This window comes from Nonomuraea turkmeniaca (assembly GCF_005889735.1).
Taxonomy (GTDB): domain Bacteria; phylum Actinomycetota; class Actinomycetes; order Streptosporangiales; family Streptosporangiaceae; genus Nonomuraea; species Nonomuraea turkmeniaca.
Window position 1 is genome coordinate 1 of sequence record NZ_VCKY01000046.1, and the last position, 53,203, is coordinate 53,203.

General features: G+C 70.0%; 43 protein-coding genes and 1 tRNA gene. 13 read left to right on the forward strand and 31 right to left on the reverse strand.

Annotated features, from left to right (window positions below):
- The 7 genes from ETD86_RS56975 to polA all read right to left on the reverse strand — a co-directional run.
- Window positions 1–237, reverse strand: a 237-nt coding sequence (locus tag ETD86_RS56975; protein ID WP_211370081.1) for a hypothetical protein, incomplete at its 3' end; no start/stop codon positions are given.
- A 167-nt stretch (window positions 238–404) separates the two neighbouring features.
- On the reverse strand, window positions 405–1,007 hold the full coding sequence (gene coaE / locus ETD86_RS15960; protein WP_138666940.1) for a dephospho-CoA kinase: 603 nt from the start codon (window positions 1,005–1,007) through the stop codon (window positions 405–407).
- 621 nt (window positions 1,008–1,628) lie between these two features.
- On the reverse strand, window positions 1,629–2,102 hold the full coding sequence (locus ETD86_RS15970; RefSeq protein ID WP_138666973.1) for a GNAT family N-acetyltransferase: 474 nt from the start codon (window positions 2,100–2,102) through the stop codon (window positions 1,629–1,631).
- 83 nt (window positions 2,103–2,185) lie between these two features.
- Complete coding sequence (locus ETD86_RS15975) at window positions 2,186–3,319, reverse strand: epoxide hydrolase family protein (RefSeq protein ID WP_138666941.1); 1,134 nt, start codon at window positions 3,317–3,319, stop codon at window positions 2,186–2,188.
- A 197-nt stretch (window positions 3,320–3,516) separates the two neighbouring features.
- Window positions 3,517–5,001, reverse strand: a complete 1,485-nt coding sequence (gene rpsA / locus ETD86_RS15980) for a 30S ribosomal protein S1 (RefSeq protein WP_138666942.1) — start codon at window positions 4,999–5,001, stop codon at window positions 3,517–3,519.
- 192 nt (window positions 5,002–5,193) lie between these two features.
- A complete protein-coding gene (locus ETD86_RS15985) occupies window positions 5,194–6,288 on the reverse strand; it encodes a polysaccharide deacetylase family protein (protein ID WP_138666943.1) in 1,095 nt (364 codons plus the stop codon).
- Window positions 6,289–6,477: 189 nt separating this feature from the next.
- Window positions 6,478–9,168 carry a DNA polymerase I gene (polA, locus tag ETD86_RS15990; protein ID WP_138666944.1) on the reverse strand — a complete coding sequence of 897 codons (2,691 nt, stop codon included), beginning with the start codon at window positions 9,166–9,168 and terminating at the stop codon, window positions 6,478–6,480.
- 104 nt (window positions 9,169–9,272) lie between these two features.
- On the opposite strand from polA, the gene ETD86_RS15995 reads away from it, so the two are divergent.
- From ETD86_RS15995 to ETD86_RS16020, 6 genes are all read left to right on the forward strand, one after another.
- Window positions 9,273–9,644: a PaaI family thioesterase gene (locus tag ETD86_RS15995; RefSeq protein ID WP_127940588.1), complete on the forward strand. Its 372-nt coding sequence runs from the start codon at window positions 9,273–9,275 to the stop codon at window positions 9,642–9,644.
- Window positions 9,645–10,113: 469 nt separating this feature from the next.
- Window positions 10,114–11,400 (forward strand): branched-chain amino acid ABC transporter permease, encoded by a 1,287-nt coding sequence (locus ETD86_RS16000; RefSeq protein ID WP_246147931.1) that lies wholly within the window; start codon window positions 10,114–10,116, stop codon window positions 11,398–11,400.
- 12 nt (window positions 11,401–11,412) lie between these two features.
- Window positions 11,413–12,402 carry a branched-chain amino acid ABC transporter permease gene (locus tag ETD86_RS16005; protein WP_138666945.1) on the forward strand — a complete coding sequence of 330 codons (990 nt, stop codon included), beginning with the start codon at window positions 11,413–11,415 and terminating at the stop codon, window positions 12,400–12,402.
- Between the two features lie 4 nt (window positions 12,403–12,406).
- Entirely contained in the window at window positions 12,407–13,330 is a 924-nt protein-coding gene (locus ETD86_RS16010; protein ID WP_425465640.1) for an ABC transporter ATP-binding protein, read from the forward strand.
- The gene (locus tag ETD86_RS16015; RefSeq protein ID WP_138666947.1) at window positions 13,327–14,109 is read left to right on the forward strand and encodes an ABC transporter ATP-binding protein; all 783 of its coding nucleotides are present in this window, start codon (window positions 13,327–13,329) and stop codon (window positions 14,107–14,109) included. The genes ETD86_RS16010 and ETD86_RS16015 overlap by 4 nt, the downstream gene beginning before the upstream one ends.
- Window positions 14,110–14,172: 63 nt before the next feature.
- Window positions 14,173–14,562 (forward strand): hypothetical protein, encoded by a 390-nt coding sequence (locus ETD86_RS16020; RefSeq protein ID WP_138666948.1) that lies wholly within the window; start codon window positions 14,173–14,175, stop codon window positions 14,560–14,562.
- Between the two features lie 46 nt (window positions 14,563–14,608).
- Here ETD86_RS16020 and ETD86_RS16025 read toward each other — a convergent pair whose 3' ends face one another.
- Window positions 14,609–15,904, reverse strand: coding sequence for an ABC transporter substrate-binding protein (locus tag ETD86_RS16025; RefSeq protein ID WP_138666949.1), 1,296 nt, complete (start codon window positions 15,902–15,904; stop codon window positions 14,609–14,611).
- Window positions 15,905–16,092: 188 nt separating this feature from the next.
- Here ETD86_RS16025 and ETD86_RS16030 point away from each other — a divergent pair, with 188 nt between their 5' ends.
- The gene (locus ETD86_RS16030; protein WP_138666950.1) at window positions 16,093–16,935 is read left to right on the forward strand and encodes a hypothetical protein; all 843 of its coding nucleotides are present in this window, start codon (window positions 16,093–16,095) and stop codon (window positions 16,933–16,935) included.
- On the opposite strand, the gene ETD86_RS16035 is transcribed toward ETD86_RS16030, so the two are convergent.
- From ETD86_RS16035 to ETD86_RS16045, 3 genes are all read right to left on the reverse strand, one after another.
- Window positions 16,932–18,206, reverse strand: coding sequence for an ABC transporter substrate-binding protein (locus ETD86_RS16035; RefSeq protein ID WP_246147932.1), 1,275 nt, complete (start codon window positions 18,204–18,206; stop codon window positions 16,932–16,934). The two genes, ETD86_RS16030 and ETD86_RS16035, sit on opposite strands and share 4 nt — an antisense overlap.
- Before the next feature lie 246 nt (window positions 18,207–18,452).
- Entirely contained in the window at window positions 18,453–19,739 is a 1,287-nt protein-coding gene (locus ETD86_RS16040) for an ABC transporter substrate-binding protein (RefSeq protein ID WP_138666952.1), read from the reverse strand.
- Window positions 19,740–19,893: 154 nt separating this feature from the next.
- Window positions 19,894–20,478: an ANTAR domain-containing response regulator gene (locus ETD86_RS16045; protein ID WP_246147933.1), complete on the reverse strand. Its 585-nt coding sequence runs from the start codon at window positions 20,476–20,478 to the stop codon at window positions 19,894–19,896.
- A gap of 115 nt (window positions 20,479–20,593) precedes the next feature.
- On the opposite strand from ETD86_RS16045, the gene ETD86_RS16050 reads away from it, so the two are divergent.
- Window positions 20,594–20,667: transfer RNA gene (locus tag ETD86_RS16050), tRNA-Leu, on the forward strand.
- 175 nt (window positions 20,668–20,842) lie between these two features.
- Here ETD86_RS16050 and ETD86_RS16055 read toward each other — a convergent pair.
- Window positions 20,843–21,571 carry an SDR family NAD(P)-dependent oxidoreductase gene (locus ETD86_RS16055; protein ID WP_211370082.1) on the reverse strand — a complete coding sequence of 243 codons (729 nt, stop codon included), beginning with the start codon at window positions 21,569–21,571 and terminating at the stop codon, window positions 20,843–20,845.
- 71 nt (window positions 21,572–21,642) lie between these two features.
- Here ETD86_RS16055 and ETD86_RS16060 point away from each other — a divergent pair, with 71 nt between their 5' ends.
- The 3 genes from ETD86_RS16060 (at window position 21,643) to dapD (ending at window position 24,033) form a co-directional block, all read left to right on the forward strand.
- Window positions 21,643–22,476, forward strand: a complete 834-nt coding sequence (locus tag ETD86_RS16060; protein ID WP_138666954.1) for a LysR family transcriptional regulator — start codon at window positions 21,643–21,645, stop codon at window positions 22,474–22,476.
- A 67-nt stretch (window positions 22,477–22,543) separates the two neighbouring features.
- Window positions 22,544–22,966: a pyridoxamine 5'-phosphate oxidase family protein gene (locus tag ETD86_RS16065; protein ID WP_138666955.1), complete on the forward strand. Its 423-nt coding sequence runs from the start codon at window positions 22,544–22,546 to the stop codon at window positions 22,964–22,966.
- A gap of 101 nt (window positions 22,967–23,067) precedes the next feature.
- A complete protein-coding gene (dapD, locus tag ETD86_RS16070; RefSeq protein WP_138666956.1) occupies window positions 23,068–24,033 on the forward strand; it encodes a 2,3,4,5-tetrahydropyridine-2,6-dicarboxylate N-succinyltransferase in 966 nt (321 codons plus the stop codon).
- Window positions 24,034–24,323: 290 nt separating this feature from the next.
- Here the strand turns inward: dapD and pyk are convergent, their stop codons facing one another.
- The 4 genes from pyk to ETD86_RS16090 form a co-directional block, all read right to left on the reverse strand.
- Window positions 24,324–25,754 (reverse strand): pyruvate kinase, encoded by a 1,431-nt coding sequence (pyk, locus tag ETD86_RS16075; RefSeq protein ID WP_138666957.1) that lies wholly within the window; start codon window positions 25,752–25,754, stop codon window positions 24,324–24,326.
- 35 nt (window positions 25,755–25,789) lie between these two features.
- Window positions 25,790–26,140, reverse strand: a complete 351-nt coding sequence (locus ETD86_RS16080; protein WP_138666958.1) for a DUF2784 domain-containing protein — start codon at window positions 26,138–26,140, stop codon at window positions 25,790–25,792.
- Complete coding sequence (locus ETD86_RS16085; protein ID WP_246147934.1) at window positions 26,137–27,780, reverse strand: S8 family peptidase; 1,644 nt, start codon at window positions 27,778–27,780, stop codon at window positions 26,137–26,139. Before ETD86_RS16085 ends, ETD86_RS16080 begins: the two co-directional genes overlap by 4 nt.
- A gap of 120 nt (window positions 27,781–27,900) precedes the next feature.
- Window positions 27,901–28,965, reverse strand: coding sequence for an aldo/keto reductase (locus ETD86_RS16090; protein WP_138666959.1), 1,065 nt, complete (start codon window positions 28,963–28,965; stop codon window positions 27,901–27,903).
- A gap of 84 nt (window positions 28,966–29,049) precedes the next feature.
- Between ETD86_RS16090 and ETD86_RS16095 the strand changes: the two genes are divergently transcribed.
- Window positions 29,050–29,943, forward strand: coding sequence for a helix-turn-helix domain-containing protein (locus ETD86_RS16095; protein ID WP_246147938.1), 894 nt, complete (start codon window positions 29,050–29,052; stop codon window positions 29,941–29,943).
- Window positions 29,944–29,977: 34 nt separating this feature from the next.
- On the opposite strand, the gene ETD86_RS16100 is transcribed toward ETD86_RS16095, so the two are convergent.
- Together ETD86_RS16100 and gltB are read right to left on the reverse strand one after the other, a co-directional pair.
- Window positions 29,978–31,456, reverse strand: a complete 1,479-nt coding sequence (locus ETD86_RS16100; RefSeq protein ID WP_138666961.1) for a glutamate synthase subunit beta — start codon at window positions 31,454–31,456, stop codon at window positions 29,978–29,980.
- Window positions 31,457–31,594: 138 nt separating this feature from the next.
- Window positions 31,595–36,100 (reverse strand): glutamate synthase large subunit, encoded by a 4,506-nt coding sequence (gene gltB, locus ETD86_RS16105; protein WP_211370083.1) that lies wholly within the window; start codon window positions 36,098–36,100, stop codon window positions 31,595–31,597.
- Window positions 36,101–36,524: 424 nt separating this feature from the next.
- Here gltB and ETD86_RS16110 point away from each other — a divergent pair, with 424 nt between their 5' ends.
- Window positions 36,525–38,132 (forward strand): bis-aminopropyl spermidine synthase family protein, encoded by a 1,608-nt coding sequence (locus ETD86_RS16110; RefSeq protein ID WP_246147935.1) that lies wholly within the window; start codon window positions 36,525–36,527, stop codon window positions 38,130–38,132.
- A 5-nt stretch (window positions 38,133–38,137) separates the two neighbouring features.
- Here the strand turns inward: ETD86_RS16110 and ETD86_RS16115 are convergent, their stop codons facing one another.
- From ETD86_RS16115 to ETD86_RS16175, 13 genes are all read right to left on the reverse strand, one after another.
- A complete protein-coding gene (locus tag ETD86_RS16115; RefSeq protein ID WP_138666962.1) occupies window positions 38,138–38,725 on the reverse strand; it encodes a hypothetical protein in 588 nt (195 codons plus the stop codon).
- Between the two features lie 67 nt (window positions 38,726–38,792).
- A complete protein-coding gene (locus tag ETD86_RS16120; RefSeq protein ID WP_138666963.1) occupies window positions 38,793–39,476 on the reverse strand; it encodes a hypothetical protein in 684 nt (227 codons plus the stop codon).
- Between the two features lie 1,388 nt (window positions 39,477–40,864).
- On the reverse strand, window positions 40,865–41,569 hold the full coding sequence (locus ETD86_RS16125) for a VIT1/CCC1 transporter family protein (protein WP_138666964.1): 705 nt from the start codon (window positions 41,567–41,569) through the stop codon (window positions 40,865–40,867).
- A complete protein-coding gene (gene lgt / locus ETD86_RS16130) occupies window positions 41,566–42,711 on the reverse strand; it encodes a prolipoprotein diacylglyceryl transferase (RefSeq protein WP_425465639.1) in 1,146 nt (381 codons plus the stop codon). Before lgt ends, ETD86_RS16125 begins: the two co-directional genes overlap by 4 nt.
- 110 nt (window positions 42,712–42,821) lie before the next feature.
- The gene (locus ETD86_RS16135) at window positions 42,822–43,580 is read right to left on the reverse strand and encodes a DsbA family protein (protein ID WP_138666966.1); all 759 of its coding nucleotides are present in this window, start codon (window positions 43,578–43,580) and stop codon (window positions 42,822–42,824) included.
- Window positions 43,577–44,053: a MauE/DoxX family redox-associated membrane protein gene (locus ETD86_RS16140; RefSeq protein ID WP_138666967.1), complete on the reverse strand. Its 477-nt coding sequence runs from the start codon at window positions 44,051–44,053 to the stop codon at window positions 43,577–43,579. Before ETD86_RS16140 ends, ETD86_RS16135 begins: the two co-directional genes overlap by 4 nt.
- A 174-nt stretch (window positions 44,054–44,227) precedes the next feature.
- On the reverse strand, window positions 44,228–48,085 hold the full coding sequence (locus tag ETD86_RS16145; RefSeq protein ID WP_211370084.1) for an endo-alpha-N-acetylgalactosaminidase family protein: 3,858 nt from the start codon (window positions 48,083–48,085) through the stop codon (window positions 44,228–44,230).
- A 284-nt stretch (window positions 48,086–48,369) separates the two neighbouring features.
- The gene (gene trpA, locus ETD86_RS16150) at window positions 48,370–49,164 is read right to left on the reverse strand and encodes a tryptophan synthase subunit alpha (RefSeq protein ID WP_211370085.1); all 795 of its coding nucleotides are present in this window, start codon (window positions 49,162–49,164) and stop codon (window positions 48,370–48,372) included.
- Between the two features lie 219 nt (window positions 49,165–49,383).
- Window positions 49,384–50,589: a tryptophan synthase subunit beta gene (gene trpB / locus ETD86_RS16155; protein WP_138666980.1), complete on the reverse strand. Its 1,206-nt coding sequence runs from the start codon at window positions 50,587–50,589 to the stop codon at window positions 49,384–49,386.
- 38 nt (window positions 50,590–50,627) lie between these two features.
- Window positions 50,628–51,467, reverse strand: a complete 840-nt coding sequence (trpC, locus tag ETD86_RS16160; protein ID WP_138666969.1) for an indole-3-glycerol phosphate synthase TrpC — start codon at window positions 51,465–51,467, stop codon at window positions 50,628–50,630.
- A gap of 117 nt (window positions 51,468–51,584) precedes the next feature.
- Window positions 51,585–52,016 (reverse strand): DUF2752 domain-containing protein, encoded by a 432-nt coding sequence (locus ETD86_RS16165; protein ID WP_138666970.1) that lies wholly within the window; start codon window positions 52,014–52,016, stop codon window positions 51,585–51,587.
- 29 nt (window positions 52,017–52,045) lie between these two features.
- Window positions 52,046–52,570, reverse strand: a complete 525-nt coding sequence (locus tag ETD86_RS16170; protein WP_138666971.1) for a CD225/dispanin family protein — start codon at window positions 52,568–52,570, stop codon at window positions 52,046–52,048.
- Window positions 52,571–52,724: 154 nt separating this feature from the next.
- Window positions 52,725–53,203, reverse strand: a 479-nt coding sequence (locus tag ETD86_RS16175) for a DUF4190 domain-containing protein (RefSeq protein WP_138666972.1), incomplete at its 5' end; no start/stop codon positions are given.

Genomic DNA, 53,203 nt, shown 5'->3' on the forward strand with positions numbered 1-53,203 from the left:
CACCACCACCCCGGCGCCTGCCGCTCCGGCCACCAGCACCCCGGCGACCACCCGCCCTCCGGCCGCTCCGGGGGAGATCCGGCCGCAGGGGGCGCAAGTGACACGGACCCGAGAACCCCGGCCGCGCTCCGTCCGCCCGCGCGTGGTCCGCCCCCGGAAGACGTCCGTCGCCAGCCAGCACACCAGCGACACGCTCGTGAGCAGCCCCACGAGCCCCCGGGGGTCCCCGACCGGCATGCCGCCGACGGCTTCCCCGTCCGCGGCGACCGTCCAGTCCGACGAGGCCGACGAGGCCGACTAGCGCAGGCTCTCAGGCGCTGTCCCTCGGCTCCCAGGCTCTCGGGCGCAGGCTCGCCGCTCCTGCCGCCGCCTGAGCGCGACGCCCCAACCCGGGGGCCGCGCTGTCAACCGCGGGCGGCGCGCCGGCGCAGCTCCTCCCACACCTCGCTCACCCGCGCGTCCAGCTCCTCCAGCGAGCCCTCGTTCGGGACCACGACGTCCGCGACCGCCAGCCGGTCCTCCCGGCTCGCCTGCGCCGCGATGCGCGCCTTGGCGTCGGCCTCCGCCATCCCCCGGTGCCCGGCCAGCCGCCTGATGCGTACGTCGTTGGCCGCGTCCACCACGATGACCACGTCGTACATCGGGGCCAGCTTGTTCTCCGCCAGCAGCGGCACGTCGTACACGACGATCGCGTCGTCGGCCGCCGCGCCCTGCAGCTGGGCCACCCGCTCCCCCACCAGCGGATGGACGATCGCGTTGAGCGCCGCCAGCCGCTCGGAGTCGGCGAAGACGATGGACCCGAGCTTCTCCCTGTTGAGCGACCCGTCGGGGTGCAGCACCTCGTCCCCGAACGCGGCCACCACCCGCGCCAGGCCGACCGTGCCGGGCTCGACCACCTCACGCGCGATCTTGTCGGCGTCGATCACGACGGCTCCCCTGGCCGCGAGCCGCTTGGACACCTCGCTCTTGCCGGAGCCGATGCCGCCGGTGAGCCCAATCTTCAACACCGGCAAAGCCTATCCACCATCCTGCCGAACGGGGTCATCATCGAAGTATGACGACCACGATCGCAGGGGCGGCGCACGACCAGGCCACGGCGGTCGGCGACGACTGGGTGGGGCCGCCGCACATCGTGCTGGCCCTGCTGGCCGGCGACTCGATCGCCGCCCGCGTGCTCGCCGAGGCCGGGCTGGACCGCTCGCGGGCGCTGGAGTGCATGCCGCACCGCCGCACGAGGCCCGGGCACGGGTCGGGCGGTTTCGCCAACCCGGCCTTCCACAAGCTGTACGGCGTCGCCACCGGCCTGGCGCTGGCCGGTGGTGTCCGGGGCCCGGCGCCCGAGCACTGGCTGCTCGCGCTGGCCTACGAGGCGCAGAACAGGGAGGCGACGCCGCTGCACATGTTCGGCCTGGAACCGGCCCGGATCGTCGAGGCACTGCGCGACCGCGGCGTCCCGGTGCCGCCGCTCGACCCGCCCGTGTACGTCCCCTGGCGGGGCCGGCACCAGATCGTCGTGCCCGCGTCCAGGCTCCAGCCGGTGCTCGCCCGGCTCAACGCCGAGCATCCGGCCGGCTCGGAGTGGCGGTGGGGCTGGAGCTGGGTCGACGACGACATGGGCCGCGCCATGATCATCGCTGAGGAGGGGATCGATCTGGCCGCGGCCGCCGCAGGTGAACCATCGTCAGATGATCGTCCATCCGCTCGCGATGCGTCTCCCGGTAGCCCAGGCGACGGTAGAGCCGCAGGTTGGCCTCCGACAGGTGCCCGGTGAACAGGTCGAACGCCGTGGCCTCCGGCACCTCCTCGTGCAGCGAGCTCAGCAGGGCCGTGCCCAGCCCCTGACCCTGCCGGTCCGGGGCGACGACAAGACGGCCGACCACGCAGGTGGTGCCGGACACCTGCCCGCGTACGGCACCGACGATCCGGCCCTGGTCGAGCGCCTTGAGCACGACGGCGGTCTCGATGACCTTCCGCAGCTGCTCCAGTGACTCGACGAGCGGCAGGATGTACGGGTCGCCGTAGAGCTGGGCCTCGCTCACGTACGCGGCCCGCTGCACGGTGAGGATCTCCCCCGCGTCCGCCGCCACCGCTCGTTCGATCATCACGCGCAGCACCCTATCCGTTCGGCGTCGCCGCGGCGGACATCTCGGCTGCGCCAGCCTCCAGGAGGATCGGGCACACCCGGTTACCCGATGACCCGGAAAAATGCGCGGACGCCCTCCACCAGCGACTCGGGCGTCGCCATCGCCACCATGTGACTGGGACTGTGGGCGTCTCCCCAGTACACGATGTCGTTCTTGCGCTCGGCGATCCGCCGCAGCAGCTCCGGCCCGCCATGGGTGGTCCCCGTCGGCACCACCGTCTGGTCGATCGGCATGCCGGCCGCCCCTTCGTAGTACGTCCACGACGACGAGCCGCCGGTGCCCGTCAGCCAGTACAGGCTGGCGTTGGTCAGCACCAGGTCGCGATCGATGGGCTCGGCCTCCGATCCCCAGCCGTCGAACTCCTTGAACCGCTCGACCAGATAGGCCAGTTGCGCCACCGGCGAGTCCGCGAACCCGTAGGCGAGCGTCTGCGGCCGGGCGGCCAGATAGGGCCCGTAGCCGCTGCCGCCGGCCATCAGGTCCGCCATCTTCTTCAGCTCGGCCAGCTCCTCCTCGCTCGCCCCCTCGAGCTCGGCGGGGTCCCCGGTGGGGATGCCGAGCCCGGCCGTGATGACCGCGCCGGCCACGTGCTCGGGGTCCAGCGCGGCCAGCTGCGGCGTGACCAGAGCTCCCGCGTCGTTGCCGTGCGCGCCGTACCGGTCGTACCCGAGCCTGCGCATCAGCTCGGCCCACGTGCGCGCCACCCGCTCGATGCTCCACGGCCGCTCGTCGGCGGGCTCCGGGAACGGCGAGAACGCGAACCCGGGCAGCGACGGCGCGACCACGTGGAAGGCCACGTCGGGGTCGAGCCCGTGGGCCCGCGGGTCGGTGAGCGGGCCGATGACGTCGAGGAACTCGGCGACGGAGTTCGGCCAGCTGTGCGTGATGATCAGCGGCAGCGCGTCCGGCTCCGGGGAGCGCACGTGCACGAAGTGGATGGTCTGCCCGTCGATCTCGGTGGTGAACTGCGGGAAGACGTTCAGCCTTGCCTCCTGCGCGCGCCAGTCGAACCCGCCGGCCCAATAGGCGGCCAGCTCGCGCAGGTACTCGACCGGCACTCCCCGGCCCCACCCTCCGGGCAGCTGCCCGGCCCATCTGGTACGCCGCAGCCGGTCCCTGAGGTCGTCGATGTCGGCCTGCGGGATGTCGATGCGGAAACCGTTGATCTCGTCCATGCCCACGACGTTAGGACCGAACGCGGCAAGGTTCGTTCCGCATTAGCTCCCGATCGCGCCAACGCCATGAGGTGCATCCCCGAGCGCACGCCGCAAGGCGGCGACCACACCGAAGGCCCGGCACCACCACCGGGCGAACACGCAAAAGGCCCCGCACGGTCAACCCGTGCGGGGCCTTTCAAGAAGGCTGGGATGCCTTAGCTCTGGCCACCCGCGAGCTTCTCGCGCAGCGCCGCGAGCGCCTCGTCAGAGGCGAGCGCGCCACTGGCCGGAGCCGACGTCGAGGTGCTGCCCTGCTGGGGCTGCGTCTCGCCGCTGTAGGACGAGGGAGCGGCTTCGCCCGCCTCGGCCTCGGCCTTGCGGGCCTCCTCGATCTGCTTCTTGTGAGCCTCGAAGCGCTGCTGGGCCTCGGCGTACTGCCGCTCCCACTCCTCGCGCTGCTTGTCGAAGCCCTCGAGCCACTCCCCGGTCTCCGGGTCGAAGCCCTCGGGGTAGATGTAGTTGCCCTGGTCGTCGTAGGTCGCCGCCATGCCGTAGAGCGTCGGGTCGAACTCGACCTCGGTCCCGACCCCTTCGTTGGCCTGCTTCAGCGACAGGCTGATGCGGCGACGGTCGAGGTCGATGTCGATGATCTTGACAAAGATCTCGTCGCCGACCTGGACGACCTGCTCCGGGATCTCCACGTGGCGCTCGGCCAGCTCGGAGATGTGGACCAGGCCCTCGATGCCCTCCTCGACCCGGACGAACGCGCCGAACGGCACCAGCTTGGTGACGCGACCCGGCACGACCTGGCCGATCTGGTGGGTGCGGGCGAACTGCTGCCACGGGTCTTCCTGGGTCGCCTTGAGCGACAGGGAGACGCGCTCGCGCTCCATGTCGACGTCGAGGACCTCGACCGTGACCTCCTGGCCGACCTCGACGACCTCGGACGGGTGGTCGATGTGCTTCCAGGACAGCTCGGACACGTGGACCAGGCCGTCGACCCCACCGAGGTCGACGAAGGCGCCGAAGTTGACGATCGAGGAGACGACGCCCTTGCGGACCTGACCCTTCTGGAGGGTGTTGAGGAAGGTCTGGCGGACCTCCGACTGCGTCTGCTCGAGCCAGGCACGGCGCGACAGGACCACGTTGTTGCGGTTCTTGTCGAGCTCTATGATCTTGGCCTCGAGCTCACGGCCGACGTACGGCTGCAGGTCGCGGACACGGCGCATCTCGACCAGGGACGCCGGGAGGAAGCCACGGAGGCCGATGTCGAGGATGAGACCACCCTTGACGACCTCGATGACGGTGCCGGTGACGATGCCGTCCTCGTCCTTGATCTTCTCGATCGTGCCCCAGGCGCGCTCGTACTGGGCGCGCTTCTTGGACAGGATCAGCCGGCCCTCCTTGTCCTCCTTCTGGAGAACCAGGGCCTCGACGTGTTCGCCGACTTCCACGACGTCAGCGGGATCGACATCGTGCTTGATGGAAAGCTCACGCGAGGGGATGACACCCTCGGTCTTGTAGCCGATATCGAGAAGGACCTCGTCTCGATCGACCTTGACGACGGTGCCCTCAACAATGTCACCGTCGTTGAAGTACTTGATGGTCTCGTCGATCGCGGCGAGGAAGGCTTCCTCGGACCCGATGTCGTTGACCGCTACCTGCGGGGTGCTCGAGGTGGCCTCAGTGCTGGACGTCATGTGTGGAATTGCTCCGAACGCGGACAGGATGTCGATGTGGCGGATGCGCGGCAGGCCCTCTTCCGCATCAAGCCGAGGAATGACGACATCGACGTGACCGAGCGCGAGCCCGCTCCGTCTGAGGCGCGCGCGAGCCCACAGCGCAGCGATCAGCATATGAGACCTGACGCGCGAGGTCAATCCAAGGAGCCATCAGTACGCGATGACCTGGAGCCCTCGCTTGGCGTCGATATTACCCCGAAGTCGCTCCGGCATGGAGATCCGGTCGGGGTCTCCATCGGAGACGTAGCGCTCGCCAGGGTGCCTGTCCAGCCAGTCCAGCCAGTATTGCGAGCACCACTTGCGGCACTCGCCCTTCTTGCCGTTGCTCTGGATCCGCTGGATCGCCCCTCGATCAAATTTTTTCGCGTAGGGCGAAAGCGACGGCTCCGCTCCGGCGAGGAACACGCCGGCGAAATCATACCGTGTGCCATCCCAAGCCCCGGTCCGAGCCGCCTTCTTGTCGCGCGGTAACGACCCGTACGGCAGCGCCATGGTCTTGGACGGCGGCATGCCGAGCTTCTTGAGCAGACGCTCGAGCCGGACGATCTGCTCGCGGACCCGCTTCCTCTTGAGCGCGCGCAGGTTGGGGTGGCCCCAGGTGTGGTTGGCCACCTCGTAGCCGTGCTCGACCAGCCACCGTACGGCGGCGGCCTGGGAGGCGTGGTCGCGCAGCCCGAACGGCTCCTTGTTGATCCAGAACGTGGCGACCGGCCGGAACCCCGGGTATCGGGCGGCCACGTCCTGGATCACGGCCACGGCCGTGTCAGGAGCGGGGTTGCCGCTCGCGTCCAGCGCGAAGTGGCTGGGATGCCCGTCGTCGAACGTCAGCACCACCGGGAACTTGCCCGCCGGCACATGGATGTCGCCGGTGGCGAACTCCCTGGCGCTGATCGGCACGTACCCCCGCTTCGCCAGCTTCTCCAGCTCCTTCCTGAGCTGGACGGGCGTGCGGTCGAGTGAGGCCATCCGCTTGCGGAGGATCCGGTGGTACATCAGGACCGGCACCAGCCCTGACTCGTTGGCGCCGACCTGCTTGGCGAACTCGGGCGTGGCCACCACCCCGGGCGGCTGGCCGACCGGCGTCGGGGTGAGCGGCGGGACGGTGTTCTGCACCTTGGCCTCGACCGGTGGCTTGACGTGCGGCCGGTCCCCGGACGGCATGAGGCTCAGCCCGATGATCGCCACAGTGATCACGAGGACGTTCGCGATGCCGATGATCCGCGTGAGGGACGCTGATATCCGCACAACACTCCCGTGCCGCTGGGGTAAAAGACACTCCAGAGTAGTGCAGATCGCCCTAAGGCCAGGCTCCGCGAGCGGCCAGTGCAGGACACAGGCGCCCCGAGCGGCCGGCGCGCCTGCTCACCCTCCCGAGCGGCCGGCGCGAGAGGCCGGCACCCCGGCTCCAGCCTCCCGAGCGGCCGCGCGGAAAGGTCAGTGCCCGGCGTCCTCCCAGGTGCGGCCGACACCCACGGAGACCTCCAGCGGCACCCGCAGGTGGTAGGCGGCGTTCATCTGGTCGCACACGAGCTGCTTGAGCTGCTCCAGCTCCCCTGGCGCGACCTCGAAGACGAGCTCGTCGTGGACCTGCAGCAACATCCTGGAGGCCAGCTTCTCCTCGCGGATCGCCTGATGCACATGGAGCATGGCGACCTTGATGATGTCGGCGGCCGACCCCTGGATGGGGGCGTTGAGCGCCATCCGCTCGGCCATCTCGCGGCGCTGGCGGTTGTCGCTGGTGAGGTCGGGCAGGTAGCGGCGGCGGCCCATGATGGTCTCGGTGTAGCCGTCGATGCGCGCCTGGGAGACGATGGCGTGCAGGAAGTCGCGCACCCCGCCGAACTCCTCGAAGTATTCCTCCTTCAGCGCCCGCGCCTCCGACACCGCGATGTTGAGCTGCCCGGCCAGCCCAAAGTCGGACAGGCCGTAGGCCAGGCCGTAGTTCATCGCCTTGATGCGGGCCCGCAGGTCGCCGTCGACCTGCTCGGGCGGCAGGTCGAACACGCGCGCCGCGGTGGCCTGGTGGAAGTCGTGCCCGGACTCGAAGGCGGCGATCAGCGCCTCGTCGCCCGACAGGTGGGCCATGATGCGCAGCTCGATCTGGCTGTAGTCGGCCGTCAGCAGCGTCTCGTAGCCCTCGCCGACGACGAAGCCCTGCCGGATGCGGCGGCCCTCGGCGGTGCGGATCGGGATGTTCTGCAGGTTGGGCTTCTCCGAGGACAGCCGTCCCGTTGCGGCGATGATCTGGTTGAACGTGGTGTGGATGCGGCCGTCGTCGCCGATCTCCTTGATCAACCCTTCGACCGTGGTGCGCAGCTTCTGCTGGTCACGGTGGCGCAGCATGATCGTCGGCAGCTCGTGGTCGGTCTGGGTGGCGAGCCAGGCGAGCTGGTCGGCGTCGGTGCTGTAGCCGGTCTTGATCGGCTTCGTCTTGGGCAGCTTGAGCTTGGTGAAGAGGATCTCCTGCAGTTGCTTGGGCGAGCCCAGGTTGAACTGCTCGCCGACAGCGCGGTGTGCCTCCTCCACGGCGTGCTTGACCGCGGCGCCGAACTCGGCCTCCAGGCCGGCGAAGTATTCGCTGTCGACGGCGATGCCCGCGCGCTCCAGCTCGGCCAGCACGCCCAGCAGCGGCAGCTCCACGTCGCCGAGCAGGTGGGTGCCGCCACGCCCGGCGAGGAACCGCTCCAGGGCCTCGGCGAGCTCGCGCACGGCGTGGGCGCGCAGCGCGAGGTCCTTGGCCGGGGCGTCCTCGTCGTCGCCGAACAGCGCGGCCTGGCCGGTGGACTCCTCCTCGGCCCGCAGGTCGCGGTTGAGGTAGCGGCGGGCCAGGTCCTCCAGCGCGAACGTGCGCTGCCCCGGCATCGCCAGGTAGGCGGCCAGGGCGGTGTCGCAGCTGAGGCCGCGCAGCTCCATGCCCTGCGCCCAGAGGGCCAGGATGGGCCCCTTGGCGTCGTGCACGGCCTTGGGCTTGGTGTCGTCGGCGAGCCAGGCCCGCAGGGCGGCCTCGTCGGCCTCAGTGAGCTTGATGGGGTCGATGTGGGCGGCGGCGCCGGCGGGCGAGGCGATGGCGATGGAGTCGATGCGCCCGGTGCCGCTGCCGTAGACGCCCTTGAAGGCGAGCCCGGCGCGGCCCTCGGGCAGCGCGGCCAGCCAGCCTGCCACGCGGTCGGGGCCGAGGAGCACGGTCTCGACCTCGAAACCCTGGTCGGGCTCCTGCTCGCCGGTGCCGAGCACCTTGAACACGCGTTCGCGCAGCTCACCGCGGATCTGCAGGGTGTCGAACAGCTTGTTGATCTCCTCGCGCTCCCAGGTGCCCTGCTTGAGGTCCTCGAGCTCGACCTCCAGCGGGACGTCGCGCAGCAGCTCGGTGAGCCGCCGGTTCATCAGCACCTGGGCGACGTGCTCGCGCAGCTTGTCGCCGACCTTGCCCTTGACCTCGTCGACCCGGTCGACGAGGTCCGTCAGGGAGCCGAACTCGCGCACCCACTTGGCCGCGGTCTTCTCCCCCACGCTGGGGATGCTCAGCAGGTTGTCGCTGGGGTCGCCGCGCAGGGCCGCGAAGTCCGGGTATTGCGCCGGGGTCAGGCCGTATTTCTCCTCGACCGCCTCGGGTGTGAACCTGGTCATGTCGCTGATGCCGCGCCGTGTCATCAGGACGGTGACGTGCTCGTTGACCAGCTGCAGCGCATCGCGGTCGCCGGTGACGATGAGAACGTTCATCCCCTGCGCGGAGGCGCGGGTGGCGAGCGTGGCGATGAGGTCGTCGGCCTCGAACCCGGCCTTGGACAGGCGCGGGATGCGGACGGTGTCGAGCAGCTCGAAGATGAGCTGCATCTGGCCGCGGAAGTCCTCCGGCGTCTCGCTCCTGTTGGCCTTGTAGTCGGAGTATTCCTCATGGCGGAACGTCGGCTCCGACCTGTCGAAGGCCACCGCCACGTGGGTCGGCTGCTCGTCGCGCAGGATGTTGGTCAGCATCGAGGTGAACCCGTAGACCGCCTCGGTGTGCTGACCGTCGGTGGTCATGAGGTTGGCGTCCTTGAGCGCGTAGAACGCGCGGTAGGCCAGCGAATGCCCGTCGAGCAGCAACAGGCACGGGCGGTTGGGGGTCACTTCACTCTTCGGCACACCCGCAGCCTAGTCTGCGACTGCGACAGAAAACCTGAGCTCGGAAGAGTGGAGACGTCCCTTTGACGCAGACGAACCCCCAGGATCTCCTTGTCCTGAGCGGCATGCACGACGGCACGCTGGCCCAGCGCATGGGGATCGAGTTTCTCGAGGCCGGCCCTGAGCGGGTCGTGGGCCGGATGCCGGTGGAGGGCAACACGCAGCCGTACGGGCTGCTGCACGGCGGCGCCTCGGCGGTGCTCGCCGAGACGCTGGGCTCGGTGGCCGCGGCCATCCACGCCGGTCCCGACCGCCTCGCCCTGGGCATCGAGATCAACGCGACCCACCACCGCGCGGCGTCGTCGGGGTATGTCACAGGTGTCGCGACCAGATTGCACGGCGGGCGCACTTTGGCGACGTACGACATCGAGATCACCGATGAGCAGGGACGACGCGTCTGCACCTCCCGCCTCACCTGCATGCTGCGCGACCGCTGACCCTCGGGTCACTTCTCCCGATCCTTTGCGCATCGCCCCCACGGCTCGCTACGGTTGTCCGGACGGGCGAGTCTGCGGGGAGGCCCAGTAGATAACGTGTCGGCCCCCGCTTGCGGGGACGTTCCCGCGAGTCCGCGGGGAGGCCCGGTAGATTACGCGTCGGCCCCGCATTCGCGGGATGTTCCGTGCACGGCCCCAAAGGCCACCCCGCGGGCTCGTCCAAGATTCCCCCTGATCGTTATCGATCCGTATCCCGCCGACGCCAGGCGTCTACCTAGATTTAGCCCCTGACCTGGCGTGTTATTTCCTCACATGAGTGACACGCAGTTGTCACTAATTGGTGACGAACGGTACTGAACCGGGCGGCACCGGCATAGGCTCCCGCCATTGCATCCCAGTTGCCTGCGATGCGCGCGTGTCGAGATGGAGGGGCACAACCCCGCCTTGACCTAACTTTGAGGGAGCACCATTGCGCAGAGCCGTGATCGCGTTCACGGCCTTCCTGGGTGGACTCATCTTCCTGCTGGCCGGACCCGCCCACGCGGGTCCCGCCGATTGCCAGGGACTGAGGGGGACACTCAAACTCCAAGGCCAGCCAGTGAACGGCGCCAAAATCGCGGTGACCACCGAAGGCGGGCAACCCGTCAAGGAGGCCACCACCAATGCTCAAGGCATCTGGGACGTTCAGGTCGAGCAGCCGGGCAAGTACAAGGTGACCTTGGATGTCGGCAGCCTTCCGCAGAACGCCGAAGTGCGCGGCGGCAACAACGTCCGCACGCCGACGGTCTACGAGGGCAACTGCTCCACCGTCCTGTTCGCGCTGCAGCCGAAGGCCGCTCCCGGCCAGGCGCCGCAGAGCGACGGCGGGACCACGTTCTGGCAGCAGGCCGCGCAGCTGACGTTCGAGGGCGTCAACCTCGGACTGATCATCGCCCTGGGCGCGCTCGGCCTGTCGCTCATCTACGGCACGACCGGCCTGACGAACTTCGCCCACGGTGAGCTGATCACGCTCGGCGCGGTCATCGCCTATGCCTTCAACGTCGGCTTCGGCATTCAGCTGATCCCCGCCGCGATCATCGCCGTCATAGTCGCGGGCGCGCTCGGCTACGGTCAGGACCGGCTGTTCTGGGGCCAGCTGCGCAAGCGCGGCACCGGCACCATCGCCATGATGATCATCTCGATCGGTGTGGCGATCCTGCTGCGGAACCTCCTGCAGTTCTTCTTCGGCCCGCAGACCGAGAACTTCAACGACTACGTCACGCAGCCCGGCATCACGGTCGGCCCGATCACCGCCGCGCCGAAGAACTTCTGGGCCATCGGCATCGAGCTCACGGTCCTCGTCATCGTGGGCATCGCCCTCATGAAGACCCGCACCGGCAAGGCGGCGCGCGCCGTGGCCGACAACCCGGCCCTGGCCGCCTCCTCCGGCATCAACGTCGACCGCGTCATCCGCATCATCTGGACCGCGGGCGCCGCCATCGCCGCGCTGGCCGGCGTCATGCTCGGCCTGTCGCAGTCGCTGAAGTTCACCATGGGCCAGGACATCCTGCTGCTGATCTTCGCGGGCGTCACGCTCGGCGGGCTCGGCACGGCCTTCGGAGCCCTGGTCGGCTCGCTCGTTGTGGGCGTGTTCATCCAGGTGTCCACGCTGTGGGTACCGCCGGAGCTGAAGTCCGTCGGGGCGCTGGCCGTGCTCATCATCGTGCTTCTCTTCCGGCCGCAGGGGATCCTGGGCCGCCGCGAGCGGATCGGGTGACGGGGGTAACACATGGACTGGCTCACGATTCTCAGCACCACCGTCCACGCCGCCATCGGCTGGGAGACCGTGGTGTACGGCCTGGCCGCGATCGGCGTCAACATTCACTTCGGCTACACCGGCCTGCTCAACTTCGGCCAGGCGGCGTTCATGGCCGTGGCCGGGTACGGCCTGGCCGTCACGGTCGTCGTCTTCAACCTGCCGTTCGTGGTCGGCGTCCTCGTCGGCCTGGCTGCCGCGGCGCTCCTGGCGCTCCTGATGGGCATCCCGACGCTGCAACTGCGCGCCGACTACCTGGCGATCGTGACCATCGCCGCGGCCGAGATCATCCGGCTCGTCTTCCGCTCGGTGTACTTCAAGGACATCTTCGGTGGCTCCGACGGCCGGCGCGGCTTCAACGGCGACTTCTACGCGATGAACTTCCTCTACGACCCCGGCCGTTACGGCATAGGCCCGTTCGGCTTCGACGAGCGCACGATGTGGCTGCTCACGGTCGGATGGGCGGTCGTGCTGCTCTGCTGCCTGGTGGTCTTCCTGCTCATGAGGAGCCCATGGGGCCGCGTGCTCAAGGCGATCCGTGAGGACGAGGACGCCGTGCGCGCCCTCGGCAAGAACGTCTTCGCCTACAAGATGCAGTCGCTGATGCTGGGAGGGATCATCGGCTGTTTCGGCGGCTTCTTCTACGGCCTCTACAACGGGTCCGTGCAGCCCGACGTGTTCGGTACGGAGATGACGTTCTTCGCGTACACCATCGTCATCCTCGGCGGCGCCGCCCGCGTTTTCGGCCCGGTCGTCGGCGCGATGATCTTCTGGGTCCTGTTCGTCTTCGTGGGCAACCTGCTGGCGGAGCTTGTGGCCAACGGGTACATCCCGTTCATGACCAACATCCAGGTGGGCCCCGTCCGTTACGCCCTGGTTGGTCTAGGCTTCATCCTGTTGCTGGTCGCCCGGCCGCAGGGCATCTTCGGTGACAAGAGGGAGATCGCCATCGATGCGCGATGACACGATGACCGCCAGCGCGAAAGCCGCGGCGCTGGCCGCGTTCAAAGACATGGCGCGCGAGCCTGGTGTACCCAAGCCGGACCCGATCCTGGTGGTGGACAAGGTCGTGCGCCGCTTCGGCGGCCTGACCGCCGTCGACGTGGACCACGTCGAGGTCCAGCGCGGCTCCATCACGGCGCTGATCGGCCCCAACGGGGCGGGCAAGACCACGTTCTTCAACCAGCTCACCGGTTTCGACACCGCCGACGCGGGCGCGTGGACGTTCAACGGCCGCGCCATGAACGGCGTGCCGGCGCACAGGGTCGCCAGGAGCGGCATGGTGCGCACGTTCCAGCTCACCAAGGCGCTGTCCAGGCTGACGGTCATGGAGAACATGCGCCTGGGCGCCCAGCACCAGGTGGGCGAGAGCTTCTGGCACGCCCTCCTGCCGCCCCTCTGGCGCAAGCAGGAGGACGAGATCACCGAGCGGGCCGAGGAGCTGCTGGCCCGCTTCAAGCTCGACGCCAAGCGCGACGACTTCGCCGGGTCGCTCTCCGGCGGCCAGCGCAAGCTGCTGGAGATGGCGCGCGCGCTCATGGTCCGGCCCGAGCTGGTCATGCTCGACGAGCCGATGGCGGGCGTGAACCCGGCGCTGACCCAGTCGCTGCTCGGCCACGTCAAGGACCTGCGCCAGCAGGGCATGACGGTGCTGTTCGTCGAGCACGACATGGACATGGTCCGCGACATCAGCGACTGGGTGATCGTCATGGCGCAGGGCATGGTGATCGCCGAGGGCCCGCCGTCGACGATCATGTCCGACGAGCGCGTGATCGACGCCTACCTGGGCGCCCACCACGACGCTCCGCTCTCGGAGAGCGAGCTGGAGGCGCAGCTGCACGAGGCTGAGGCGGCGCTGGAGGCCGAGATCGAAGAGGAGACGCAGAAGTGACCGTCCCTGAATCCCAGGCGGCCATCACCGACCGCAGCGCCCACCTGGAGGGCGCCGAGGACGCCGTCCTGCGGTGCGACGAGCTGATCGCCGGCTACCTGCCGGGCGTCAACATCCTCAACGGCTCCGACCTCTACGTCAAAGAGGGCGAGCTGATCGGCATCATCGGTCCCAACGGCGCCGGAAAGTCGACGCTGCTCAAGGCCATCTTCGGACTGGTCAACATCCGCAGCGGCACGGTGCTGCTCAAGGGTGAGAACATCACGAACATGAAGGCGCACTCGCTGGTCTCCCGCGGCGTCGGCTACGTGCCGCAGACCAACAACGTCTTCCCCAGCCTCACCATCGAGGAGAACCTCGAGATGGGCGCCTTCCAGGTGCCGGGGAAGTTCAAGGAGCGGTTCGAGTTCGTGGCCGAGCTGTTCCCCGCGCTCAAGGAGCGGCGCAAGCAACGCGCCGGGTCCCTGTCCGGCGGTGAGCGGCAGATGGTGGCGATGGCCAGGGCCCTGATGACCGAGCCGTCGGTGCTGCTGCTCGACGAGCCGTCAGCGGGCCTGTCGCCCAAGCTGCAGGACCTGGTGTTCATCCAGGCCCAGCAGATCAACAAGGCCGGCGTCACCATCATCATGGTGGAGCAGAACGCGCGCCGCTGCCTGCAGATCTGCCACCGCGGTTATGTCCTCGACCAGGGCCGCAACGCCTACACCGGCACCGGTCAGCAACTGGCCAACGACCCGAAGGTCATCGAGCTGTACCTGGGCACGCTGGCCAAGGCATAAATCACCGTTGGAGAACGGCGCAGGGGCTCCCTCGAGCCCCTGCGCCGTTCTTTAATGTGCACTGTGAGACGTTTTGCGGCAGTGGCGCTCATCCTGGTGGCCGGATGCTCCCCTGCGCCCGCCAGGGAGCAGTACAGCACCGGCGGCGACCCGTCGGACAGCCCCTGCGCCCGGGTGGTGTCCGCCATCGGGTACGCGAACCTCATGCTGGAGCCGAAGGGGCGGGAGGAGCGGCAGCACTTCGAGGACGCCGTGATCGGCCGCCTGGCCGAGGCCCGCGGGATCACGCTGCAGTTCGGCGACCGGCTGCCCGCCTCGCTGAAGGGGGCTGTGGAGACCGTCAGGACGACGACCGCGGGGCTGTCCAGGAACGACGTGCCGCGTGAGCGGCAGGTGGCGCTGCTGAAGCAGTACCGGGCCGCGGCCGACCAGATCGTGGCGGGCTGCACATAGCGAAAGGCCCGGCCGATGGCCGGGCCTTTCTCCAGAGGTCTACCGCTTAGCCGGCGATGTTGCCGGTGCGGTACTCGAGGGCCTTGATCGGGTACTTGTTGTCGTCCCCGTACTGGTAGATGCCGATGGTGGCGACCGCCGGGTCACCGGCGTCGTTGAACTCGACCGGACCGCTGACGCCGTCGTAGTCGATGTCCTTGCCGGCCTTCAGCAGGTCGACGCACTCCTTGAAGCTCTTGCACTTCTCGCCGCCCTTGCTGACCTCGCCCAGCTTGGTGGCGATGTCGGTGCCCGCGTCGCTCTTGGCGGCCTCGGCGGCCAGCGCGATGAGGTTGGCCGCGTCGTACGACTCGGGGGCGTAGCTGAAGTCCTCCAGGTCCTTGTTGACCTCGAGCAGCTTCTTCTGGAAGTCCTCCGGAGCCGCGGCGCCGGGGATGGTGCCCTTGACACCGGTCAGCGTGCCCTTAGGCATCTTCACGTAGTTCGTGTTGGACGTGTTGCCGTCCACCATGTACCACTTGTGCTTGTCGGCCGGCAGGCCCTGCTTGACGAGCTCCTGCACGACCTTGGAGGTCTCCTCGAAGCCGATCAGGACGATGCCCTTCGGGTTCTTCGCCTTGACCTTGGCGACGTCGGCCGAGAAGTCGGCGGCCTTCGGGTCGTAGTCGACACGCTCGACCACTTCGGCGCCGCCGTCGGTGACGGTCTTCTGCACCTGGTCGGCCAGGCCCGTGCCGTAGGAGTCCTGCATCGCCAGGATGGCGACGGTGTCGTTGCCGTCGGCCACGATCAGGTCGCCGAGCACGCGGCCCTGCAGCTTGTCCGGCGGGGACGTACGGAAGTACAGACCCCTGTCGTTGATCGTGGTGAACACGTCAGAGGTGTTCGCCGGCGAGAAGTGCACCACGCCCGCACCGGTGATCTTGTCGATCACCGACTCCGACACCGACGAGGACGCGGCGCCGATGATGGCGTCGGCCTTCTGCGCCAGCAGCTTGTCCACCGACTGCGAGGCGATGTTGGTCGTCGTGTCACCCGAGTCCGTGTCGATCTTGGCGACCGGCTTGCCGAGCACGCCGCCGGCCTCGTTGATCTCCTTGAGCGCCAGGTCGACCCCGGCGAACTCGGGCGGGCCGAGGAAGGCGAGCGAGCCGGTCTGCGGCAGCAGCGTACCTAGGGTGAGAGTGCCGTCGCCCTTCGTGGCGGGTGCCGCCGAGGATGCCGGCGCCGATGGCGAGGTCTGCGTGGCGGTGTTGCTACCGCCACCGCCGCAGGCTGTCAGGGCCAGGCTGGTGGCAGCCACGACAGCCAGCGCCCGCCCCACGGGAGCAATGCGGATCATGAAGTGTCTCCTTCATTCCAGGCCGGGATCCGTCAGCACCGCCGAGCGTTCCCGATCGAATGACGGAAACGTATAAAACCGCAGCATGCTGGTACTAGGGGCAGGGACGAACTGTCGGCACTTGGATGCGGAGTCGTAATCAGTCCTCAACTTACGGGACGCGCGCAAGCAGGCTTAATGTGCAGCAGGTGAAGCGCATAACGCTGCCCCTCGCCATGGCGACGCTCCTTGCCGGCTGCAGCACCTCCGCACCGGCTTCACCGCCCCCGGCCGATCCTCCCGCCGGCGTGTCCGTCTCACTGGCGCAATGGCGCTCTGACGAGCCCATGCACACCCTCCAGGTGGCCGTCCGCAACACGACTGACACGCCCGTGTACGTCGCCGACGTCCAGCTCGTCACGCCGTCCTTCACCACGCTCCCGCCGCACAGGACCGACGCCACCATCAAGCGGACCGAGCGTACGGACCTCCGCATCCCGTACGGCGCCGCCGCCTGCTCCAAGCAAGGCCTGCCCGACGTGCAGCCCGCCACGGTCGTCGCGCACGTCAGCACCGGCTCCGGGCAGCCGCGCAAGGTGGTCTTCCCGGTGCCGCACCCGGACCCGCTGCTGGCCAGGCTGCTGCGGGACGAGTGCTCGGCGTTCCTGATCAAGCAGGCGGTGAACATTGAGTTCGGCCCGGAGTGGAAGGAGTCCGGCAAGGCCATGCGCGGCGACCTGGTCATCACGCGCCGCGGCCCCGGCGCGGTCACGCTCAACGACATGGGCGGCACCACCCACTACATCGTCACGCCGGAGCGCAAGCCCCTGGGCACGCTCGACGCGGCCACGCAGCGGCTGGAGGCGCCGATCGCGCTCACTCCAGGCCGCTGCGACGGGCACGCGTTCGCCGAGGCCAAGAAGGCGTTCCTGTTCCCCGTGCGGGCCAGGCTCGACGGGGGCGAGGAACGCGTGGTCATCGTGGTGCCGCCCAAGCCGCTGCAGGACCGCCTCATCGCTTACGCGCTGAAGGCGTGCGGCTTCGGCGATTAGCCCGCGATGTTGCCTGTGCGGTACTCCAGTGCCTTGCCCGGGTACTTGTTGTCGTCCCCGTACTGGTAGACGCCGATCGTGGCCACGGACGGGTCACCGGCGTCGTCGAACTCGACCGGGCCGCTGACGCCGTCGTAGTCGATGTCCTTGCCGCTCTTGAGCAGGTCCGCGCAGTCCTTGAAGGTCTTGCACTTCTCGCCGCCCTTGCTGACCTCGCCGAGCTTGCCCGCGATGGACCTGCCGCTGTCGTCCTTGGCCGCCTCGGCGGCCAGGGCGAGCAGGATCGCGGCGTCGTACGACTCCGCGGCGTAGGTGAAGTCCTCCAGGTCCTTGTTGACCTCGAGCAGCTTCTTCCTGAACTCGTCGGGGGCCTCGGCGCCCGGGATGGTGCCCTTGACGCCCTTGAGCGTGCCCTTGGGCATCTTCAGGTAGTTGGTGTTCGACATGTTGCCGTCCACCATGTACCACTTCACCTTGTCGGCCGTCAGGCCCTGCTTGACCAGTTCCTGCACGACCTTGGCGCCCTCCTCGAAGCCGATCAGCACGATCGCCTTCGGGTTCTTCGCCTTGATCTTGGCCACGTCGGCCGAGAACTCCGCGGCCTTCGGGTCGTAGTCCACCCGCTCGACGATGCTGGCGCCGGCCTCCTCTGCCGTCTTGGCGATCTGGTTGGCCAGGCCGGAGCCGTACGAGTCCTGCATGGCCAGGATGCCGACGGTGTCGTTGCCGTCGGCGGCGATCAGGTCGCCCAGCACGCGGCCCTGCAGCTTGTCCGGCGGCGCCGTACGGAAGTACAGCCCGTTGTCGTTGATCGTGGTGAACGTGTCGGAGGTGTTGGCCGGCGAGAACTGCACCACACCGGCCCCGGTGATCTTGTCGATGATCGACTCCGACACCGACGATGAGGCCGCGCCGATGATGGCGTCGGCCTTCTGACCGAGCAGCTTGTCCACCGACTGCGAGGCGATGTTCGTGGTCGTGTCGCCGGAGTCCGTGTGGATCGTCGCGACCTGCTTGCCGAGCACGCCGCCGGCCTCGTTGATCTCCTTGACGGCCTGGTCGACCCCGGCGAACTCAGGCGGGCCGAGGAATGCCAGCGAGCCGGTCTGCGGCAGCACCGTGCCGAGCGTCAGCGTGCCGTCGCCCTTCGCGGCGGCGGCAGGGGCCGAGGAGGCCGGCGCGGACTGCTGGGCCGCCGTGTCGCCACCGCCCCCGCCACAAGCCGTCAGTGCCAGGCTCGCCGCGGCCGCGACGGCCAGCACACGTCCCACTGGAGCAATGCGAATCATCAAAGAGACTCCCCCTGATCTCAACGAAGGAACGATCTCCTTCGCCGTGTTTCCCGAGCTCAGCATGCCTGGCTCGGAGGGGTGCCTTGGGCTTTTGCCCAGCTTTTATACAGATTCGTAATGTCGCGAGCACACACGGTGATGAACTGTTTCGCGAGAGTTACGGTCGTCCCTAAAAAGGAGCCGTGGCCCCGACCTGAAATCGCAGGCCGGGACCGCGGCAGGGCCTCAGCCCGCGATGTTGCCCTTCCGATACTCCAGCGCCTTCGCCGCGTTGAACGTGTTGTTCTCCCCGTACTGGTAGACGCCGATCGTCGCGACCGAAGGATCCCCCACGTCGTTGAAGTCGACCGGCCCGCTGACGCCCTCGTAGTCGATGTCCTTGCCGGCCCTCAGGAGATCGGCGCACTCCTTGAAGCCCGTGCACTTCTCGCCGCCCTTGCTGGCGTCGATCAGGCTCGCCGCGATGGCCGCCCCCGAGTCGTCCTTGGCCGCCTCCGCGGCCAGGGCGATCAAGGTCACCGCGTCGTACGACTCCGCCGCGTACGTGAACTCGCTCAGCTTGGCGTCGACCCGCAACAGCCGCTTCTGGAACGCCTCCGGCGCCGCCGCCCCCGGAAGCGTGCCCTTGACGCCGTCCAGCGTGCCCCGCGGCGCCTTCGCGAAGTTGGTGTTCGACATGTTGCCGTCCACCATGTACCACTTGTGCTTGTCAGCCGTCAGACCTTGCTTGACCAGCTCGTTCACGAGCTTGGACGTCTCCTCGAACCCGATCAGCACGATGCCCTTCGGATTCTTCGCCCTGATCTTCCCCACATCGGCCGAGAACTCGGCCGCCTTCGGGTCGTAGTCCACCCGCTCCACCACCGTGGCCCCCGCCGCCTCCGCCGTCTCGACCACCTGGTCGGCCAGGCCGGAGCCGTAGGAGTCCTGCATGGCCAGGATGCCGATGGTGTCGTTGCCGTCCTGCACGACCAGGTCGCCCAGGACCCGGCCCTGCAGCTTGTCCGGCGGCGCCGTACGGAAGTACAGACCCCTGTCGTTGATCGTGGTGAACGTGTCGGAGGTGTTGGCCGGCGAGAACTGCACCACACCGGCCCCGGTGATCTTGTCGATTACCGACTCCGACACCGACGACGAAGCCGCGCCGACGATGGCGTCCACCTTCTGCGCCAGCAGCTTGTCCACCGACTGCGAGGCGATGTTGGTCGTCGTGTCACCGGAGTCCGTGTCCACCTTGGCGACCTGCTTGCCCAGCACCCCGCCGGCCTCGTTGATCTCCTGAAGCGCCAGATCGACGCCCGTGAACATGGGCGGCCCCAAGTACGCGAGCGAGCCTGTCTGCGGCAACACCGTGCCGATCATCAGCGTGCCGTCCCCCCTGGCGGCCGGGGACGACGGCGCTGGAGCGGTTCCTGAGGTGGCCGGCACGGCGGTCGTACCACCGCCCGAGCACGCCGCCAGCGCCAGGCACACCGCGGTCACGACGACCGGCGCGCGGGAAATGCGGATCATCGAAAGCGTCTCCGTTCGAAGATGAGCGGACCTTCCGTCCGCCCATCAGTTACGCGCCGGGACGCCTGCGGTGAGAAGCACTCGAAGCCGGTTGGATGCTCAGTCGTGACCGCGCCACAACCCACCGGGCTAAATCACCTGATATAGGGCAGCCTCACGACTGCTTGGCCGCGTCGTCTATAACGATCTGGGCAACCTCACGCATGCTCAGCCGCCGGTCCATGGACGCCTTCTGGATCCACCGGAACGCCTGCGGCTCCGTCCAGCCGTGCTGCGCCATCAGCTGACCCTTGGCCCGCTCCACCAGCTTTCTGGTCTCCAGCCGCTCCGACAGGCTCGACACCTCGGCCGCCAGCGCGACCATCTCCTCGTGCCTGCTGACCGCCATCTCGATGGCCGGCACCAGATCCGCCTTCGTGAACGGCTTCACCAAATAGGCCATCGCCCCCGCGTCCCGCGCACGTTCCACCAGGTCCCGCTGGGAAAAGGCGGTCAGGATCAGACACGGGGCGATCCGTTCCGCCACGATCCGCTCCGCCGCCGAGATGCCGTCGAGCACCGGCATCTTGACGTCCAGGATGACGAGGTCGGGCCTCAGCTCGGCGGCCAGCCGGATCGCCTGCTCACCGTCCCCGGCCTCGCCCACGACGACGTAGCCGTCCTCCTGGAGCATCTCCTTGAGGTCGAGGCGGATCAGGGCCTCGTCTTCCGCGATCACTACTCGCCGCTGCGTACTCACGAGCAGAAGAGTACCGACGTCCGGTAGATTAGATCCACGCCGGAGCGATGTGGCCCCAGGTTGAGCTAAGCTTCAGCCGTGCGAGATCACTGAGTCCGGACATTTCCGGATTCAGGCCCCGGTATTCCAATTGGCAGAGAAGATGGCCTCAAAATCCATTCAGTGTGGGTTCGAGTCCCACCCGGGGCACTGACTGACCGCCCGGTTCTCTTGGCCGGGCGGTTTTGTCGTGCCCTATGCGTCACTCTCCGCTTATAATGTATCGCGTTTTGTAACGAATCCCTTCGCCGGCTCGCCTCGGGACTCAGCATCAGCGGGGCGAGCCCCGCATCACCCGGGCCGCAGCCTGCCGATGGCCACTGACCTACCAGGGCACGCTCCCAGCGTCGTCGAAGAAGCAGCCTGTCGGCCCGTCCGGCGGCAGGGTGGCGAGCTTGACGATGATGGCGGCGCCCTCGGCGGCCGTACGGGTGATGGGGAACGGCAGGTCCTTGGTGAAGTCGGTGGCGCACGCGCCGGGGGCGGCGGCGTTGACCAGGATGCCGTCCTTGCGGAGCTCCTTGGCGTACTGAACGGTCAGCTGGTTGAGCGCCGTCTTGGACACCGGGTAGGTAGCGGAGGCCGGCAGGCCGGACATGTAGTGATCGGGGTCGGTGTGGTGGGCGAGGGAGCCGGCGCCGCTGGACACGTTGACGATGCGGGCCGCGGGCGAGCGTCTGAGCAGGGGTAGCAGGGTGTTGGTGACCAGCAGGACGCCGATGACGTTCGTCTCGAACACCTCCCGCACGGTCGGCGCCGCCGTCGCGCTGGGAAGCCCGTGCAGCGGGCCGGAGATGCCGGCGTTGTTGACGAGCACGTCGAGGCGGGTCAGGGTGGCGGCCGCGGCCTCGACCGTGGCCGGGTCGGTGACGTCGAGGACGACCGGCCGCACATCGCCCCCGGCCGCGCGCAGCCGCGCGGCGGCCCGCTCCCCGCGCGTCCGGTCGCGGGAGCCGAGCAGCACTGTCAGGCCCTTGGCCGCGAGCGCGGCGGCGACCTCGTATCCGATGCCCTTGTTCGCCCCGGTCACCAGAGCTGTTGTTCTGTCCGTCATGTCGGGAAGCACATCACCGGGTGGCGTCGCGGGGCCAACACCGGCTGGGTCATGGGCAATACCCTGGAGGTATGGAGACACGCGAGCTGGCCTACTTCCTGGCGGTCGCGGAGGAGCTGCATTTCGGGCGGGCGGCCGAGCGGCTCGGGATGGCGCAGCCGCCGTTGTCGCGGGCGATCCAGAAGCTGGAGCGGCGGCTGGGGGTCCCGTTGTTCGACCGGTCCGGTCGCGGGATCTCGCTGACCTCGGCGGGCGAGGTGCTGGCCAGGGAGGCGGCCACGGTCCTCGACGCGGTGGCCGCGGCGACGGCGCGCACACGGCGGGCGGGGCGGGCCGATCCGCGGCTCGTGGTGGCGCTCAAGCCGGGCGGCGACGGCGGGCTGCTGCCGGACATCCTGGAGGCGTACCGGGCTCATCCCGACGCCGTCGAGGTGGAGCTGGTGTTGTGCGGGGTGGCGCAGCGGGCGCAGCTGGTCCGGGACGGCACGGCTGACGTGGCGTTCCTGCACATCCCGTACGAGGAGCTGACGGGGTTCGACAGCGAGCCGCTCCGGGTCGAGGGCAGCGTGGCGATCGTCCCCCGGGGGCACCGGCTGGCGGGGCAGGCGTTCGTGCGTGTGGCCGAGCTCGAGGCCGACCCGACCCCCTTGTGGCCGCGGCGGCATGCGGACATCAACGATCCGGCGACGCTGATGCAGCTGGTCGCGCTGGGACGGTTGATCGCGATGGCGCCGGAGTCGGTGACGCCCCACCTGCGGCGCGACCTGGTGTGCGTGCCGGTCCTGGACGGCACGCCGACGACAGTGGTGCTGGCCTGGCCGGAGCGGACACGGTCACGGGCGCTGGCGGCGTTCGTGCGTACGGCCTCGGCCGTCGCCGAGCGCCTCTCCCCCGCGCCGGGCTGATGAGCTTTCGGGACCGCTCCCACCGGGAATAGCCGTCTCGAGATCGCCGAGTACGGGGGTGGGCGGGATGCCGCTGAGCGTAGCGGAGCGGGAGGCGTTCCTGGCGGAGCCGCAGATCGGGAGCCTGGCCGTCGAGGCGGGCGAGGGCCGGGCGCCGCTGGCGGTGCCCGTCTGGTACGACTACAGCCCCGGCGGGGAAGTCCGGTTCCTGACGGACGGCGACTCGGTCAAGGCGCGGCTGATCGCGAAGGCGGGCCGGTTCTCGATGCTGGTGCAGCGGGTCAGCCCGACTTATCGGTACGTGTCCGTGGAGGGACCCGTCCTACGTACCGATCCGACGACGCTGGAGGATCTGACCCGCATCTCCGCCCGCTACCTGCCGCCTGACGCGGTGGAGGGTTATGTGCAGGGCTCGGACCTGCACGCCCTCGTGACGTTCAGGATGCGCCCGGAACGCTGGCTCTCGGCCGACCTGGGCGCCCTCGGCTGACCCGCCCGCCTGCCACGGCACGGCCTGTCGGCCATGGCGCCTTGGCCGACATGGACTGACCTGATGCCTTCGACGGACTCGCGGACCGGTATTTTGGGCGCGTGACGACTGCTATCGATCCCACCTCGACCGGCGCGTTCGGCGTCGGCCTCGCGACCATCGCCGCCGACGGCACCGTGCTCGACACCTGGTTCCCCGCCCCCGAGCTGGGCGAGGCGCCCCTCTCGGGCACCGAGCGGCTGTCCGCCGACGAGGCCGGTGAGCTGGCCTCGCTGACGGGCCCCGACACGGCGAGGGGCGTGGAGGTGGTGGCGGTGCGCACCGGCATCGCCAAGCTGTCGGAGGCGCCCGCGGACGCGCACGACGCCTACCTGCGCCTGCACCTGCTCTCCGCGCGCCTGATCAGGCCGCACGGGGCCAGCCTTGACGGCGTTTTCGGCCTGCTGGCGAATGTCGTGTGGACCAACTTCGGCCCGTGCCCGGTTCCTGACTTCGAGCAGACGCGCCTGCGACTGCGGGCGAGGGGCGCGGTGACCGTCTATGGGGTGGACAAGTTCCCGCGCATGGTGGACTACGTGCTGCCGTCGGGCGTGCGGATCGCCGACGCCGACCGAGTACGCCTGGGCGCGCACCTGGCCGCCGGCACCACCGTCATGCACGAGGGCTTCGTGAACTTCAACGCCGGCACGCTGGGCTCGTCGATGGTCGAGGGCCGGGTCTCGGCGGGCGTCGTGGTCGGCGACGGCTCCGACGTGGGCGGCGGCGCCTCGATCATGGGCACGCTGTCGGGCGGCGGCAAGCAGGTCATCTCGATCGGGCAGCGCTGCCTGCTGGGCGCGAATGCCGGCATCGGCATCTCGCTGGGCGACGACTGCGTGGTGGAGGCCGGCCTGTACGTGACGGCGGGCACGAAGGTCGCCCTCCCGGACGGCAAGGTGGTCAAGGCAGCCGAGCTGTCGGGCGCGGACGGCATCCTGCTGCGCAGGAACTCGCAGTCGGGCGCGGTCGAGGCGGTCCCCCGCACCGGCACCGGCATCGAACTCAACGCCGCCCTGCACGCCAACTGACGCCTGGGGCCCGACCCTCGCGCCCCAGGCACGCGCCGGGCGCGGGGCTTCGGGCGGCGTGCCCACGGCCGGCGCGCTGGGGCGACATCATGCCGCGAGGTGCGCATGAGCACACGGCCCGCGGACGTCGCCGTCGGTGCGGCTCACCGGCCGAGCGGCGAACCACGGCCTCGGTCGAGGATGCGCCGTAACGGCGGCGCGCCGGTGAAGCTGGTAACCGTCCCCCTGGAAGGTCGGCCACCAGCGTCGGCGGTTGGAGCCAACGTGGCCCTGCCGTAAAGAAGGGAAATCTAACTCGCGTGGGACACCGCGGAGCCGATGGTGTGGACGCGGAGGGCGTTGGTGGAGCCCGGGGTGCCGGGAGGCGAGCCGGCCACGATGACGACCTTGTCCCCCTTCTCCAGCCGTCCCAGCGACAACAACGACGCCTCCACCTGCCGCACCATGTCATCGGTGTGATGCACGAACGGCACGTGGAACGTCTCCACCCCCCACGTCAGCGACAGCTGCCCCCGCACGTGGGGCGCCGACGTGAAGGCGAGCAGCGGGATCGGCGAGCGGTAGCGGGCCAGCCGCCGCGCCGTCTCGCCCGACATCGTGAAGGCCACCAGGGCCTTGGCGCCGACGATGGCGCCGACCTCGGCCGCGGCCCGCGCGATGGCGCCGCCGGTCGTCTCGGGCATGCGCTCCAGCGTGTGCGTGGCGCGCAGCGACGACTCCTCGGCGGCGCAGGCGATGCGGTCCATCGTGGAGACGGACTCGATCGGGTAGTTGCCGACCGAGGTCTCGCCCGACAACATGACCGCGTCGGCACCGTCCATGACCGCGTAGGCCACGTCGGAGGCCTCGGCGCGGGTGGGGCGGGGGGCGTTCATCATCGAGTCGAGCATCTGCGTGGCGACGATGACCGGGCGGGCCTTCTCCCGGCACAGCTCGATGATGCGCCGCTGCACGATCGGCACCTGCTCAAGGGGCAGCTCGACGCCGAGGTCGCCGCGGGCGACCATGATGCCGTCGAAGGCCTCGACGATGTCGGGGAGGCGGTCGACGGCCTGCGGCTTCTCGATCTTGGCGAGCAGCGGCAGGCGTACGGCCTCCTGCTCCATGATGTTGCGCACCACGTCGGCGTCGGACGGGCGGCGGACGAAGGACAGGGCGATCATGTCGAAACCGGCGCGCAGCGCCCAGCGCAGGTCGGCCTCGTCCTTGTCGGTCAGCGCGGGCGCGCTGACGTTGACGCCGGGCAGGTTGAGCCCCTTGTTGTTGGAGATCATGCCGCCGATGACGACGCGGGTGATGACGCGCTCCCCCTCGACCCGGGTCACCTCGAGCACGAGGCGCCCGTCGTCGACGAGGATCGTGTCACCGGGCCGCACATCGTAGGGCAGGCCCTTGTAGGTGGTGGAGACCTGCTCGCGGTCGCCCGGCACGTCCTCGGCGGTGATCGCGAAGACGTCGCCGAAGCCGAGCCTGACGGGGCCCTCTTCGAAGGTGCCCACCCGGATCTTGGGGCCCTGCAGGTCGGCGAGCACGCCTACGCCACGGCCGAGATCGGCCGCCACTCTCCTCACCCGGTCGAGGACCTCTCGGTGCAAGTCATGGGTGCCATGACTGAGGTTGAACCGCGCCACGTCCATGCCCGCGGCGATCAGCTCGCGGAGGCGTTCTTCGGACGATGTGGCGGGGCCTAGGGTGCAGACGATTTTCGCGCGACGAGTCACGAGTCCTACCTTAATTGGTACAGACCACTTGGCAGTCACTGACGCCGGAGAACGTACCCGACGTAAGAGAACAGCACGAGAACGGCCACCCCCAGGCGTGCCAAGTTCGTGTACGCCTCAGGGTAGATCACGCCCTCGATGTAGTGGTCGATGAATCCGGACGCCGGCAGCCCTTCCATTCCGGCCTGCCGTCGCCCCCAGTCCTCGGCCAGTGTCAGCGGGCACTCTACCCCGGTCACGATCGACGACACGCCCCAGGCGGCCACGGCGAGGTGGATCCAGATCGTCCGCCGCCACCGCCACGCCAGGAACCCGCCCACCGCCATGTAGGCGAGGAATAAGAAGTGCACCACCATCGCGGCGTCCGCGACGAGGCGATACATCATGGTTCGAAGGTAGCCGCCTTCCAGGCGTCCACCATGCCATGGCCGTAGAAACCGTTACGCGATCGATCGCCTTCGCACACATGGGTGTCGGTCTGGCCGTACGCCTTGTAGACGTACTGGCGGGGTTCCGGGCACGGCTTCTGGACGGCGCTCTTGTAGAGAAGGTCCTCGACGGTGGCGGGGTCGAGGGCGAGGCCGCCGGCGCCGGGCTTGCCGAAGCGGCTGACGAGGATGGCGGCGACGCCGGTGGCGTGGGGGGCGGCCATGGAGGTGCCGTCCAGGTACTGGTAGTACGAGCACGGGGTGCGCGTGCAGTCCCGCACGACGTCCGCGCCCTTCGGCTTGCCCGAGGCGTCGATCCGGCCGGCGGCGCGCAGCACACGCTCCGGAGCGGCCCCCAGGATGGACCTGGTGGCCTTGGCTCCCTTGCCGTCGAGCACGTCGCCGCCGGGGGCGGACACGTCGGTCTGCTCGACGCCGTAGTCGCTGTAGATGGCCTTGCGCCCGGAGGGGCCGAGCGCGGAGACGGAGATGACGCCGGTGGACTCGGCGGGCACGTTGATGCAGGAGTTGTCGACCCGGCGGACTTTCTGCTCGCCTTCGGGGTAGCCGGGGCTCTTGTCGTCGACGGTGGGGCGCCCGAGGTCGGTGGAGCCGTTGCCGAGCGCCGAGAGCAGCGTCACGCCCTTGCCGCGGGCGTAGTCGATGGCCCGCTGCACACCGGTGATGATGGCCTGCTGCTCGAGCTGCTGCTTCGTGTTGTCGGACTTGTTGTTCTTGCAGTTGAACAGCCAGGGGTCGACGAAGTAGCTCATGTTGGCGACGTCCACGCCGATGTCGGCGGCGTACGTGAGCGCGTCGAGGGTGGGCTTGAGGAAGAAGAACCCGGAGTCCTGACCGGCTCTGATGTTCACCAGCCGCACGCCGGGGGCGACGCCGGCGACGCCGATGTGGTTGATCGGTGAGGCGATGGTGCTGGCCACGTGGGTGCCGTGGCCGTCGTCGTCCTCGTCGACCGGGTCCTTGCAGTCCTTGGCCTCGCAGGGGCCGTCGAGCGTCTCGCCGTTCTCGTCCTTGGGTTTGTCGGTGACGAAGTTGCGGCTGAGCCGGCGGTCGAAGTTGGGGGCGATGTCGGGGTGTTTGCCGTCGACGCCGGTGTCGATGATCCCGACCAGCACCTGCTTGCTGCCGGGGACCTTGGCGTTCGCCCGGTCGGCGCCGATCATCCGCATGTCCCACTGGCGGCCGGCGAGCGGCTCGCCTGTGGTGTCCCCGCTCAGCGCCGACGCGCCGGGGAACGAGGCGGATCCGGTACGGCGGGCCGTGGCGAAGCCGATGGCCCGGTCCGGCGAGACGCCGACGATGGCCGGGTCGGTTCCTAGATTCTCCACGAACGTGTTCCCGCCGCCCTTGGCCAGGAGGTAGCCGAGCCGGCCGTCCTCGCCCACGGTGGTGCCGCCCGCCTGCTCGACGGCCTCCACCGCCTCCTGGTGTCGGCCTGTGGCGTAGAAGACGAGGTAGTCGGCGCGCTGGGCGGAGGGTTTGTTCTGCGTGCCACGGCCCGCGGGGGGTGTGGGCGAGCAGGCCGCAAGCGTGACGACGGCGGCCAGCGCCGTCAAACAGCAGGCGACTCGCCGCATTGCTCCCCCATCCGCCGACTGGCCGCAGAACCTGCATCTTCCCGACACTCACCGGCTGATGCAACTTAGTGATGAAATTTCGGTCGATGGGTGGCGAAACGGGGCTGGCACGCGGTGGGCTCAGCGGGTGAGGTCGATCTGGACGCCGCCGAGCATGACCTGCCGGGGCATCGGACGGGCCAGGAACTCGTGCGGGAAGCCCAGGTCGACCCGGCTGGCGTCCTCCAGGGCGGCCAGCTGACCCTCGGTGAAGCGCACGTCGAGCGCCCCCAGATTGTCCTCCAGCTGCACCGATGTCCGGGCGCCGATGATGGGCGCCGTCACGCCCGGGTTGAGCATCGTCCAGGCCAGCGCGACCTGCGACGGCTTCGCCCCCATCTCGGCTGCGACCTGCTTGACCACGTCGGCGATGCCCAGCGCCCGCTCGGTGAGCGCGCCGTTGGCGGCCGCGACGTTCTTGCGGCTGCCCGCCGGGTCGGACGTGCCCTGCCCCACGTCCAGGTCGGCCCGGGTGTACTTGCCGGTCAGCACGCCGCTGGCCAGCGGCGACCACGGGACGACCCCGAGCCCCATCTCCCGCGCCATGGGGATGAGGTCGCGTTCCACCGTGCGCTCGATCAGGCTGTACTCGATCTGCAGGGCGACCAGCGGCGCCCAGCCGCGCAGGTCGGCGATGGCCTGCATGCGGGAGACCTGCCAGGCGGGCGTGTCCGAGATGCCGACGTAGAGGACCTTGCCCATCCTGACGAGGTCGTCCATGGCGCGCAGGATCTCCTCGACCGGGGTGGTGAAGTCCCAGGCGTGCAGGTAGAGCAGGTCGATGAAGTCGGTGTTCAACCGGCGCAGACTCGCCTCGACCGACTGGACCATGCTCTTTCGGTGGTTGCCGCCGGAGTTCGGGTCCCCGGCCCGCCGCGCCATGGTGTACTTCGTGGCGATCACGACCTGTTCGCGCCGGCCCGACGCGAACTCGCCGACCAGCGTCTCGGACGTGCCTTCCGTGTACTGGCTCGCGGTGTCGACGAAGTTGCCGCCCCGGTCCACGTACGCGTCGAAGATCCGGCGGGACTCGTCCTTGTCCGAGCCCCAGCCCCAATCCGTCCCGAACGTCATGGTTCCCAGGGCCAGCGGCGAGACCCGCAGCCCGGAACGGCCCAGCAAGCGGTAGGTGTCAAGAGTCGTCATGCCTTCCAGGTTGCTCCGCGCGGCGGGCCGGGAGAAGGGAAGGCTCTTCCTGGGATCGGCTTTCCCAGGCATAGGATCGAGATGATGAGCACCGTGGACCAGACGCGCGAACTGGCGGCCTTCCTGCGCACCCGCCGCGAACGCCTGGATCCGCGGGACGTCGCGCTGCCCGCCCGCCGCACCCAGCGCCGCACCCCCGGCCTTCGCCGCGAGGAGGTCGCCGAGCTGGCCGGCGTCAGCGTCGACTACGTCATCCGCCTGGAGCAGGGCCGTGGCCTGCGTCCTTCGCCGGAGGTGCTGGAGGCGCTGGCCGGGGCGCTGCGCCTGAGCGACGACGAGCGGGTCTACCTGTTCGACCTCGCCCAGCAGCGGCCGACGGGGCGGCCTTCCGCGCGCCCGCGGGCCGAAGCCGACGAGGCAGGCCCGATCTCCCGGCTCGTGCTCGACCTGTCCCCGCTGCCGGCCATGCTGCTCAACCACCGTTTCGACATCATCGCGTGGAACCCGGAGATGGCGGCCCTGGTGGTCGACTTCGGCACGCTGCCGCCCGAGCAGCGCAACAGCATGTGGCTCTGCACGCTCCACCCCGGCCTGCGGGACTTCTACCGCGATCGGGAGCGCACGCTGCGCGAGGGCATCGCGGATCTGCGGGCCGCGTGGGCGGCCCACCCGGACGACACGGCCCTGTCGGAGTTGATCGACGAGCTGACCTCCGGTAGCGAGGAGGTCGCCCGCCTGTGGGCGCTCAGGGACGTCCGAGTGAACGGCCGGGGCAGGAAACGGCTGCGGCACGCCACGGCCGGCCCGCTGACCGTCGAATACGAGGTGCTGGCCCCGCTGCAGGCCCCCGGCCAGCGGCTGGTCATCTACCGCGCCGCCGACCCGGCGTCCCGGCGCGCGCTGGACGCCGTCACGGCCACGTGCGACCGCGTGAGATCGCTCGTGAGCGCCGAAGCCCCGGCGGCCGGACACGCCTGATCGCAGGCGCGCCCGGCGGCCGGGGCAGGAGACGTCAGACCAGCGGCCGCGCGGTCGGCAGGATCGGGTAGGGCAGTGCCGTCTCCCCGGTCAGGTACCGGTCCACGCCCGAGGCGGCGGCCCGCCCCTCGGCGATGGCCCACACGATGAGCGACTGTCCGCGGCCCATGTCGCCGGCCACGAACACGCCGTCCACCTGGGACATGTACGTCTTGTCGCGCGAGACGTTGCCCCGCTTGTCGTAGAAGCCGTCACCGCCGGCCTCGGCCAGGTCCTGCAGCAGCGAGCCCTTCTCGGGGCCGAGGAAGCCCATGGACAGGGTGACCAACTCGGCCGGGATCTCCCGCTCGGTGCCGGGGATCGGCTTGAACCCGGCCTGCGGCCCCTCGACCTCGACCAGCCGCAGCGCCCGCACGTTGCCGTCGGCGTCGCCGACGAACTCGGTCGTGGACACCGCGTACACCCGCTGCCCGCCGCCGTCGGCCAGCTCCTCGTGGGCGCTCTCCATCTTGAACAGGATGGGGAACGTGGGCCACGGCTGGCTGCCGGGCCGGGACGCGGGCGGCTGCGGCATGATCTCGAGCTGCGTGACGGACTTGGCGCCCTGCCTGATCGCCGTGCCGATGCAGTCGGCGCCGGTGTCGCCGCCGCCGATCACCACGACGTGCTTGCCCTCGGCCGATATGGCCGGGACCGCGTAGTCGCCCTCCTGGACCTTGTTGGACAGCGGCAGGTACTCCATCGCCTGGTAGATGCCCTTGAGCTCGCGCCCGGCCACCGGCAGGTCACGCCACTGGGTGGCGCCGCCTGCCAGCACGACGGCGTCGAACTCCGCGCGCAGGTCGGCGGCGGTGACGTCGACGCCGACGTTGACGCTCGTGCGGAACTCGGTGCCCTCGGCCCGCATCTGCTCCAGGCGGCGCTCGATGTGCCGCTTCTCCATCTTGAACTCGGGGATGCCGTAGCGCAGCAGGCCGCCGATGCGGTCGGCCCGCTCGAACACCACCACGTCGTGCCCGGCCCTGGTGAGCTGCTGGGCGGCGGCCAGGCCCGCGGGGCCCGAGCCGACGACCGCGACCTTCTTTCCGGTCTTGACGGCCGGAGGCTGCGGGGTCACCCAGCCCTCGGCGAACGCCCGGTCGATGATCTCGACCTCGACCCGCTTGATCGCCACCGGGTCGGAGTTGATGCCGAGCACGCACGCCGCCTCACAAGGAGCCGGGCAGAGCCTGCCGGTGAACTCCGGGAAGTTGTTGGTGGCGTGCAGCCGCTCGATCGCCTCGCGCCAGTCGGTGCGGTAGACGAGGTCGTTCCACTCGGGGATGAGGTTGCCCAGCGGGCAGCCGTTGTGGCAGAACGGGATGCCGCAGTCCATGCAGCGGGCCGCCTGCTTGGTCAGCTTCTCCTGCGAGAAGTCCTGGTAGACCTCACGCCAGTCGCTGATCCGCACGTCGACGGGGCGGCGCGCCGGCAGCTCCCGGTCGTGTGTGAGAAAACCCTTGGGGTCAGCCATTCGGTACGCCTCCCTATCCCTGAACAGTGGTCGACCAGCACAGCCCGCCAAGGCGGCACGGCTCATTACGGCGGGTCATGACTGCACGTGCTTTGGCCAGTACAGCCCGCCCATGGCGGCACGGCACATTACGGCGGGTCATGATTGCACCGCAGCCGCCATGACGGCCTCGTCGATGTCCCTGCCTTCGATGCGGGCGGCCTCGGCGGCGGCCAGCACCCTCTTGTAGTCGGTCGGCATGATCTTGCCGAACCGGCCCAGCGCCGCATCCCAGTCGGCCAGCAGCTCCTTGGCCACCGGGGAGGCGGTCTCCGCGAAGTGCTTCTCGACGGTCTCCTTGAGGAACTCGGCGTCCTCCTCGGTGAGCGCCTCGATGGCGACCATCTCGCGGTTGACCCGCTCGGCCTTGAGGTCCAGCAGGTACGCGATGCCGCCCGACATGCCGGCCGCGAAGTTGCGCCCGGTGGGTCCGAGGACGACGGCCCGGCCGCCGGTCATGTACTCGCAGCCGTGGTCGCCCACGCCCTCGACGACCGCCGTGGCGCCGGAGTTGCGTACGCAGAACCGCTCGCCGACGACGCCGCGGATGAACACCTCGCCGGACGTGGCCCCGTACAGGGCGACGTTGCCGGAGATGATCTGCCCGTCGAGCGGGGCCTCCTCGTGCGGGCGGACGGTGACCCGGCCGCCGGACAGGCCCTTGCCGAGGTAGTCGTTGGCGTCACCGGTCAGCCGCAGCGTGATCCCGCGCGGCATGAAAGCGCCGAACGAGTTGCCCGCCGAGCCGGTGAAGGAGATGTCGATGGTGTTGTCGGGCAGGCCCGCGCCGCCGTACCGCTTGGTGACCTGGTAGCCGAGCATGGTGCCGACCGTGCGGTTCACGTTGCGGATGGGCAGCTCCAGCGTGACCGGGGCGCCCTCGTTGAGCGCGCCCTCGGCGAGCTGGATGAGCGTGTTGTCGAGCGCGTGCTGCAGGCCGTGGTCCTGCTCGACGACGCGGTGCAGCGCGGTGCCCGCGGGCAGCTCCGGCTGGTGCAGGATCGGCGACAGGTCGAGCCCGCTGGCCTTCCAGTGCTCCTCGGCGGCCGTCATGTCGAGCATCTCGACGTGCCCGATCGCCTCGTCGAGCGAGCGGAAGCCCAGCTCGGCCAGGTATTCGCGGATCTCCTCCGCGATGAACTCGAAGAAGTTGACCACGAACTCGGGCTTGCCGGTGAACCGCTTGCGCAGCTCGGGGTTCTGCGTGGCGACGCCCACGGGGCAGGTGTCGAGGTGGCAGACCCGCATCATCACGCAGCCGGAGACGACGAGGGGCGCGGTGGCGAAACCGTACTCCTCGGCGCCGAGGAGCGCGGCGATGACGACGTCGCGGCCGGTCTTGAGCTGGCCGTCGACCTGGACGACGATGCGGTCACGCAGGTCGTTGAGGAGCAGCGTCTGCTGGGTCTCGGCCAGGCCGAGCTCCCACGGCGCGCCCGCGTGCTTGAGCGACGTCAGCGGCGAGGCGCCGGTGCCGCCGTCGTGCCCGGAGATGAGCACCACGTCGGCGTGTGCCTTAGACACACCCGCGGCCACCGTGCCGACGCCGACCTCGGCGACCAGCTTCACGTGGACCCTGGCCTCCGGGTTGGAGTTCTTCAGGTCGTGGATGAGCTGGGCCAGGTCCTCGATCGAGTAGATGTCGTGGTGCGGCGGCGGCGAGATGAGGCCGACTCCGGGCGTGGAGTGCCGGGTCTTGGCGATCCACGGGTAGACCTTGTGTCCTGGGAGCTGGCCGCCCTCGCCCGGCTTGGCGCCCTGGGCCATCTTGATCTGCAGGTCGGCGGCGTTGACGAGGTATTCGCTGGTGACGCCGAACCGGCCGGAGGCCACCTGCTTGATCGCGGACCTGCGGGCGGGGTCGTAGAGCCGCTCGGGGTCCTCGCCGCCCTCGCCGGTGTTGGACTTGCCGCCCAGCTGGTTCATCGCGATGGCGAGCGTCTCGTGCGCCTCCATCGAGATGGAGCCGTACGACATCGCGCCGGTGGAGAACCGCTTGACGATGCTCTCGACGGGCTCGACCTCGTCGATCGGGATCGACTGGCCCTTGCGCAGCTTGAACAGGCCACGCAGGGTCATCAGCCGCTCCGCCTGGGAGTCCACGAGGTTCGTGTACTCCTTGAAGATCTCGTAGCGGCGGGTCCTGGTGGCGTGCTGCAGCTTGAAGACGGTCTCGGGGTTGAACAGGTGCGGCTCGCCCTCGCGCCGCCACTGGTACTCGCCGCCGACCTGGAGCCTGCGGTGGGCGTTCTCCGCCCGCGGGTAGGCGTGGCGGTGCCGCTGCGCGACCTCCTCGGCCAGCACGTCGAACCCGACGCCGCCGAGGCGCGAGGTGGTGCCGGTGAAGCAGGAGTCGATGACCTCCTGGCTCAGGCCGAGCGCCTCGAAGATCTGCGCGCCGGTGTAGGAGGCCACCGTCGACACGCCCATCTTGGACATGACCTTGATGACGCCCTTGCCGTACGCCTTGATGAGGTTGCGCACGGCCTTGCGCTTGTCGAGCTGGAGCGCGCCGGTGTCGACCAGGTCCTCGACGGTCTCGATGGCGAGGTAGGGGTTGATCGCGCCGGCGCCGTACCCGATGAGCAGCGCCATGTGGTGGCACTCGCGGGCCTCGGCGGTCTCGACGACCAGGCCGATCTTGGTGCGGGTCTTCTCCTGGATCAGGTGGTGGTGCACCGCGCCGGTGAGCAGCAGCGACGGGATCGGCGCCAGGGTCTCGGAGGAGCCGCGGTCGCTGAGCACGATGATGCGCGCGCCGTCGGCGATCGCCTGGGACGCCTCGGCCCTGATCTCCTCCAGGCGGCGCAGCAGCGCCTCGCCGCCGCCGGCGACCTCGTACAGGCCGCTGATGACACGCGGGTGGAAGCCGGGCAGGTCGTGCTCGTCGTTGATGTGGATGATCTTGGCGAGCTCGTCGTTGTCGATCACCGGGTACGGCAGCACCAGCTGACGGCAGGAGCTCGGCCCCGGGTCGAGCAGGTTGCCCTCGGGCCCGATGGTGCTGGCCAGCGAGGTGACCAGTTCTTCACGGATCGCGTCCAGCGGCGGGTTGGTGACCTGCGCGAACAGCTGGGTGAAGTAGTCGAACAGCAGCCGCGGCTTCTCGCTCAGCACGGCGACGGGCGTGTCGGTGCCCATCGAGCCGATCGGCTCCTGGCCCACCTTGGCCATCGGCGACAGGATGATGCGCAGCTCTTCCTCGGTGTAGCCGAAGGTCTGCTGCCGCTTGACGAGCGCCTCGTGGGTGGGGATCTCCCGCTGGCGGGCCGGCAGCTCCTCGAAGCGGACCAGGCCGGCGTGCAGCCATTCCTCGTACGGCAGCTCGGCGGCCAGCTCGGCCTTGATCTCATCGTCTTCGATGATCTTGCCGCGGGCGGTGTCGATGAGGAACATCTTGCCGGGCTGCAGGCGGCCCTTGCGTACGACGTCCTCGGGCTTGATGTCCAGCACACCGGCCTCGGAGGCCAGCACGACCAGGCCGTCGGCGGTCACCCAGAAGCGTCCGGGGCGCAGGCCGTTGCGGTCGAGCACGGCGCCGGCCAGGGTGCCGTCGGTGAAGGTGATCGAGGCGGGGCCGTCCCAGGCCTCCATCATCGAGGAGTGGAACTCGTAGAAGGCCCGGCGGGCCGGGTCCATCTCCGTGTGGTTCTCCCAGGCCTCGGGGATCATCATCAGCACGGCGTGGGGCAGGCTGCGGCCGCCGATGTGGAGCAGCTCCAGGGCTTCGTCGAAGCTGGCGGTGTCGCTGCCATCCGGGTCACAGATGGGGAAAAGTCGCGAAATATCGCCGGGGATGTGGGAGGAGGCCAGCATCGCCTCGCGGGCCCGCATCCAGTTGCGGTTGCCCTTGACCGTGTTGATCTCGCCGTTGTGGGCGATGTAACGGTACGGGTGCGCCAGCGGCCAGCTGGGGAAGGTGTTGGTGGAGAAACGCGAGTGCACCAGCGCGATGGCGGTGTCGTAGCGCTCGTCGGACAGGTCGGGGAAGAACGGCTCGACCTGGTCGGGAGTGAGCATGCCCTTGTAGACGATCGTGCGCGCCGACAGCGAGGGGAAGTAGACGTCCGCCTCGTGCTCGGCCCGCTTGCGCAGGCAGAACGCCAGCCGGTCCAGCTCCAGCCCCTCGCGCCCGTCGGGGCTCGACACGAACAGCTGGCCGAAGTGCGGCATGACGGCCCGGGCGCTCGGCCCCGGCAGCTCGCGGTCGACCGGCACGTCACGCCAGCCGAGCACGGTGAGGCCTTCCTCGGCCGCGATCTCCTCGATGAGGCCCGTCGCCACGCTTCTGGCCTGCTCGTCGAACGGCAGGAAGGCGATGCCGGTCGCGTACGCGCCGGCGGCGGGCAGCGCGAACGGCACGCTCGCCCGGTAGAACACATCGGGAATCTGCGTCAGGATCCCGGCCCCGTCGCCGGTGTCCGGCTCGCTACCCTTGGCCCCCCGGTGATCAAGGTTGCACAGCGCCGTCAGCGCCTTGACCACGATCCCATGCCCCCGGCGTCCCGCGACGTCGGCGACCATGGCGACACCGCAGGCATCGTGCTCGTTGGCGGGGTGGTACAGGCCCTGGGGCTCGGGGAACCCGAGGTGGGCAGCAGGCATTGAATCCCTCCCGTCGTCATCGTCTGTCTCGAAAACCAGCTACAGGCGGGGACGACGTTGGCCCTGCTGCATATTGTGGGTAGAGGTTACCGCACCCTGCCGGAATGGTGCCCGCCACGTCCGCATTGCGAACATTCGAACCCGTTCCAGCATCCGAACTCCCTATCCCAAACCTCGGGCATGGGCGGCGAAATTCCCGTTCTGAGCAGCGATTTACGCACAGGGAGCGATTTCTTTCCACCCACCGCAGGACGGTCATCGCCCGCCCTCCGTCACCCGCCTGCCTGCCTTGGGGCGCCGCCCTCATCCGGCGCCGGCCCAGACCGCTGCCGGGGAAGCCCAGCCCGCCTCAGACGCCGATGACCGGGCGAGTGCCGACCGGCTGCCACGCAGCCGAGCCCTGGACCCTCGATAGGGTTGGACCATGGAGCGGGTCGAGGCGGAGCGTGACAGTGCTGGGCAGGTCCGGACGGGGCGGGACGGCCTGGAACGCCTGCTCGACGCCGCAGGAGCGGAGAGCAGGCGGCTGCGGCACGCGTTGACGCTCCTGTGCGACGGCCAGTGGTGGACGCTCGCGGATCTGGTCAGGGCCAGCGCCACGTCGAGGCGTACCATCGAGACCCTGCTCCGCGAGCTCCGCCTGGAGCAGGACGGAGACCGCCTCCGGGTGCCGCTCACCCACACGCCCGACTATCAGGACCTCCTCGCCGTGGCCCCGCCTCCCGAGGACCCGGTGGCCCACCTGGTCCCCCACTACGCCCACGCCCTGGAACGCCTCACCGAGTCGATCGCCGGGGCCCCGCGCGCCCGTCACGTGCTGGATCACGTCTCCGCCACGCCGGACACGGTGCTGCGCCGCGCGCTCCTGCTCGGCGCCCGCTTCTGGCTCCCTGGCACGCGCCTGCTGTGCGTCGGCGACCACGACCTCACCTCCCTGGCCGTCAAACTCGTCCACCCCGAGGCCGACGTGACCGTGGTCGACATCGACGAGCGCATCCTGGCCTACATCGACGACCAAGACCTGGGCGTCCGCACCCGCTGGGCTGACCTGCGCCTCGGCCTGCCGGCCTCGGCCAGGGACCATGACCTGGCGCTCACCGACCCCCCGTACACGCCGGAGGGCGCCGGCCTGTTCGTGGCGCGCGCCGTGGAGGGCTTGACGGACGACGGACGGGTGTTGCTCGCGTACGGGGCGAGCGAGCGCACACCGATGCTGGCCTTCAAGGTGCAGCAGGCCCTGTCGGAGCTCAACCTCACGTACGAGGCGATCTACCCGGACTTCAACCGGTATCTCGGCGCGGAAGCCATCGGCTCCGCCGCTGACCTGTACATCCTGCGCCCCACCACCAAGACGCGCCCGGCCGTGACGTCCCGCCTGAGCCGTCTGACGACCGCCATCTACACCCAAGGCCCACAATCGGTAGAAACCTCCCAAAACGCCCTTACAGCCCCGCACACGCCCTCTCCTGCGCCCGCCCTGCCGCTGGACTTCGATCCGGACCTGCTGGTGGGCGACTGGCCGAAGGATCTGCGCCAACCCCGGGTCAAACTCTCGACCTGGCTCGCCAAGCCGTACGCGGCGGCCGCGGACCGTGTGGCGATCGCCGTGCCGCCCGGTCTGGAGACCGCGCTCCCCCGCCTGCTGCTGGCCACCCGCGCCGGCCACGTACGCGTGCTCGGGACCGATCTCCCCCCGCTCCCCGACGTGCTCGCCGCCGTCTACAAGCTGAGCACCGACGCCGGCTCGCTCGACGCCGTACGCCTCCCGCCGCCCGACGGCGAAGCGCCGAGCGTCCTGCGCAGGATCCTGGACCACGGCCACGCCAAGCTGGCCAACACGTGGCGGGAGGCGCTCATCGCGGTGGCCCGCGCCCAGGGCGCCACGCTCACCAAGAACGAGGCCCGCACGCTCATCCGCGAGGCCGCCCCGTGGTCGGATGACCTCACCCCGCTGGAGGCCCCGCTGCACCGCCTGGCGGCCCTCCCGTCAGCGGTCGCGGCGACGATCTCGGCCCTCACCACGACCACCTGAGAGCGTCAGGTCGCGGCGACGATCCGCCCCTGGGCCACACGTCCGAGGCCGTCGAGCGCGACGAGGGCGGCGACCAGTTCCTGGGCCGGCGCCGGGCCGCCGACCCAGCTCACCGTCACGTAATGGCCCATGGCACGGGCCTGGGCCCGGCTGCCGGCGGCCTCGAACAGGATGCCCTGCCGGACGAAGCCGTCCTTGCGCAGCGCCGCCACCAGCGCGTCGGCCGCCCGCCCGTCGCTCAGGTTGAAGATGACGAACTGGCCCGCCACCGTGCTTCCCTTGTACGTGCCCTGCAGCGCCTGCGTGCATCCCATGGCGGAGGCGCCCCAGAGCGCCTCGTCACAGTCGGTGAACTCCTGCGTGGAGTCCAGGCGCATGGTGCCCAGGGTCTGGGCGGCGGGGGTGAAGACCTCTTGCGTGGTCAGCGGCTTGGAGTCGTTCTGGCGGGTGTCGATGGCCGCGTAGAAGGCGGACGTGGACTCGCCGTGGAACGCGGCCGGCCGCGGATCGTCCCGCCGCAACCACAGCCACCCGACGGCGGCGATGACCACCACGTTGGCGACCACGACGGAGATGACGACACGCCGGGACATCAACAGACCGCTCCCCTGACACCATGACGGACGGTGTGACGCTCGTGGGCTCTTGGCTGGGCGGACATCAGGACGACGGCCCCGTGATCGAGACGACGCGGCGGTAGACGGCCTTCTCGGCCCCGCGCAGGGCCAGCGTGAGCGAGACGAAGTCGTCCTTGGGCCCGGGCTCCGTGCCGTCGATCCTGCCCAGCCAGACGAGTCCGACGTAGTGGCCGAGGGCGTAGCCGCCCGCCTCGGAGTGCCCTCCCGCGGGGAAGGCGCCCTTGGATGAGGTCAGGGGACGTGCCCAGCCCCCTCGGTAGAGGGTCTTCAACGACTCGACCAGCTCGGCGGCCGACTGTCCGTCTTTCAGGTTGAGCAGGGTGTACTGGCCGACGAAGCGGCCGTCGGAGCTGGCGTAGAGGCCGCGGGCGACCTGGGTGCAGCCGGCGTCCGACACCTGTTCGAGGAGGGTCTCGCCCCACAGCGCGGCCGAGCAGTCGGCGTCGAGCCGCTTGGCGACGAGCTTGAGCTTGAGCTTCTTGGTCACCGCGAGCTCGGTCTGTGCGAACACCTCCTTCTCCGTGAGCGCCCGGCCGTCCTTGGTCCTGTCGGCGACGGGGTCGAACAGCTTGGGCGAGCCCCACCCGCGGAACACCTGCGGCAGCGTGGTGTCGGGCCCCAGCACGGCGGCGCCGGCCTGCCGTTCGGGCGAGTAGTCGCCGATCGAGCCGACGACGGCCACCAGGCCGGCCGCGCTCGCCAGCACGCCGACGACGGTGGCGATGATGACGATCAGCCGCTGCTGATCCGGACGGAGACCCCAGTCGGTGAGCAGCGGGAACTGCCAGTCAGAGCGCGGGGTACGCCGCCGCTTACGGTACGCGGCCGCTCCCCTGCCGCCGCCCTCGGTCCCGCCGGTCGACCGCCCTCCGTCATCGGCACCAGGGATCTGCGGGCCATCATCGTCGCCGAAGTCCGCCGCCCGACCCGCGTCTCGCCGACCGGACGCGGACCGCCCACCGTCACCCCGACCAGACGCCGACCGATCGTCACCCCGACCAGACCCCGACCCACGGCCATCGCTCCGACCAGACCCCGACCCACGGCCATCGCTCCGAGACGCCGACCCACGGCCGGCTGCGCGCCGAGGCGACGGCCCACCGCCGTCGGTGAAATGCGCCTCGGACGGCCCACCGTCACCGAAACCGGCCGCGGCCTGACGCCCCTCACCCGCCGGTGTCCGGCCGTCCTCGCCGACGCTCGCCGATGACCGGCGGCGCCTGCCGAAGCGGGACGCCGACCGACGGCCCTCGCCCGCATCTCCCGGTGAAGCGCCGCTCTCACCTGCGCCCGAGGCCGGGTGACCGCCGAGATCGGCGCCTGTCGCCGGTCCGCCGCCGGCAGGCGCGACTCGTGCACCGCGGTCGTCCCTCGCCGTCGTATGGCGTCCGCCGTCAGCGTCCGCCGTGTACCAGCTCTCTCCGTCCGTGACGTCCGGCACCTGGCCGTGCCCACCCGTCGCGGATCGGCGGCCAGAACGCCTGCCCTCCGGCGACCGGCCACGGTCGCGCGAGTGCCCCGACCGACCGCCGCCGTCCAAGCCGTCCACCGCCCGGCCGACCGAGTGCGAGCCGGCCGCAGAGTGAGCGCCACCGCCCGCGCCGCCCCCGTACGAGCCGGCCGCGGACGGAGGTCCTGCGGCCGGGTGAGGGCCCGTCGCCGGCTGACCACCGTAGCCATACCCGCCTGCCGGCTGAGCCCCGGCGGGTGAAGGGTTGCCATACGGGCCGCCGGACTGAGGACCAGCGCCCGCAGCATTTGCAGACCAGCCGCCGGACTGAGGACCGGTGGCCGCAGCGTACCCATACCCGCCCGCCATCGGCTGAGGACCGGTGGCCGGAGCACGGCCGTACCCGCCCACCGCCGGCTCAGGACCGGTGGCCGGAGCATAGCCGTACCGGCCCGGCGGCTGAGGCCCTCCGGCGGCACCGGTGCCGTGCGCACCGGCCGGCCGGCCGCCGTATTCGCCACCCGGGGCACCGCCATCCGGGCCCGAGGCGCCGCCGACCGAGACGTCGCCGCTCAGGCCCTCCTCATTCGTCCCTGGTGCCGGGCGGCCGGTCTTGTCCCGAGATCCGGCTCGTCTGCGGGCCATCACAGGCCCGTCGCCCCGATCGCGCTACCCACGCCGAACGTGACCCCGGCCGCCACCGCCCCCACCACGAGCTGGCGCAGCCCGGAATACCACCAGCTGCGCGCCGTCACGACCGACACGATCGCACCCGCCGCGAACAGCGCCACGCCGGACACCATCGCCGACACCTCCAGCCCCTCGGCCCCCAGCACGTACGGCAGCAGCGGTAGCACCGCCCCCGCCGCGAAAGCCAGGAACGACGACACCGCGGCCAGCATCGGCGACGGCAGGTCGCCGGGGGCGACGCCGATCTCGGTGCGGGCGTGGACCTCCAGCGCCCGCTCCGGGTTCTGGGAGATCTGCCTGGCCACCTCGGCGGCCAGGCCCGGCTCCACGCCCTTGTCGACGAAGGTCTCAGCCAGCTCGGCCCGCTCGTCGTCGGGGTGGCGGGCGAGCTCACGCCGCTCGACCGCGATCTCGGCCTGGGCGAGTTCGCGCTGGCTGGCCACCGACACGTATTCGCCACCCGCCATGGACAGGGCCCCGGCGGCCAGTCCGGCCACGCCGCCGAGGGCGATGACCTTGGTGTTCGTGGTGCCGCCCGCGACACCCGCGATGAGCGCGAAGTTCGACACCAGGCCGTCCATCGCGCCGAACACCGAGGGCCGCAACCAGCCCCCTGTGACGTCGCGGTGCTGGTGGTGGGCCTCCGCGCGCCCGCTCATCGAGAGTTCTTCTCCTTCTTCACGGATTCGGACCGGTCCCCGGTCCCGGCTTCGGCTCGGTCGTCACCGTCGTCGGCTCGATCAGCGGTGTCGGCGGGCCGGTCGTCCTCGGTCCCGCCGCTCTCGGCCCGCTCGCTCCCGGCCGTCTCGGTGTCGGGCGTGCCGCCCTCGGCCCGCTCGCTCCCGGCCGTTCCGGTGTCGGGCGTGCCGCTCTCGGCATCGCCGGACTCCTCCCGGAGGCTCTCGTTGCCGGAACCGTCAGCCTTCGGGGTATCGGCGTCGCCGGTCGTTTTCCCGGTCGCCTCCGCGGTGGCGGGATCGCCGTCCTCGGTGGGCGTGTCCGGGGAGTCGGCGTCGGCCTGGTCGGCCTGGTGTGCCGGATCCGCGGTGGCCGACGGTGGCACCACGACCTCCACGCCCTGCTTGTCCCTGGTCGCCCACAGATAGATCAGCGCCCCGATGAACAGCACGATCGACGTCCACTGGTTGATCCGCATCCCGAGGAACGTCACCGCGTGGTCCACCCCGCCGACCGGGTCGATGCGCAGCCCCTCGATCCAGAAGCGGCCCACCGTGTAACCGGCCACGTAGAGGGCGAACAACCGCCCGTGGTGCAGCGCGAACCGCCGGCCCGCGAAGAGGAGCGCGAAGCCGAGCACCACGTCCCAGATCGACTCGTACAGGAACGTCGGGTGGTAGAGCACGCCGGGCTCTCCCCCGTGGTCGGCGTCGATCTCCAGGCCCCACGGCAGCGTGGTCGGCGAGCCGTAGAGCTCCTGGTTGAACCAGTTGCCCCACCGCCCGATGCCCTGCGCGAAGGCGATCCCGGGCGCGACCGTGTCGGCGACGGCGCTCATGGAGATGCCGCGCCTGCGTACGGACAGCCAGACGCCCAGCGCGCCGAGCGCGATCGCGCCCCAGATGCCGAGGCCGCCCTCCCAGATGAACAGCGCCTGGTAAGGCTCCTTGATCGCGCGGCTGCCGAAGTAGGTCTGCCAGTCCGTGATGACGTGGTAGAGGCGTCCGCCGATGAGGCCGAAGATGACCGCGGGGACGGCGATGTCGACGATCGTCCCCTTGTGGCCACCGCGGGCGCGCCAACGCCGCTCGCTCAGCCAGACGGCGACGATGACGCCGAGCACGATGCAGAGTGCATAAGCCCGGATCGGGATGATTCCGAGATACCAGACCCCCTGAGAGGGGCTGGGAATCGAGGCAAGGGGCATGTCAGGTGAGGGTAGCGGAAGCCGGGCTACTTAGCCGCCTTCGTAATCGCTTCGCGCAGTTGCTGAGGGCTGAACACTACCGCATTGTCTATTTCTGTTCCGTTCAACTTCACGGTCGGCGTACTGTTCAGCTTCTGCTCCGTCATGATCTTCTCGCTGTACGACAGCTGAGCCTGGGCGTGCTTGCCCGAGGTGACGCACTGCTCGAAGCCGGGCGCGGTCACCCCGGCCTCCTTGCCCCACGCGACGAGCTGGTCGTTCGTGAAACCTTCGACCGTCTCGGCCGGCTGGTTCTTGAAGAGCAGGTCATGGAAGGCCATCCACTGCTTGCCGTCGGCGATGCACCGGGCGGCGTTGCCCGCGCGGACGGAGTTGGACCTGGTCGGCTCCTGGGAGAAGATCGTGATGGGGTGGTAGACGACCTTGGCCTTGCCCTCGGCGGCGAGGTTCTTGAACGTCTGACCACTGACCCGCTCGGCCTCCTTGCAGGCCGGGCACTGGAAGTCCTCGTAAATGTCGACGACGGGCTTCGTGACGCCGCTCTTGGCCATCACGACGCTGCCGTCGGGCTGGACGTTGATCGGCGGGAGCGCGGCCGCGGCCTCCTCCGACTGGGACGTGCTGGCCGCGTACAACCAGCCGAGCCCGACCGCGGCCACCGCGACCGCGCCGGCGGTCACGTACGTCACCATTTGCCGGCGCTTGTCGCGCGCCCGTGCGGCGGACTGCTGCTCCTTGATCTTCTCGCGCGCGGACTTCGTCTTCGTACGCTCGCCCTTGGTCATCGGTCGTCCTCCTCGTCATCTGCACTATCGCCCCCGAGGCCGAGGGCGCCGTCGAGCGCGAAGCGGCCCGGCGGGAAACGGACGGTCCACGCGCCGAGCAGCACGAGGCCGAAGTCACGCACGATGTCGAGCAGGTAGGTGGGCTCCTGCCCCTTCCCCAGCTGGCCGCCGCCGCCGAAACAGCCGCAGTCGATCCGCAGGCCGTTCGCCCACGCCCAGGCGATGCCGAACACGAACGCGAACATGAGCAGCCCCGCGATCACGGCGGCCACCCTGGTCAGCAGACCGACGACCAGCAGCACGCCGACGACGATCTCCAGAATCGGCAGGATGTAGCCCACCGAGACGGCGATCGAGTCGGGCAGCAGCTGGTAAGCCTTGACCGCCACGACGGAGTCCGACGGGTTGCCGATCTTGAGCGCGCCCGCAACGATCAGCACTCCGCCCAGAACGAGCCGCGCGACGGTCGTCACCCAGGGTATCGTGCTCTTGACACTGCGTGATTGTTGCAACGCGGCCACGGGTCACTCTCCTCTTCCTCTGAGCCCGGAAGCGCACAGTACCGGGATTCCATCCGACCACGCCGGGGATAAGCGTCAGCTAAGCGGTTTTTCCCCACATTGAGCTGCGCTTTTTGCAAGCGGGGCTCAGCCGCAGGCGAACCTCGCCTCCCCCCAGTCGGCGTGGTCGTTGCCGTTGCCGTCACCCGCGTCGCCGGCCACCAGGTCCACGTACCGGGCGCCGGTCAGGTCGGCGACCAGCTCGTACGCCGGATCCGCGGCCCGCAGCACGGGACTGCCCGCCCGTTCCACGCCGTCGGCCACCACGCCGAACCGCACCGACCCCCGCGTGGCCTGCGAGTCGTCCACCCCGACGACCGCGCTGAACCCCGAGCACCGCCCGTTCAGGTAGAAGCGGACCTTGGCGGGCGCGTGCGTGCCGAGCCCTTTGGCGAAGGTCCGCCCGCCGACGACGATCGGCCCGCCGTCGGTCTCGCCGGTGTCGCCGTTGGACCGGTCGCGCTCGACCGGCCCCCAGCCGTTGTCGGCACTGACCCACTCCAGGTCGCTCGCGTAGGCGTCGGCCTGGGGCGGCGGCGGCAGGGTCCGCACACGTGCGGAGGCCGTCAGGGTCCTGGCCGCGCCGCCGACGGTGTAGGACACGGTGGCCTTCAGGTCGTAGGAGCCATAGGCCGCGTCGGCGGGCGGGGTGACCTTCCAGGCCGTGGTCAGCTTGGCGCCGGGCTCGACGACGCCGGTGCCGTCGCCGGCGACGGCCCACCCCTCGGGCACGTCCAGCGTCACCCGCACCTCTGTCGCCGCCGCCTCCTCCAGATTCGTGAACACGGTGGTGACGTCGTTGGCGGCGCCCTGTTCGAACGCCGCCGAGGCCGGCGTCAACTCCAGCGACCCGCATGCCGGTGCGTCCTGCGCGGGCCCGAGGTCGGTGACGGAGAAGTCGTCCAGGATGAAGTCGGCCCCGGCCTGCTCGGGCCGGAGCGAGCGCAGCCCGACCCACACGTCGCCGCACCCGCCGACCACCCGCTCGGTGAAGGTGTCCGTGGTCCGCCGCTCGGGGATCGGGGTGCGCCGCGTCTCCACGCTCGCGCCGCCCGCGTCGTAGCCGGTCACCCACTGGTACGTGTCCGCCTGCGCGTTCTGGTAGCGGAACGACACCTCGTACGCGTGCCCGGGCTCGAACCGCGCGGTCCACGGCAGCGTACGGTAGATCAGCCCTTGCCTTTCCTCGTGGGCCTTGAGCGACCAGGAGCCGTTCAGCACGTCGTCCACCGTCTTGCCGTTCCACCCGGCCTGCGTGTAAGGGTCGTGCCGCTCGGACAGGTGCGTGCGCGCGTCGAACGACCCGCCCGCGTCCCCCTTCACGAACGGCCCCCACCCGGGCTCGGCCGATTCGAACGTCTCGACCTGGCCCGGCGGCTCCCGCCGGAACACCCGCACGTCGTCCACCCGCACGTCGCCGGGCGCGGCGGCGGCCGTGATCCGCAACGTCACGGCGTCGCCCGGTGCGGTGAAGGTCACCTTCACCCGCTGGAAGAAGGTGTCGTGCTTCTCGTCCGAGGCGATGTAGTTCTTGGCCGTGGACCGCTCGATCGTCACCGCCTCGCCACCGGCCTCGAGCGTGGTGGCACGCGTCCTCCCCGGCTCGACCTCGACGAAGGCCGACGCCGTGTACGTGCGCCCCCGCTCCAGGCCCGTCAGCCGCTGCTCAAGCCGCGCCTGGGCGCCGCCGACCAGCCGGGCCACCCGATGGCCCAGGTCGTTCCGCTCTACGTTCACGGGCCCGCTGACCCGCCATCCGCCGAGGCGGTCACCGTTGAAGCCGGGGTCGCGCACGCCGCTGCCCTGCCCCCATCCGGGATCGGGCAGCTTGGGCGCCCTGCCGGGGTAGAGCACGTACGGAACGCCGGCCTCGGCCCGCAGCGTGATCTTCCCGCCTACCGGCGTGACCGTGCCCGCGAGCACGCGACCCTGGTCGGTGAGCCGGTACACGGTCATCGGCCGGTCGGCGTCCCACGTGGTCTCACCGCCCGCCGGGTTGTAGTGGTAGTGCCTGCCCTGCCACGGCAGCAGGTACGTGCCGCCGTCGAGCACCTTGCGCCCGCCCGCGAACCACTCCCGCCTGCCGTCGCGGTACGTCCCGCGCACGCCGCCGGCGAAGACGATCTCGTCGGCGTTCCAGTCCATGATCTTGTGGTGCTGCAGGAACTTGGCCGGCAGGTTGTACTCCCAGATGTTGCGGTAAAAGGCGGTGAAGTCGTTCTCCGCCGTCCAGCCCTCGAACTCGACGATGCGGGCGTTGCCGAGGATGGGGTGGGAGTTCCAGACGTCCTTCTCGTCGTTGCGGATGAACCGGATGATCTGCGAGTTCAGTCCCTTGTTGGTGACTCCGCCGTAGTTGAGGTCGTTGGCCCAGTGTGCCCAGAGCGACGACCGTTCCAGCTTGTCCGACCACTCCGTGGTGACCTGCCAGCCCTGCGCCCGCAGCTCGGCCAGGGTGCGGTCGGCGACCCAGCCGAACGGCCGGAACACGTCCACGTACAACACCGCGAGGTTCCTGTCGGTCTCCTCACGCAGCTGCCCGAACCTCCTGGCGAGCGTCCCCCTGGTCAGGTCGCCGCGCTGGTCGATCAGGTACGCCTGGTCGAGCCAGTTCCAGCCCTTGGCGTCCTTGTTGACCAGCTGCTCGCTGAAGTTCTCGGCCTCGGGGTAGGACTCGGTGGCGTTGACGTGCACGCCGAATGTGGCGTTCCAGCCTTTGCCGGCCTTGAGCAGCGTGTTCAGGTCCTTCAGCCCGCCGGCGCGGCGGTTGTAGTTGCCGCCGTAGTCGGGGTGTGCCGCGTCGTGGCCCTCGGACTGGTACCCCTTGAGCAGCGCGAGCTGCCCCAGACCGTCGGTGGCCAGCGAGATCCGCTTGACGTCGTCGAGCGTGCGCAGGAACGGGTGCGTGGCCTGGCTGGAGAAGTTGAACGGGATGTGGATCACCACCCGGTCCCTGGTCCGCTCCGCGCCGAGCGCCTTGACGCCGATGCCGCGGAACGCGACCGCGCCGTCCTGCCAGTCCAGCGTCCCGTCGCCGTTGGCGTCGGGGGTGACCACGACCTTGGCCCAGGGCGGCTCCTCGGTGAAGGGCGAGCCCGCCGCCCGGTACGTCCACTGCCCGCTCCACACGCCCACGGTGACCGTGCCGCCGGCGTCCTTCCTGGCCTGACGCCAGAACCTGGCCGCGTCCCGGTCGGTGACGCCCGCGGGGCGGTCGTAGGTGGAGTTCGACTCGATCGCCGCGGCCAGCCGGTCGGTGTTCACGATCGCGTACGTCGCCCCGACCGGAGCCGCGTCGGCCGCGGTGTCCCTGGTGACCTGAGCGAACACGTCCGCGGTGCGGGTCGAGTTCGGGTCGAGCCTGGTGAAGGCGGTGGCGGCGCCCGGCTGCTCGCTCGAGACGGACACCAGGTCGTGGCCTGGCAGGTCGATCGTGCCGACGCGGAACGCCTCGGTGTCGGACACCGCGTCGATCCTGAACGTCGTCACCCGGCCCTTGACCCCGATGCTCGCCGCCAGCGCGACGTCCGGCAGGTCGGGGAAGGTCATCCGGTAGCGGGCGGTGGCGCCGTCGTTCCCGGTCAGCGCCACGGCGACGGTCCGTGGTTGCCCGTTCAGCACGACGGCGGGCACGCCGGCGCTGCCGCCGAGCGCCGCCCCGCTCGCCACGTCCGTGTACCGCAGGACGCGAGGGAAGCCCGGGTCCAGCTCCACGCGTAAGTCCGCCGACGAGATCGCGATCGGCTCGGCCACCTGGGCCGGCGTGGGCGGCAGATTCTGCGCCGTCGGGCTGGGCGGCCGACCGGTCGGCGAGGAGTCGGGAGAAGGCAGCTCGTACGTGGGCGACGGAGCCGGCGTGGGCGGCTGCTCTCCGGCACTCGCGCCGTCACGCGGCTGAGATCCGGCGAGCCGGCCGACGTGCGTCTCGGCGGATGCGGTGCTCACGGTGCCATCGGTGCTCTCGGCGTCCGAGAGCGCCGCGGCAGGCGGAACTGGGGCGGGATCAGCGAAGGCCGGGGCGGTCATGGCCGTGACCGCGAGTGCGAGGACGAGGGCTGCTGAGACAACGGGACCTTGACGCATAGGTGTCCTTCCGGGTCATGCGTCACACCGCTCGGGAGCCCCGATCATCACCCGGCACGGCACCACCCGCCAAGGACCTACGCGCCAGATCTTTGCATCATCTGACAGAAACGGTAAAGCACGGCGCCACGGGCAGCCGCGCAACGTCAGCGGCGCACGCCCTGCGCCATGCCCCTGGCCAGCACGGAGATCGACTCCTGCCCGGCCGCCTCGTCGGGCGCGTCCAGGATGCGCCGGATGAACGCCGACCCCACGATGACCCCGTCGGCGTAGGCCGCCACCTCGGCCGCCTGCGCGCCGGTGCCCACCCCGAGGCCCACGCACACCGGCAGGTCCGTGTGCGCCCGCGTCCGCTTGACCAGGCCCTCGGCGGCGACGTTGACGGTCTCCCTGGCGCCCGTGACGCCCATCAGCGACGCCGCGTACACGAAGCCGGTGCAGCAGTCGACGACGGCCTTGATGCGCTCGTCCGTCGAGCTGGGCGCCACCAGGAACACCGTGTCGATGCCGGCGCTCGCCGACGCCGCACGCCACGGCTCGGACTCCTCGGGCGTCAGATCGGGCGTGATCGTGCCCACGCCGCCGGCGTTGGCCAGGTCCCGGGCGAACCGCTCGGCGCCGTACTTGTCGACCGGGTTCCAGTACGTCATGACGAGCGTGGCGGCGCCGGTGGCGGCCACACCCTCGACCGTGCGCATGACGTCGGCGATGCGGGTGCCGTTGATCAGCGACCTGTGCACCGCGTCCTGGATCGTCGGCCCGTCCATGAGCGGGTCGGAGTAGGGCAGGCCGATCTCGATGACGTCGCAACCGGCCTCCACCAGGGCCGCGGCGGCGGCGACGTCGCCCCCCTTGGAGGGGAAGCCCGCCGGCAGGTAGCCGACGAGCGCGGCCCGGTTGTCCGCCTTCGCCTTGGCGAACACCGTCTGAAGAGTCGTCATGTCTATCCGTTTCGAAGGTCGAGTCTCACCATGATGCCTTGCCGTCGCGTCCACCCGAAATCCCCGCGCCGCCGGGACACCGGGAGCGCGATCCGGCCCGGAGACCGCCCATCCGGCCTGCCGGGAAACGGCGATCCGTGACCGCCGTCGGCACCGCACCGCCTGAGCCGCCCCGCCCGCGGCGCAGGCCAGCGAGCCGGGCTTCCAAGCTCTGGCCGGCTACAGGTTGAAGTACTTCATAGCCGTGCCCATGTCCTTGTCGCCCCGCCCGGAAAGGTTGACCAGGATGGTCGCCTCAGGGCCGAGCTCGCGACCGAGCCGCTGCGCACCCGCCAGCGCGTGGGAGGACTCGATGGCCGGGATGATGCCCTCGGCCCTGGCCAGCAGCGAGAACGCGGCCATCGCCTCGTCGTCGGTGACGCCGTGGTAGGTGGCGCGCCCGGAGTCCTTCAGCCAGGCGTGCTCAGGCCCGACACCCGGGTAGTCCAGTCCGGCCGAGATGGAGTGGGACTCGATGGTCTGGCCCTCGTCGTCCTGCAGCACGTACGTGCGCGAGCCGTGCAGCACGCCGACCGACCCGGCGGTGAGCGTGAGCGCGTGCTCGCCGCTCTCCAGCCCGTGCCCGGCCGCCTCGTAGCCGTGCAGCTGAACGCCCTCGTCGCCGATGAACGCGTGGAAGATCCCGATCGCGTTGCTCCCGCCGCCGACCGCCGCGCACACCGCGTCCGGCAGCTTGCCGGTCAGCTCCAGCATCTGCCGGCGGGCCTCGACGCCGATGATGCGGGCGAAGTCGCGCACGATCTCGGGGAACGGGTGCGGCCCCGCCACCGTGCCGAACAGGTAGTGGGTGGTGTCGACGTTGGTCACCCAGTCGCGGAACGCCTCGTTGATGGCGTCCTTCAGGGTCTGGGACCCGTTGGTCACCGGCACCACGGTGGCGCCGAGCAGCTTCATCCTGGCCACGTTGAGCGCCTGGCGCTCGCAGTCGACGGCGCCCATGTAGATGACGCACTCCAGGCCGAGCAGGGCCGCGGCGGTCGCGGTGGCCACGCCGTGCTGGCCGGCGCCGGTCTCGGCGATCACCCGCTTCTTGCCCAGCCGCTTGGTCAGCAGCGCCTGACCGAGCACATTGTTGATCTTGTGGGCGCCGGTGTGGGTGAGGTCCTCGCGCTTGAGCACGATCCTGGCGCCGCCGGCCTGCTCGCTGAAGCGCGGCACGTCGGTCAGCGTGGTCGGCCGGCCCGCGTACGTCCGCAGCAGATGGTCGAACTCGCGCAGGAACTCCGCGTCGTTCTTGGCCTTCTCGTAGACCGCGGCCACCTCGTCCAGCGCCGGGATGAGCGCCTCGGGCACGAAGCGGCCTCCGAAGATGCCGAACTTGCCGTGCACGTCGGGGTCGTCCCCGTGCGCTCCATTGCCCGCCAGGTCCGCGGCGGTCAGGATGGTGCCTTCGTTTGCCACTGCTATCCCTCTGCTGAGTGGTCGGGGCGCGTCGACGGATGGGCGCCGGCGGTCACCAGCGCCTCCACTGCCTTGCGCGGGTCCTTGCCGGTGACCAGGCTCTCGCCGACCAGGACGGCGTCGGCGCCGCCCCTGGCGTAGGCGAGCAGGTCGTGCGGACCGCGGACGCCCGACTCGGCAATCTTGATCACATTATCGGGGATCTTCGGCGCCAGCTTCGCGAAGACGTCGCGGTCGACCTCGAGTGTCTTCAGGTTGCGGGCGTTGACCCCGATGACCCGGGCCCCGGCGGCGACCGCCCGGTCGAGCTCCTCCTCGGTGTGCACCTCGACCAGCGGGGTGAGCCCGATCGACTCGGCCCGCTCGATCAGCGACACCAGGGCCTCCTGCTCCAGGCAGACGACCATGAGCAGCGCCAGGTCGGCGCCGTGCGCCCTGGCCTCCCACAGCTGGTAGGAGGTCAGGATGAAGTCCTTGCGCAGGATCGGGATGTCGACCCTGGCGCGGACCGCGGCCAGGTCGTCGAGACTGCCGCCGAACTTGCGCCGCTCGGTCAGCACGCTGATGACGTGGGCGCCGCCTGCTTCGTAGTCGGCCGCCAGCGCGGCGGGGTCGGCGATCGCGGCCAGCGCGCCCTTGGACGGGCTCGAACGCTTGACCTCCGCGATCACCGAGATCCTGTCACCCCCGAGCGCGGCCATCGCGTCCCTGGGCGGCTGCGCCCGCTCGGTCCGCTGCTTGAGCTCGTCCATGGACACTGCCTGCTGACGTGCTGCGAGGTCGGCGCGCACCCCGTCAAGGATGTCGTCGAGGACACTCGGCCCTTCCGTCCGCTCACTCACGCGCTGGGGTCCCTCCGGTCGACTGTGGGGGTGGCTGAGAGTTCGCGTCGCGTCCGCTCTCTGCCTGTCCTGCGATGGTATCGGCCCTCGCGAGGTCGCCTCACCACAGGCCCCCGACTAGGGAGCGAGGAACGCCCCGAACGGCAGGTTACGGACAACCCAGTACACCATGACGACCCCGAGGAACGCCCAGAGCCACGCCGGGTGCGCGAGCGTCGCGCGCCTGGGCCTGCCCTGCCAGGCGCGCACCACCCACCTGCCCCACCAGAACAGCAGGAACGGGATCATCGCCACCGCGAGCGGGTTGAGCCCGAGCGCCGCCACAGGGTCGAGATGCGCCAGGGCGTGAATCGAGCGCAGTGTGCCGCAGCCGGGGCAGTAGAGACCGGTGAGCCACAGGAACGGGCAGGTCGGGTAGTGGCCGGGCTCGTTGGGGTCGACCGCGCCCACGAACGCGAACACGGCGCCCGCCCCGGCCGCAACACCGAGCGGCGCGAGCAGGCCTTTCAGCCTTCCGGTGCCACGCCGCTCGGTTGTTGCGATGCCCATGCCTTCAGTATCCCGCCTTCTGCGCCGGCCTAGTACGAGCCGGAGGGGAGGCTCGAGGCGGCGATGAGGAACACGACCACGTAGAAGATGATGCCCAGCACGATGGCGATGGCGCCGAAGATGAGGCTGCGCTTCCACCACGTCTTGGCCTCTTCGGCCGCCTGCATCGCACCCTGGTAGTCGCCGACCTGCCACTTCGAGTTGACCTGCGACGACTTGACGATCGCCACGATGCCGAACGGCAGACAGCAGAACAGCGTGGTGAGGATGGCAGGGACCAGCTGGTTGTCCGGCGGCTGCTGCCCGCCGTAGCCGCCACCGCCCGGAGGCTGCTGCCCGCCGTAGCCGCCACCGCTGGGCGGCTGCTGGCCATACCCGCCCCCGTAGCCACCACCGCCGCTGGGCGGCTGCTGGCCGTAGCCGCCCCCGTACCCGCCGCCGCCGCTGGGCGGCTGCTGGCCGTAGCCGCCACCACCGCTGGGGGGCTGCTGGCCGTAGCCGCCGCCGGGCGGCTGCGAGCCGTAGCCACCTTCGCCCTGGTTTCCGTAGGTCATCCTATGACTCCTCAATTCGTTATCTTTGTGGCGAGTGCGCGGCAGCCTAGCGAGAAACCATCTACTACGTGGAGCAACGTCCAATTTGCGGACAATTCGTAATCGGACCGCAAGCGGACCGTCACGGCCCGGCTACGCACGGAACAGCTACTCGTCAGTAATCCACGGAGGACGTGGCGGCGGCGCTCAGCCCGATCAGGGACAGGAGCAGGCCGCCGAAAATGAGCCAGCACAGGAGCCACAACACGACCGTGATGTACGACGTGACGAGGCCCGCCATCGCCATGCCCTGACCCTCCTCGCCGGTGCGCTTGATCTTGTTGAGCGCGATGTGGCCGAGGATCACGCCGGGGAGGCTGGTCAAGCCACAGAAGATCAGGCCGATGATGCCCAGGACGAGCGAGGCCACCGCCATGCCGTTCGTCGGCCTCGGCTGCGGAGGCGGGCCGTACGGGCCGTATCCCCCGGACGGCTGGCCGAACCCGCCGCTGGGCGGCAGCTGGCCGTAGCCGAGCTGCTCCTGCGGATAGCTGGGCGGCTGCTGACCATATCCCCCACCGGTCGGAGGCTGCTGACCGTACCCGCCACTGCTCGGCGGCTGCTGGCTGTAGCCGCCCCCGCCGTAGCCACCCC

Excerpts from the sequence above, each read along its gene's own strand:
- ETD86_RS16040 (WP_138666952.1), bottom strand. The coding sequence starts at position 19,739 with ATGATCCGCATTTCCCGCGCGCCGGTCGTCGTGACCGCGGTGTGCCTG.
- ETD86_RS16055 (WP_211370082.1), bottom strand. The coding sequence starts at position 21,571 with ATGACGGACAGAACAACAGCTCTGGTGACCGGGGCGAACAAGGGCATC.
- ETD86_RS16170 (WP_138666971.1), bottom strand. The coding sequence starts at position 52,570 with ATGACCTACGGAAACCAGGGCGAAGGTGGCTACGGCTCGCAGCCGCCC.
- ETD86_RS16060 (WP_138666954.1), top strand. The coding sequence starts at position 21,643 with ATGGAGACACGCGAGCTGGCCTACTTCCTGGCGGTCGCGGAGGAGCTG.
- ETD86_RS16090 (WP_138666959.1), bottom strand. The coding sequence starts at position 28,965 with ATGACGACTCTTGACACCTACCGCTTGCTGGGCCGTTCCGGGCTGCGG.
- ETD86_RS16025 (WP_138666949.1), bottom strand. The coding sequence starts at position 15,904 with ATGATCCGCATTGCTCCCGTGGGGCGGGCGCTGGCTGTCGTGGCTGCC.
- ETD86_RS16085 (WP_246147934.1), bottom strand. The coding sequence starts at position 27,780 with ATGCGGCGAGTCGCCTGCTGTTTGACGGCGCTGGCCGCCGTCGTCACG.
- ETD86_RS16100 (WP_138666961.1), bottom strand. The coding sequence starts at position 31,456 with ATGGCTGACCCCAAGGGTTTTCTCACACACGACCGGGAGCTGCCGGCG.
- ETD86_RS16080 (WP_138666958.1), bottom strand. The coding sequence starts at position 26,140 with ATGATGTATCGCCTCGTCGCGGACGCCGCGATGGTGGTGCACTTCTTA.
- rpsA (WP_138666942.1), bottom strand. The coding sequence starts at position 5,001 with ATGACGTCCAGCACTGAGGCCACCTCGAGCACCCCGCAGGTAGCGGTC.
- ETD86_RS16135 (WP_138666966.1), bottom strand. The coding sequence starts at position 43,580 with ATGACCAAGGGCGAGCGTACGAAGACGAAGTCCGCGCGCGAGAAGATC.
- ETD86_RS15975 (WP_138666941.1), bottom strand. The coding sequence starts at position 3,319 with ATGGACGAGATCAACGGTTTCCGCATCGACATCCCGCAGGCCGACATC.
- ETD86_RS16010 (WP_425465640.1), top strand. The coding sequence starts at position 12,407 with ATGACCGCCAGCGCGAAAGCCGCGGCGCTGGCCGCGTTCAAAGACATG.
- ETD86_RS16125 (WP_138666964.1), bottom strand. The coding sequence starts at position 41,569 with ATGAGCGGGCGCGCGGAGGCCCACCACCAGCACCGCGACGTCACAGGG.
- gltB (WP_211370083.1), bottom strand. The coding sequence starts at position 36,100 with ATGCCTGCTGCCCACCTCGGGTTCCCCGAGCCCCAGGGCCTGTACCAC.
- ETD86_RS16115 (WP_138666962.1), bottom strand. The coding sequence starts at position 38,725 with ATGTCCCGGCGTGTCGTCATCTCCGTCGTGGTCGCCAACGTGGTGGTC.
- ETD86_RS16095 (WP_246147938.1), top strand. The coding sequence starts at position 29,050 with ATGAGCACCGTGGACCAGACGCGCGAACTGGCGGCCTTCCTGCGCACC.
- ETD86_RS16065 (WP_138666955.1), top strand. The coding sequence starts at position 22,544 with ATGCCGCTGAGCGTAGCGGAGCGGGAGGCGTTCCTGGCGGAGCCGCAG.
- ETD86_RS16110 (WP_246147935.1), top strand. The coding sequence starts at position 36,525 with ATGGAGCGGGTCGAGGCGGAGCGTGACAGTGCTGGGCAGGTCCGGACG.
- ETD86_RS15970 (WP_138666973.1), bottom strand. The coding sequence starts at position 2,102 with ATGATCGAACGAGCGGTGGCGGCGGACGCGGGGGAGATCCTCACCGTG.
- ETD86_RS15995 (WP_127940588.1), top strand. The coding sequence starts at position 9,273 with ATGCACGACGGCACGCTGGCCCAGCGCATGGGGATCGAGTTTCTCGAG.
- ETD86_RS16005 (WP_138666945.1), top strand. The coding sequence starts at position 11,413 with ATGGACTGGCTCACGATTCTCAGCACCACCGTCCACGCCGCCATCGGC.
- ETD86_RS16165 (WP_138666970.1), bottom strand. The coding sequence starts at position 52,016 with ATGGGCATCGCAACAACCGAGCGGCGTGGCACCGGAAGGCTGAAAGGC.
- trpA (WP_211370085.1), bottom strand. The coding sequence starts at position 49,164 with ATGACGACTCTTCAGACGGTGTTCGCCAAGGCGAAGGCGGACAACCGG.